The 56,097-nt window shown below is 73.5% G+C and carries 50 protein-coding genes, 1 other RNA gene and 2 pseudogenes; 16 read left to right on the top strand and 37 right to left on the bottom strand.

Annotated elements, in window-relative coordinates:
- Positions 1 to 8: 8 nt before the first annotated feature.
- Together BM242_RS21380 and BM242_RS21375 are read right to left on the bottom strand one after the other, a co-directional pair.
- Positions 9 to 692: an RDD family protein gene (locus tag BM242_RS21380; protein ID WP_093840518.1), complete on the bottom strand. Its 684-nt coding sequence runs from the start codon at positions 690 to 692 to the stop codon at positions 9 to 11.
- Between the two features lie 104 nt (positions 693 to 796).
- Positions 797 to 2,275 (bottom strand): RDD family protein, encoded by a 1,479-nt coding sequence (locus tag BM242_RS21375; protein ID WP_093840517.1) that lies wholly within the window; start codon positions 2,273 to 2,275, stop codon positions 797 to 799.
- Positions 2,276 to 2,477: 202 nt separating this feature from the next.
- On the opposite strand from BM242_RS21375, the gene BM242_RS21370 reads away from it, so the two are divergent.
- Positions 2,478 to 2,957: an SsgA family sporulation/cell division regulator gene (locus BM242_RS21370; RefSeq protein ID WP_093840516.1), complete on the top strand. Its 480-nt coding sequence runs from the start codon at positions 2,478 to 2,480 to the stop codon at positions 2,955 to 2,957.
- 79 nt (positions 2,958 to 3,036) lie between these two features.
- Here the strand turns inward: BM242_RS21370 and BM242_RS21365 are convergent, their stop codons facing one another.
- Positions 3,037 to 3,576 (bottom strand): Lrp/AsnC family transcriptional regulator, encoded by a 540-nt coding sequence (locus BM242_RS21365; protein ID WP_093840515.1) that lies wholly within the window; start codon positions 3,574 to 3,576, stop codon positions 3,037 to 3,039.
- A gap of 162 nt (positions 3,577 to 3,738) precedes the next feature.
- Here BM242_RS21365 and hppD point away from each other — a divergent pair, with 162 nt between their 5' ends.
- The gene (gene hppD / locus BM242_RS21360; protein ID WP_093840514.1) at positions 3,739 to 4,920 is read left to right on the top strand and encodes a 4-hydroxyphenylpyruvate dioxygenase; all 1,182 of its coding nucleotides are present in this window, start codon (positions 3,739 to 3,741) and stop codon (positions 4,918 to 4,920) included.
- Positions 4,921 to 4,990: 70 nt separating this feature from the next.
- On the opposite strand, the gene BM242_RS21355 is transcribed toward hppD, so the two are convergent.
- The 15 genes and pseudogenes from BM242_RS21355 to BM242_RS21280 all read right to left on the bottom strand — a co-directional run bounded on the left by BM242_RS21355 (position 4,991) and on the right by BM242_RS21280 (position 20,732).
- A complete protein-coding gene (locus tag BM242_RS21355) occupies positions 4,991 to 5,773 on the bottom strand; it encodes a S16 family serine protease (RefSeq protein WP_093840623.1) in 783 nt (260 codons plus the stop codon).
- A 175-nt stretch (positions 5,774 to 5,948) separates the two neighbouring features.
- Positions 5,949 to 6,593 (bottom strand): IclR family transcriptional regulator, encoded by a 645-nt coding sequence (locus BM242_RS21350; RefSeq protein WP_093840513.1) that lies wholly within the window; start codon positions 6,591 to 6,593, stop codon positions 5,949 to 5,951.
- Between the two features lie 337 nt (positions 6,594 to 6,930).
- Complete coding sequence (locus BM242_RS21345) at positions 6,931 to 8,733, bottom strand: DEAD/DEAH box helicase (RefSeq protein ID WP_093840512.1); 1,803 nt, start codon at positions 8,731 to 8,733, stop codon at positions 6,931 to 6,933.
- A 104-nt stretch (positions 8,734 to 8,837) separates the two neighbouring features.
- Complete coding sequence (locus BM242_RS21340) at positions 8,838 to 9,221, bottom strand: type II toxin-antitoxin system death-on-curing family toxin (protein WP_093840511.1); 384 nt, start codon at positions 9,219 to 9,221, stop codon at positions 8,838 to 8,840.
- 2 nt (positions 9,222 to 9,223) lie between these two features.
- The gene (locus BM242_RS21335) at positions 9,224 to 9,427 is read right to left on the bottom strand and encodes an Arc family DNA-binding protein (RefSeq protein ID WP_425443903.1); all 204 of its coding nucleotides are present in this window, start codon (positions 9,425 to 9,427) and stop codon (positions 9,224 to 9,226) included.
- 50 nt (positions 9,428 to 9,477) lie between these two features.
- The gene (locus tag BM242_RS21330) at positions 9,478 to 10,977 is read right to left on the bottom strand and encodes an MFS transporter (RefSeq protein ID WP_093840509.1); all 1,500 of its coding nucleotides are present in this window, start codon (positions 10,975 to 10,977) and stop codon (positions 9,478 to 9,480) included.
- Positions 10,978 to 11,101: 124 nt separating this feature from the next.
- Positions 11,102 to 13,411, bottom strand: coding sequence for a xanthine dehydrogenase family protein molybdopterin-binding subunit (locus BM242_RS21325; RefSeq protein ID WP_093840622.1), 2,310 nt, complete (start codon positions 13,409 to 13,411; stop codon positions 11,102 to 11,104).
- A gap of 59 nt (positions 13,412 to 13,470) precedes the next feature.
- On the bottom strand, positions 13,471 to 14,922 hold the full coding sequence (locus tag BM242_RS30480) for a 2Fe-2S iron-sulfur cluster-binding protein (RefSeq protein ID WP_245834370.1): 1,452 nt from the start codon (positions 14,920 to 14,922) through the stop codon (positions 13,471 to 13,473).
- Positions 14,919 to 15,818, bottom strand: coding sequence for an FAD binding domain-containing protein (locus tag BM242_RS21315; protein ID WP_093840508.1), 900 nt, complete (start codon positions 15,816 to 15,818; stop codon positions 14,919 to 14,921). The genes BM242_RS30480 and BM242_RS21315 overlap by 4 nt, the downstream gene beginning before the upstream one ends.
- Positions 15,819 to 16,351: 533 nt before the next feature.
- A pseudogene (locus tag BM242_RS21305) lies at positions 16,352 to 16,633 on the bottom strand (sugar ABC transporter substrate-binding protein); the annotation flags it as partial.
- Between the two features lie 481 nt (positions 16,634 to 17,114).
- A complete protein-coding gene (locus BM242_RS21300; RefSeq protein ID WP_093840621.1) occupies positions 17,115 to 17,396 on the bottom strand; it encodes a DUF3039 domain-containing protein in 282 nt (93 codons plus the stop codon).
- An 11-nt stretch (positions 17,397 to 17,407) separates the two neighbouring features.
- Positions 17,408 to 17,965, bottom strand: coding sequence for a YqgE/AlgH family protein (locus tag BM242_RS21295; protein ID WP_093840507.1), 558 nt, complete (start codon positions 17,963 to 17,965; stop codon positions 17,408 to 17,410).
- 268 nt (positions 17,966 to 18,233) lie between these two features.
- Positions 18,234 to 18,515: an HU family DNA-binding protein gene (locus tag BM242_RS21290; protein ID WP_093840506.1), complete on the bottom strand. Its 282-nt coding sequence runs from the start codon at positions 18,513 to 18,515 to the stop codon at positions 18,234 to 18,236.
- A 383-nt stretch (positions 18,516 to 18,898) separates the two neighbouring features.
- Entirely contained in the window at positions 18,899 to 20,332 is a 1,434-nt protein-coding gene (locus tag BM242_RS21285; RefSeq protein ID WP_093840505.1) for an NAD-dependent malic enzyme, read from the bottom strand.
- A gap of 73 nt (positions 20,333 to 20,405) precedes the next feature.
- Positions 20,406 to 20,732, bottom strand: coding sequence for a hypothetical protein (locus BM242_RS21280; protein WP_093840504.1), 327 nt, complete (start codon positions 20,730 to 20,732; stop codon positions 20,406 to 20,408).
- Between the two features lie 230 nt (positions 20,733 to 20,962).
- Between BM242_RS21280 and BM242_RS21275 the strand changes: the two genes are divergently transcribed.
- The gene (locus BM242_RS21275) at positions 20,963 to 21,229 is read left to right on the top strand and encodes a hypothetical protein (RefSeq protein WP_093840503.1); all 267 of its coding nucleotides are present in this window, start codon (positions 20,963 to 20,965) and stop codon (positions 21,227 to 21,229) included.
- Between the two features lie 302 nt (positions 21,230 to 21,531).
- On the opposite strand, the gene BM242_RS21270 is transcribed toward BM242_RS21275, so the two are convergent.
- The 6 genes from BM242_RS21270 to BM242_RS29595 all read right to left on the bottom strand — a co-directional run bounded on the left by BM242_RS21270 (position 21,532) and on the right by BM242_RS29595 (position 29,736).
- Positions 21,532 to 23,853 carry a HelD family protein gene (locus BM242_RS21270; protein ID WP_093840502.1) on the bottom strand — a complete coding sequence of 774 codons (2,322 nt, stop codon included), beginning with the start codon at positions 23,851 to 23,853 and terminating at the stop codon, positions 21,532 to 21,534.
- Between the two features lie 206 nt (positions 23,854 to 24,059).
- Complete coding sequence (locus tag BM242_RS21265) at positions 24,060 to 25,262, bottom strand: uroporphyrinogen-III synthase (RefSeq protein ID WP_093840501.1); 1,203 nt, start codon at positions 25,260 to 25,262, stop codon at positions 24,060 to 24,062.
- Positions 25,263 to 25,369: 107 nt separating this feature from the next.
- Positions 25,370 to 26,761 (bottom strand): nitrate/nitrite transporter, encoded by a 1,392-nt coding sequence (locus BM242_RS21260; protein ID WP_093840500.1) that lies wholly within the window; start codon positions 26,759 to 26,761, stop codon positions 25,370 to 25,372.
- Positions 26,762 to 27,069: 308 nt separating this feature from the next.
- Entirely contained in the window at positions 27,070 to 28,164 is a 1,095-nt protein-coding gene (locus tag BM242_RS21255; protein WP_175541516.1) for a DUF1015 family protein, read from the bottom strand.
- Positions 28,154 to 29,413, bottom strand: coding sequence for an ATP-grasp domain-containing protein (locus BM242_RS21250; RefSeq protein WP_093840498.1), 1,260 nt, complete (start codon positions 29,411 to 29,413; stop codon positions 28,154 to 28,156). The genes BM242_RS21255 and BM242_RS21250 overlap by 11 nt, the downstream gene beginning before the upstream one ends.
- 152 nt (positions 29,414 to 29,565) lie before the next feature.
- Positions 29,566 to 29,736, bottom strand: coding sequence for a hypothetical protein (locus BM242_RS29595; RefSeq protein ID WP_175541515.1), 171 nt, complete (start codon positions 29,734 to 29,736; stop codon positions 29,566 to 29,568).
- A 192-nt stretch (positions 29,737 to 29,928) separates the two neighbouring features.
- Here BM242_RS29595 and BM242_RS30910 point away from each other — a divergent pair, with 192 nt between their 5' ends.
- Positions 29,929 to 30,885, top strand: a complete 957-nt coding sequence (locus BM242_RS30910) for a helix-turn-helix transcriptional regulator (RefSeq protein WP_281254702.1) — start codon at positions 29,929 to 29,931, stop codon at positions 30,883 to 30,885.
- Between the two features lie 236 nt (positions 30,886 to 31,121).
- Entirely contained in the window at positions 31,122 to 32,105 is a 984-nt protein-coding gene (locus BM242_RS21240) for a helix-turn-helix transcriptional regulator (protein WP_093840497.1), read from the top strand.
- Between the two features lie 65 nt (positions 32,106 to 32,170).
- Here BM242_RS21240 and BM242_RS21235 read toward each other — a convergent pair whose 3' ends face one another.
- Positions 32,171 to 33,133, bottom strand: coding sequence for a LysR family transcriptional regulator (locus tag BM242_RS21235; RefSeq protein ID WP_093840619.1), 963 nt, complete (start codon positions 33,131 to 33,133; stop codon positions 32,171 to 32,173).
- Positions 33,134 to 33,230: 97 nt separating this feature from the next.
- Between BM242_RS21235 and BM242_RS21230 the strand changes: the two genes are divergently transcribed.
- Positions 33,231 to 34,562 (top strand): MFS transporter, encoded by a 1,332-nt coding sequence (locus tag BM242_RS21230; RefSeq protein WP_245834368.1) that lies wholly within the window; start codon positions 33,231 to 33,233, stop codon positions 34,560 to 34,562.
- 160 nt (positions 34,563 to 34,722) lie between these two features.
- Here BM242_RS21230 and BM242_RS21225 read toward each other — a convergent pair whose 3' ends face one another.
- From BM242_RS21225 to pdxR, 3 genes are all read right to left on the bottom strand, one after another.
- A complete protein-coding gene (locus BM242_RS21225) occupies positions 34,723 to 36,591 on the bottom strand; it encodes a penicillin-binding transpeptidase domain-containing protein (RefSeq protein WP_245834366.1) in 1,869 nt (622 codons plus the stop codon).
- Positions 36,592 to 36,712: 121 nt separating this feature from the next.
- Positions 36,713 to 37,843, bottom strand: a complete 1,131-nt coding sequence (locus tag BM242_RS21220) for an endonuclease/exonuclease/phosphatase family protein (protein WP_139238396.1) — start codon at positions 37,841 to 37,843, stop codon at positions 36,713 to 36,715.
- Between the two features lie 11 nt (positions 37,844 to 37,854).
- Positions 37,855 to 39,420 (bottom strand): MocR-like pyridoxine biosynthesis transcription factor PdxR, encoded by a 1,566-nt coding sequence (gene pdxR, locus BM242_RS21215; protein ID WP_093840495.1) that lies wholly within the window; start codon positions 39,418 to 39,420, stop codon positions 37,855 to 37,857.
- A gap of 75 nt (positions 39,421 to 39,495) precedes the next feature.
- On the opposite strand from pdxR, the gene BM242_RS21210 reads away from it, so the two are divergent.
- The 9 genes from BM242_RS21210 to BM242_RS21170 are packed head-to-tail and all read left to right on the top strand — an operon-like array spanning position 39,496 to position 49,235.
- Positions 39,496 to 40,548, top strand: coding sequence for a glycosyltransferase family 2 protein (locus BM242_RS21210; protein WP_093840494.1), 1,053 nt, complete (start codon positions 39,496 to 39,498; stop codon positions 40,546 to 40,548).
- Positions 40,545 to 41,603, top strand: coding sequence for a lysylphosphatidylglycerol synthase domain-containing protein (locus BM242_RS21205; RefSeq protein WP_093840493.1), 1,059 nt, complete (start codon positions 40,545 to 40,547; stop codon positions 41,601 to 41,603). The genes BM242_RS21210 and BM242_RS21205 overlap by 4 nt, the downstream gene beginning before the upstream one ends.
- Positions 41,590 to 42,993 carry an aspartate aminotransferase family protein gene (locus tag BM242_RS21200; protein ID WP_245834364.1) on the top strand — a complete coding sequence of 468 codons (1,404 nt, stop codon included), beginning with the start codon at positions 41,590 to 41,592 and terminating at the stop codon, positions 42,991 to 42,993. The genes BM242_RS21205 and BM242_RS21200 overlap by 14 nt, the downstream gene beginning before the upstream one ends.
- On the top strand, positions 42,990 to 44,048 hold the full coding sequence (locus tag BM242_RS21195; RefSeq protein WP_281254701.1) for an NAD-dependent epimerase/dehydratase family protein: 1,059 nt from the start codon (positions 42,990 to 42,992) through the stop codon (positions 44,046 to 44,048). The genes BM242_RS21200 and BM242_RS21195 overlap by 4 nt, the downstream gene beginning before the upstream one ends.
- 28 nt (positions 44,049 to 44,076) lie before the next feature.
- Positions 44,077 to 45,084, top strand: a complete 1,008-nt coding sequence (locus BM242_RS21190; protein WP_217652564.1) for a UbiA prenyltransferase family protein — start codon at positions 44,077 to 44,079, stop codon at positions 45,082 to 45,084.
- A complete protein-coding gene (locus tag BM242_RS21185) occupies positions 45,081 to 46,136 on the top strand; it encodes a glycosyltransferase family 2 protein (protein ID WP_245834362.1) in 1,056 nt (351 codons plus the stop codon). Before BM242_RS21190 ends, BM242_RS21185 begins: the two co-directional genes overlap by 4 nt.
- Positions 46,136 to 47,167 carry a glycosyltransferase family 2 protein gene (locus tag BM242_RS21180; protein WP_093840490.1) on the top strand — a complete coding sequence of 344 codons (1,032 nt, stop codon included), beginning with the start codon at positions 46,136 to 46,138 and terminating at the stop codon, positions 47,165 to 47,167. Before BM242_RS21185 ends, BM242_RS21180 begins: the two co-directional genes overlap by 1 nt.
- Positions 47,164 to 48,261: an endonuclease/exonuclease/phosphatase family protein gene (locus BM242_RS21175; protein WP_093840489.1), complete on the top strand. Its 1,098-nt coding sequence runs from the start codon at positions 47,164 to 47,166 to the stop codon at positions 48,259 to 48,261. The genes BM242_RS21180 and BM242_RS21175 overlap by 4 nt, the downstream gene beginning before the upstream one ends.
- Complete coding sequence (locus tag BM242_RS21170) at positions 48,258 to 49,235, top strand: aldo/keto reductase (protein WP_093840488.1); 978 nt, start codon at positions 48,258 to 48,260, stop codon at positions 49,233 to 49,235. The genes BM242_RS21175 and BM242_RS21170 overlap by 4 nt, the downstream gene beginning before the upstream one ends.
- A gap of 72 nt (positions 49,236 to 49,307) precedes the next feature.
- On the opposite strand, the gene BM242_RS21165 is transcribed toward BM242_RS21170, so the two are convergent.
- The 8 genes from BM242_RS21165 to ftsE all read right to left on the bottom strand — a co-directional run bounded on the left by BM242_RS21165 (position 49,308) and on the right by ftsE (position 55,105).
- The gene (locus tag BM242_RS21165) at positions 49,308 to 49,688 is read right to left on the bottom strand and encodes a VOC family protein (RefSeq protein ID WP_093840487.1); all 381 of its coding nucleotides are present in this window, start codon (positions 49,686 to 49,688) and stop codon (positions 49,308 to 49,310) included.
- A 106-nt stretch (positions 49,689 to 49,794) separates the two neighbouring features.
- A complete protein-coding gene (locus BM242_RS21160) occupies positions 49,795 to 49,968 on the bottom strand; it encodes a DUF397 domain-containing protein (RefSeq protein ID WP_093840486.1) in 174 nt (57 codons plus the stop codon).
- Positions 49,969 to 49,970: 2 nt separating this feature from the next.
- Entirely contained in the window at positions 49,971 to 50,666 is a 696-nt protein-coding gene (locus BM242_RS21155; protein ID WP_093840485.1) for a DUF5753 domain-containing protein, read from the bottom strand.
- Between the two features lie 292 nt (positions 50,667 to 50,958).
- Positions 50,959 to 51,329, bottom strand: a transfer-messenger RNA (tmRNA) gene (ssrA, locus tag BM242_RS21150).
- A 178-nt stretch (positions 51,330 to 51,507) separates the two neighbouring features.
- The gene (gene smpB, locus BM242_RS21145) at positions 51,508 to 51,987 is read right to left on the bottom strand and encodes an SsrA-binding protein SmpB (protein ID WP_093840484.1); all 480 of its coding nucleotides are present in this window, start codon (positions 51,985 to 51,987) and stop codon (positions 51,508 to 51,510) included.
- 77 nt (positions 51,988 to 52,064) lie between these two features.
- Positions 52,065 to 53,246, bottom strand: coding sequence for a S41 family peptidase (locus BM242_RS21140; protein WP_245834359.1), 1,182 nt, complete (start codon positions 53,244 to 53,246; stop codon positions 52,065 to 52,067).
- Between the two features lie 231 nt (positions 53,247 to 53,477).
- Positions 53,478 to 54,392: a permease-like cell division protein FtsX gene (gene ftsX, locus BM242_RS21135; RefSeq protein WP_093840482.1), complete on the bottom strand. Its 915-nt coding sequence runs from the start codon at positions 54,390 to 54,392 to the stop codon at positions 53,478 to 53,480.
- A gap of 23 nt (positions 54,393 to 54,415) precedes the next feature.
- Positions 54,416 to 55,105: a cell division ATP-binding protein FtsE gene (ftsE, locus tag BM242_RS21130; protein WP_093840481.1), complete on the bottom strand. Its 690-nt coding sequence runs from the start codon at positions 55,103 to 55,105 to the stop codon at positions 54,416 to 54,418.
- Between the two features lie 236 nt (positions 55,106 to 55,341).
- Here ftsE and BM242_RS21125 point away from each other — a divergent pair, with 236 nt between their 5' ends.
- Positions 55,342 to 55,548: a hypothetical protein gene (locus BM242_RS21125; RefSeq protein WP_093840480.1), complete on the top strand. Its 207-nt coding sequence runs from the start codon at positions 55,342 to 55,344 to the stop codon at positions 55,546 to 55,548.
- Positions 55,549 to 55,665: 117 nt separating this feature from the next.
- Here the strand turns inward: BM242_RS21125 and BM242_RS29590 are convergent.
- Positions 55,666 to 56,097: pseudogene (locus tag BM242_RS29590) on the bottom strand (hypothetical protein); the annotation flags it as partial.

Raw genomic sequence — 56,097 nt, 5'->3', positions numbered from 1 at the left:
GGCGCCGGTCAGTGCGCCTCGACCACCACGGTCTTGGCCGCCTTGTCGTGCAGACACTGGCGGAACGGCCGGTCCCAGGTGCAGAAAAGCACATTGACCAGCCAGAACAACTGGCCGAGGCAGTAGACGAGCTGCGGCAGCGAGTACACCGCCGCCCGGATCCAGCCCGGGCCGCCCGCCGGGATGGCTCCGTCGGCCAGCATCCCGACCCGGATCTTCATGGCCATCTTGCCGAGCGTCTGTCCCCGCGAGGTCAGCATCAGCGCCTCGTAGACGAAGTAGACCAGCACCCCGAGCAGGGATGTCCCCCAGTTGCCGACGGTGTTGTAGTCGTCGGTGTCCACCAGCGGCAGGGTGATCAGCGCCATCGGGATGTAGATGATCAGCCAGTCGATGATGCGGGCGACCAGCCGGCGGCCCAGGGACGCCAGCGGCGGCATCCCGGGCAGCGGCCCTCCCTCCGCTCCGCCCTGTCCGGCGGGCCCGGGAGCGCCGTACGGGCCCGTGCCGAAGTCCTCGGTGCCGCCGCCGGACGGCGGCGGAGGCGGCGGTTTGCCCTCGTAGTGCGGCCCTCCGGGCTGTGCCGGCCCCGAGCCGGGCCTGCTCTGCCCGCCGGGCTGCCCAAGCTGCCCGGGGCCCTGGGATGTGCCCGGCTGTCCCCACCGTCCGCGCTGCGACTGCTCATCACTCATGTCTCCGAGTGCACCCGCGGGCCGGGCACCTCGCATCCGCAAAGCGCCGCACGAGGGAAATTTCCGGCCATTCCGGCCGGAATCCATCGCCGGAGCGGGCGGGCTCAGCGGCCGGAGCGTGCCGAGGCGACGAAGGTGCGGGCCGCCTTGTCGTGCCAGCACTGCCGCCAGGGGCGGTCGCGCACGCACCACAGCACGCCGACCACGCCCAGCGCCACCAGCCCGAGCACGCTGTACAGCAGCCAGCGGCCCAGTGCGGCACCGAAGGACGGCTTCTCCTGCCGCTCCACATTCAGCACCCGCAGGCCGAACAGCGCCTTGCCCGGGCTGCGGCCCCAGAAGGCGGTGGGCAGCGCCTCCAGCAGCAGTCCGAGCCCGAGGAAGGCGCCCAGCACCATGGCGAGATAGGCGCCGGTGGTGCCGTCCAGCAGCCATACCTGCTGGGTGACGCCCGCCTGCTCGACCGCGTCCACCTTGGCCCGGATGTGGTCCCGGCCGCGGTCCAGCAGCAGGAAGGCCACGGCCCCGGCGGCGCCGAGCGGCAGCAGCGAGTCGACGATCCGGGCCAGCAGGCGCCGGCCCAGCTTCGCCGGGTAGGCGGTCTCCGAGCCGCCGAACGGGGACTCCCAGGGGGCGGTGGCCCGCACCTGGAGACCCGCCTCGGTGAGCGGCGCCATCTGCGGTGCGCCCATTACCGGCACGGTGTGCCCCCGGGGCTGCTCGGGCTGCCGGGGAGCGGGGCCCGGCTGCCCGGGGCGGGCGGGGGCGGGAGCCGGGAACGGCCCCGGGGCGGACGCCTGCTGCGGCACCGGCCCGGGGCCCTGCGGGGCGGGCGGCGCGGGCTGCCCCGGTGCACCCGCCCCGGGAGCCGGCGCCCGGGGCTGGGGCGGGGGCTGGGGAGCCGGGGGCTGCGGGGACTGCCGCGGCGGCTCCTGCTGGGCACGCCGGTCATGGGCCTGCTGGGCCAGTTCGCGCACCTGCTGGGTCCAGGTGGGGCCCTCCGTCCCCGTCCCGGCGGCATCGGCGGCATCGGCGGCGGGCTCGGCGGCGGTGCCGGAGCGCTCCGGCGCCGGGCGCCCGAACGGGGTCCGCGGATCGGCCGCCCCCTGGCCGCCCGGCACACTCTGACCACCCGGACCACCCGGACCACCCGGACCGCTCTGCTGCCCGCGGCGGAAGGAGGCCACCGGCGAGGTGGACACGTCCTCGTCCGAGCCCCAGGGCAGCCGCGGGCGCTCGGCTTCGCCGCGTCCGCGCAGCTCCGGCAGGGCGGGGCGCGGTTCCGGGACCGGCGCCGCCGGCGGTGGCCCCGGGGTGTCCGCGTTCTCCTCGTCGAAGAAGACCGGCCCGGTCTCCTCCGGCCCGGCCGGCCGGGCGGGAGCGGGCGGTCCGGAGGCGGGCTGCGGCAGAAAGGCGCCGGGCGGCGGGCCGGGCCGCGGCTCACCCGCGCGCGGCTCCGGCCGGCTGCTGCCGGGGACCCAGGCGCTGCCGTTCCAGTACCGGATGTAGCCGGGAATGGACGGGTCGGGGTACCAGTCGGGCCCCGGGTTCCCGCCGGCGCTTCCCTCGGGTGGCACGCTCATCCCTGTACGACGCTCCTGTCCGCCCGTTGTCGCAGTTGTCCGCGGCAGATCGTCCACGGCCGGGTAACGCATGGTACGACGAGGGCCCGCAAGTGACGAAAAAACCCTCGCGAAGTCGCGTAAGGGAGAGGCGTTCTCGCGCTCCCTTCTGCTGAACGTACCCGCAGCGGGCGGGTACCGGGCAGAGGAAAAGGTGTTTCCGATGCACATCACCATCGAACGCGAGCTGGAGATGCGGCTGGTGGTCTCCCCGGAGCGGATCGTCCCGGTGGCCGCCCGGCTGGTCTACCGCCTGGACGACCCCTTCGCGGTGCACATCCTCTTCCACATCACCTCAGGGTCCCCCGTGCACTGGAGCTTTGCCCGCGATCTGCTGGTGGAGGGCGTGTTCCGCCCGGCCGGGCACGGCGATGTGCGGATCTGGCCCGGCCGGGCCGAGGACCGTCCGGTGGTCTGCATCGCGCTGAACTCGCCGGACGGCGGCGCCCTGGTGCAGGCGGCCGTCGCACCGGTGTCGGCCTGGCTGGAGCGCACGCTGCGCGTGGTGCCGCCCGGCACGGAGCCGGAACTGTCGGATCTGGACGCGGGGCTGCGGGCGCTGCTGACGCCCTCCGGGCCGTCCGGCGGCGAGGATTCGGCGGCCGGACGGCCGCCGGACGACCCCGGCGAGGGCCACTGCTGAGGGTCCCGCCGAGTGCCCCCGCCGAGTGCCCCCGCCGGGCGCCGCCTTCGAGGCCCGGGGCACCGCTCACCGCGCCCGGTCACCCCTCCGCGGCGGCGGGCCCGGTCTCCGGGGCCAGACCGGCGGCCTGCCGCACCAGGGGAACGATGCGGAAGGGCACCGGATTCTCCATCACGATCGCGGTGGCGGAGCGGACGATGCCCTCGAAGCCGACCACCCGGTCGATCACCCGCTGGAGATCGGCGTTGGAACGGGCCACCAGCCGGCAGAGCATGTCGCCCTGCCCGGTGATGGTGTGCAGCTCCAGCACCTCGGGGACCTCCCGCAGATGCCGCCGCACCTGCTCGCCCTGCCCCTGCCGGATCTCCAGGGTGGCGAAGGCCGTGACCGGATAGCCGATCGCGGCCGGGTCCACGTCCGGGCCGAAGCCGCGGATCACCCCGCCCGCCCGCAGCCGGTCCAGCCGGGCCTGGGCGGTGCCGCGTGCCACGCCGAGCCGGCGGGACGCCTCCAGCACGCCGATCCGCGGTTCCCGGGCGAGCAGTTCCAGCAGCCGCCCGTCCAGTGCGTCGATGGCCGGCGCGGCGCCGGCGCCGGCCGGGGTCTGGGTGCCCGTCATCACCTCTGCGGTCCTCCGTCCGCCCTGCGCTGCCCGCCCACCTGCCCGCTCTCCTGGGCATCATGTACAGAACGACAAGCGCTGGGCGAGTTCCACCCTACATATTGCCCATCCGATGCGCTCACTATTGCGCACCTTGCCGACCGGGTGGACTCTGCCTGCATGACTGAGACCCCACAGCGCGCATCTGTGCACACCCCGCACCGCACCCCCGCGGGGTCCCCGAGCCGCTCCCGGAACGCCGATCCGTTCCCGGTCAACGGCATGGACGCGGTCGTCTTCGCGGTCGGCAACGCCAAACAGGCGGCGCACTACTACTCCACGGCCTTCGGCATGCGGCTCGTCGCCTATTCCGGGCCGGAGCACGGCAACCGGGAGACGGCCTCCTATGTCCTGGAGTCGGGCGCCGCCCGGTTCGTCCTCACCTCGGTCATCAAGCCCGCCACCGAGCACGGCCGGTTCCTGTCCCGGCATGTGGCCGCGCACGGCGACGGCGTGGTCGATCTGGCGCTGGAGGTGCCGGACGCCCGGGCGGCGTACGCCCGCGCCCTGGAGCAGGGCGCCCGCCCGCTGGCCGAGCCGCACGAACTCACCGACGACAACGGCACGGTGGTGCTGGCCGCCATCGGCACCTATGGCGAGACCCGGCACACGCTGGTGGAGCGGGGCGGCTACAAGGGCGCCCATCTGCCCGGCTATGTGGATGCCGAACCGCTGGTCACACCACCGAAGAAGCGTTTCTTCCAGGCCATCGACCACTGTGTGGGCAATGTCGAACTCGGCCGGATGGACGAGTGGGTGGCCTACTACCAGCGGGTGATGGGCTTCACCAACATGAAGGAGTTCGTGGGCGACGACATCGCCACCGAGTACTCCGCGCTGATGTCGAAGGTGGTCGCGGACGGCACCCGCAAGGTGAAGTTCCCCATCAACGAGCCGGCCGTCGCCAGGAAGAAGTCGCAGATCGACGAGTATCTGGAGTTCTACGGCGGACCGGGCGTGCAGCACATCGCGCTGGCCACCAGCGACATCGTGCACACCGTGCGCGGGATGCGCGCCGCGGGAGTGGAGTTCCTGGACGTGCCGGACTCCTACTACGACACGCTGGGCGAGTGGGCCGGGGACACCCGGGTGCCGGTGGACACCCTGCGCGAGCTGAAGATCCTGGCCGACCGGGACGAGGACGGCTATCTGCTGCAGATTTTCACCAAGCCGGTGCAGGACCGCCCCACCGTCTTCTTCGAGCTGATCGAGCGGCACGGCTCGCTGGGCTTCGGCAAGGGGAACTTCAAGGCCCTCTTCGAGGCGATCGAGCGTGAACAGGCGAAACGGGGGAATCTGTAAGAACACCACCCCCCACCGGCCGCCCCCGCGCCCTGCACTCGCGGGGGCGGCCCCCCCGCCCGGGTCCGGCTCAGCAGGCGGGCACCGGGCCGCCGTCCGCCAGCGCGCGCAGCGCGTCCACCGCGCCCCGGAGCGTCTCCACCGGGATCAGCCGCAGCCCCTCGGGCAGACCGCCCGCGGCGTCCCCGCATTCCTCCCGCGGCACCAGAAAGACGGTGGCCCCGTCGCGCCGCGCGGCCTGGGTCTTCAGCGGGACGCCGCCCACCGGGCCGACCGTGCCGTCCGCCCCGATGGTGCCGGTGCCGGCGATCACCCGGCCGCCGGTGAGATCGCCGCCCTCGCCGTCGCCCGCCAGCAGATTGACGATGCCGAGGGCGAACAGCAGGCCGGCGCTGGGGCCGCCCACGTCCCGCAGGGTCAGCTCCACCTCGATGCCCTGCCCGGTGAGGTCGAGCAGGGCGAGCGCCGCCTCGGCCGCGGCGTCCTGGGAGGCGGTCATCTGCTCGGCGTTGTACTCGCGGATCTCACGCGGGGACCGGCCGACCGGATAGACCGCGTCGCGCGGCATGACCGCGCGCTCGTCGGAGAACCAGCCGCTGACCACATCGGGCAGCCGCACGGTGGCGTCCGGGCCGGTGGCCTGGATGGTGGTCATCCGCAGCTCGCCCTCGGGCTCGCGGACCCCGGTGCCGGAGATCCGGATCACCGGCTCGCCGCCACTGCGGCCCTGCACATCCACGGTCTCGCCGGGCAGCGCCACCGAGAACGGCAGCGGCAGCAGGGCGGCGACGGCGAGCAGCAGGGTCACCAGCGCCGCGCAGAGCCCGATCAGCGCCGGCCGGCGCCGCAGCACCCCGGGGAGGACGCCGCCGCCGGCCGGGCCGGGGCCGGGGGTCGCGGGCTGGGAACGCGGGGGGCGCGGGGCGGCAGACGGCATGCGTCGAAGACTACCCACGCCCCCGCGGCCACCCGCCGCCCGGGCGCCGGGCATCCGGCGGCGCGGTGCGCGGCGGCCGTCGGCGGAGAACTCAGCGCAGGACGTCGGCGACTTCCTGGGCGGCGCGCACCACGCGGGGGCCGACCTCCGGGGGCACCGAGTCGTTGAGCATCACCACACCGACGCTGCCCTCCACCCCGCAGTCCGGCGGCAGCGGCGCGGCGGCGCCGCTGGCGCCCGCCTCCAGTTCGCCGTGGGTCAGGACATAGCCGTCCTCGTTGTCGATGTCCTTGCAGCGGCCGATGAGGATCGCCCGGCCCGCGGCGCCGCGGTCCAGCGGATGGCGGAAGCCGGTGCGGTAGGCGACGTGGTAGTCCGTCCAGCTCGGTTCCACCACGGCGACGGCCAGCGCCTCGCTGCCGTCCACCACGGTGAGGTGGGCGGTGGCGCCGACGTCCTCGGCCAGGGAGCGCAGCGCGGGCAGCGCGGCCTCCCGGACCAGTGGGTGGACCTGGCGTCCCAGCCCCAGCACACCGACCCCTACCCGGGCCCGGCCGCCGGCGTCCCGGCGTACCAGGGCATGCTGTTCGAGGGTCGCGAGCAGCCGGTAGACGACCGTGCGGTTCACCCCGAGCTGCTTGGAGAGCTCGGTCACGGTGAGCCCGTGGTCGGTCTCGGCCAGGAGTTTGAGGACTCGCAGCCCTCGGTCGAGCGTCTGGGAAGTCTCCGCGGTCACGACGCCCCCTCTTCCGAATCGAGCGCCCGGGGCCCGTCCGCGGGGTGGGGGATGCTGCCCGTCCCGGTCGGCAGCACGCACGGACGGCCGCCGGGTAACGGTGCCATTCGCACTGCCGGCTGCGCACCGGGGCCCCTCTGCTCCGGTATGGCGCGTGCCCGGAAACTTATACAGAGTCACCGCTCAGCGGAAGAGCTTGTCCAGAATCCGAGCATGCGCGCGAAAGTCTGGGGGGAAATGTGAGAAATATCCTCCGCGATCTACCCGAATAGACTGGCTGCAACAGATGAATTACCGCCGCTCCGCAGCCTGTTCGAGACCTTCCGGCCCCGGGCGGTCAGCGCATCCGGGTGGCCCACTCGCGGAGCTTGGCGACCCGGGCCCGGAGCTGCCCGGCGTTGGCCTGGGCGGTCGGCGGCCCCCCGCAGGCCCGCCGCAGCTCGTTGTGGATGACCCCGTGCGGCTTGCCCGACTGATGGGCGTAGGCGCCCACCAGACCGTGCAGCTCCCGGCGCAGCTCGGACATCTCCTGGTGGGTGACCACCGGCCGCCGGTCCGCCGGGAGCTCCAGCAGATCGGCCTCGTCGTCCGGCCGGCGGCGGCTGTGCGCGATCTGCCGGGCCTGGCGCTTCTGGAGAAGTATCCGGACCTGGTCCGGCTCCAGCAGGCCGGGGATGCCGAGATAGTCCTGCTCCTCCTCGCTGCCCGGGTGGGCCTGCATGCCGAACTCCGCGCCGTCGTACATCACCCGGTCGAAGACGGCGTCGGACTCCAGCGCCTCGAACGGCAGCTGGTCCTGCTCGCCGGTGTCCTCGTCCTGCTGCCGCTCGGCCTCCTTGAGGAGCCTGTCCTCCTCGGCGTACGGGTCCTCCTCGCCGCCCCGGGCGGGCTTGTCCAGCACATGGTCCCGCTCGATCTCCATCTCATGGGCGAAGCCGAGCAGCGAGGGAATGGTGGGCAGGAAGACCGAGGCGGTCTCGCCGCGCCGCCGGGAGCGGACGAAGCGGCCCACGGCCTGGGCGAAGAACAGCGGGGTGGAGATGGTGGTGGCGTAGACACCGACCATCAGCCGGGGCACGTCCACGCCCTCGGAGACCATGCGCACCGCCACCAGCCAGCGGCTGTCCGACTCGCGGAAGTCCTCGATCCGGCCGGAGGCGCCGGCGTCGTCGGAGAGCACCACGGTGGGCTTCTCACCGGTGATCTCCTTGATGTGCCGGGCGTAGGCCCGGGCGCTGTCCTGGTCGGTGGCGATCACCAGCGCTCCGGCGTCCGGGACGGAGCGCCGGATCTCGCTCAGCCGGCGGTCGGCGGCGCCGATCACGGCCGGGATCCAGTCCCCCTTGGGGTCCAGCGCGGTGCGCCAGGCCTGGGCGGTGGCGTCCTTGGTCATCGGCTCGCCGAGCTTCGCCTCCAGCTCGTCCCCGCTCTTGGTGCGCCAGCGCATGTTGCCGCTGTAGGAGAGGAAGATCACCGGGCGGACGACATGATCGGCGAGCGCGTTGCCGTAGCCGTAGGTGTAGTCGGCGACCGACCTGCGCAGTCCCTCCGCGTCCTCGGCGTACTCCACGAACGGGATGGGGTTGGTGTCCGAGCGGAACGGGGTGCCGGTGAGGGCCAGCCGCCGGGTGGCCGGCTCGAACGCCTCCAGGCAGGCCTCGCCCCAGGAGCGGCTGTCCCCGGCGTGGTGGATCTCGTCCAGGATGACCAGGGTCTTGCGCTGCTCGCAGCGGTTGCGGTGCAGCATCGGCCGGACGCCCACGCCCGCGTAGGTCACGGCCACGCCGTGGTACTGCTTGCCGAGCGGGCCGGCGCTGTACTCCGGGTCCAGGCGGATCCCTATCCGGGCGGCGGCCTCGGCCCACTGCTTCTTCAGATGCTCGGTGGGGGCGACCACGGTGAGCTGCTGCACCACATGGTGGTGCAGCAGCCAGGAGGCCAGGGTCAGCGCAAAGGTCGTCTTCCCGGCGCCGGGGGTGGCCACGGCCAGGAAATCGCGGGGCTGGGCCTGGAGATAGCGGTCCATCGCGGCCTGCTGCCAGGCCCGCAGCTTCCCCGCGGTGCCCCATGGCGCCCGGCCGGGGAAGGCCGGGGACAGGTGGTGGGAGTGAGAAGCGCTGGAAGCACCGGTGGTAGTCACGATCCTCGCAAGCTCGGTCCCTGCCAAACGGACCGCGACAGCCTACCCGCCCCGTCCCCGCGCCTCCCGGCGCACCACCCGCCGCCCGGCGGCTGCGGCCGGCCTCACATGGCTTCGTGGAGCCGGCGCAGCGCCCGGGCGATGACCGGAACATCCTCCACCTTGCCCCCGGCGACCGCGATGACCAGGTCGTACGCCTCGTCCTGATCGACATCGGCCATATCGGCACCGTTGAAGTCGAGAAACACCGCGGTGCACAGCCATGCGGTGCGCTTGTTCCCGTCGACGAGGGGATGGTGCACCGCCAGGGACTGCAACAGAGCCCCCGCCTTGCCGAACAGGTCCGGGTAGGCCTCCACACCGAACATGGCCGCTTGCGGACGGTGCAGCGCGGAGGACAGCAGCCCTGGGTCCCGTACCGCCACGTCCTGCGCCCCACAGGCCGGCTGGGCGAGGTCAAGGGCCTCCTGAAGCGTCAGGTACTTCACCGCTACTCCGCCAGCCTGCGCAGGAGATCGGCATGCCGGGCCGCGTACTTGGCCCCGAGCCTGCGCACCGTGGCGCGGTCGGCTTCCTCCGCGAGATACCGCTCCACTGCCTGGACCACTATCGCGTGCATGCTGCGCCCTTCCGCCTCGGCACGTCGCCGCAGGGATTCCTGGACCTCTTCCGGCAGCCGCAGATTCATAGCCATACCGCGAAGGTACCAGAAGTGACCCCTGCGTAGTACCGACTGCGGGATTCTCAGGGCACGCGGGTGCGGCGGGAGACGGCGATGGCGAGGAGGGCGGCGGCGGTGGCGGCGGCGTAGACGGTGACAAAGGCGGCGGGGCCGACCGTGGCCGCCGCGTCCGCGGTGTGCGAGGCGGCCGTGGCGCCGCCGCCCAGCGCGGCGAAGGCGGTGCCCACGGTGGTCAGGGTCACCACATTGAGCAGGCCGTCGCAGACCTGGAGCGAGGCCACATTGCCGCCCGCCTCGGCCGGGGCGGACAGCCGCAGCACCAGCACCCCGACCGAGGCCACCACCAGCCCCATGCCGAAGCAGGACAGGCCGATGGTGAGCAGCGGCAGCCAGACCGGCACCGCGTCCAGCAGCACCAGCGGGGTGGCGGCGATGCCCAGCACATTGAGCACGGTGCCGCTGGTGACCAACGTCGAACGGTGCGGCTCCAGCCGTGGCCTGGCCTGCAGCCAGGCACCGAAGGCCCAGGTCAGGCCGCCGGCGGCGAGCGCCAGCCCGGCCGTGGTGACGGACAGCCCGCGCTGGGTGACCAGCATCAGCGGGACAAAGGTCTGCGCCACCATGTACGCCGCCGAGACCAGGCCGCGCAGCAGGATCACCGACGGCAGGCCACGCCCGGCCCAGAAGGTGGCGCGGGGCAGCAGCCGCAGCGCGGCCGGGGCCAGCAGGGCGAGTCCGGCGGCCACCGGCAGCACGGAGAGCCAGCGCAGTTCCTGGCCCCCGTACTGGAGCAGCCCGGCGCCGGCCGAGACGGCGAGCGCCAGCCGCAGCCGCCGGCGGTCGAAGGGCGGGGCGGTGCCGCCGTCCTGCTCGCGCCGGGCCTCCTCGGTGGTGCGGCGCAGCGCGGGCAGCATGACCAGCAGCGGCAGCAGCACCAGCACGGTGATGCCGAGGAACACCCAGCGCCAGCCGAGATGTTCGGTGACGGTGCCGGCGATCACCGGTCCGACCAGGGCGGGCACCACCCAGGCGGCGGAGAACGCGGCCAGTGCCGAGGGGCGCAGATGCTCGGGGTAGGCCCGGCGCACCAGCACATAGAGCGCCACGATGATCAGCCCGCCGCCCACCCCCTGGGCGGCCCGGCCGAGCACCAGGACCAGCATGGACTGGGCGAGTCCGGACAGCAGCAGGCCGCCGGAGAAACAGCCGATGCCGACCGTGACCGGGGCCAGCGGGCCGCGCCGGTCGCACCACTGGCCGGAGACCACCATGCCGAGCAGGCTGGTGGTGAAGTACCCGGCGAAGGCGAAGGCGTAGAGGGAGACGCCGTCCAGCTGCCCGGCGGCGGCGGGCATGGCGGTGCCGACGGCCATGGCCTCGAAGGCGATCAGCAGGATCACACTGACCGAGCCGAGGGTGAGCGCGCGGTAGCGCGGACTCATGACGCCGCCCGTCCCGGCGGGGACGGGCGGAAGATCCTGCGGCTGCACCCCGGCGGCGGGGCGGGATATGCCGGCGCCGTCGGGTTCAGCGGGGCCGGCGCCGGCCCGGAGTTCGCTCATGGGGACACGGTAAGGACCGACCACCCCGCTCGCCCATGGCTTTTCGTCCCGTCTTCCCCTCCGCCCCCGGGCCTAGGCCGGAAGGCGGTGAGCGGCAGGCGGTGAGCGGTGGGCGGTGGCGGCGTCAGGCCGGGCCGGTGACCGCGGCGGTCTGCGGGCGGATGGGGAGGCGGTTGACGGGGCGGCCGGTGGCGGCGCGGACCGCCGCGGCGATGGCCGCCGGGGTCACCACCACCGGCACCGCGCTCACCGACTTGGCGCCGAACGGCGCCACCACATCACGCTCCTCCAGCAGCGCCACGATCCGGATGTGCGGCACGTCCAGCGCCGTGGGCAGGGCGTAGTCGGCGAAGTCGGGGCGGCGGACCGTCCCGCGGGCCACCCGCAGATGCTCGCTCAGCGCCGCGCCCACGCCCTGGGTGATGCCCGCCTCGATGCGCGCCCGCACCTGGCGGGGATTGAGCAGCTTGCCGACGTCCTGCGCCAGCGCCACCTCGACCACCCGCACCGTGCCCAGCTCCACGTCCACGTCCACCACGGCGCGCACCGCGGCGAAGGCCATGCCGACAAAGGCGTCGCCCTGCCCGGTGGCGTCCAGCGGCTCGGTCGGATGCGGGCGGCACTGCGCCGTGGCCCACAGCTCCTTGCCCTCCAGCTCCTCCGCCACCGTCGTGGACAGCACCCCGTCATAGGAGGTGATCTTGCCGTCGGCGATCTCCAGCAGTTCGGGGGACATGCCGAACTTGCTGGCCAGCGGCTGGAGAAGCTGGGTGCGCACCATTTTCGCGGCCCGCTCCACCGCGCCGCCGGAGACCCAGGTGTGGCGGCCCCGGGCGCCCGGCCCGGCCGGCGGCTGGTCGGTGTCGACCGGCGCCACCCGGACCTCGTCCACGCCCAGCACCTCCTGGACGATCTGCCGGGCCAGGGTGGCGAAGCCCTGCCCGGTGTCCACGGCCGAGCAGAGCACGGTGGCCACCGGGCCCTCCACCTTGACCGTGGCGGTGGAGACCTCGTCGGTGCCCTCCGCGCCCAGCATGTGCACCATGCCCAGGGCGTACCCCACACCGCGGCGCACCGCGCCCGGCTCCCCCGCGCCCTCCGGGCCGCCCGGCAGCAGCCAGTCCTCCGGCGGCAGCTCCTTGGGCAGCGGCGGCAGCGGCGCCTCCTTGACCGCCGCCAGCAGCTCGCGCACCGGCGCCGGGCAGGTCACGGTCTGGCCGATGGGCAGCACATCGCCGGTGGCCAGCACATTCCGCTCGCGGACCGTCACCGGGTCCAGGCCCAGCTCGGCGGCGAGCCGGTCCATCTGCGCCTCATGGGCCGCGCACACCTGGAGCGCGCCCTCGCCGCGCAGATGCCCGGAGGGCGGGTTGTTGGTGCGCACCACCCAGCCGTCGATCACCGCGTTGGGCACCACATAGGGCCCGGCGGCGAAGGACACCGCCGCGGCCAGCGCCTCGGCCGAGTCGTCGGCGTAGGCGCCGCCGTCCATCAGCAGCTCGGCCTCGACCTTGACCAGCTTGCCGTCCCGGCCCGCGTGGTGCCGGTAGCGCAGCAGGGTCGGGTGCCGGTGCGGGTGGGCGAGGAAGGACTCCTCGCGGGTGGCGGCCAGCTTCACCGGACTGCCGGTGCGCATGGCCAGCAGCGCCAGCGGAAGCTGCACGCCCGGGTCCTCCCGGTCGGCGCAGGCGCCGGGCACCCCGGTGACATAGATCTTGACCTGGTCGGCTTCCAGGCCCAGGCAGCGGGCCAGCAGATCGCGGTCGGTGTGCGGGTCGGTGGCGGCGGTGTACAGCTCCACCCCGCCGTCCAGCCGGGGCACGGCCAGTCCGGCCTCGGCGCCGATCGGCGCCGGGTCCTGCCGGCCGATCCGGTACAGGCCCTCGACCACCACCTCGCCGACGGCCGAGGCGTCGCCGTGGCGCAGCGGGATATGGCGCAGCACATTGCCGTCCGGATGCAGCGGTCCGGCGGCGAACGCCTGCTCCGGGTCGGTGACCGCCTCCTGGGTCTCGTAGTCGACGGCGATGGCGGCGGCGGCCAGCCGGGCGGTGTCGGGGTGGTCGGCGGCCACCGCGGCGATCGGCTCGCCGTGGTAGCGGACGGCGTCCGAGGCCAGCGGCGGCCGGTCGGCCACCCGGCGGCCCAGGGTGGCGCCGGCCACCGGCACATCCCGGTGGGTGACCACGGCCTGCACCCCGGGCATGGCCTCGGCGGGCGCGGTGTCGATGCCCTTGATCCGGGCGCGGGGGTGCGGGGAGCGCAGCACGGCGGCCCAGAGCAGGCCCTCGGCCCACAGGTCGGCGGTGTACGGGTAGACCCCGCAGGCCTTGGCCTCGGCGTCGGCGGGCGGGACCGAGGCCCCGATGCCGTGCGGCGGGCCGTCGGGGGCGGCGCCCTCCGCGGTGCCGGGGGCGGCGCCGGCCGGGGTCACGGTGACCGTGCCGCCGACGCTGCCGCCGCCCGCGGCCGGGCCCTCGGTCCTCGGCTCCGTCACGATGCGCCTCCCGTCCCCGTTCCGCCGGTGCCGCCGCTGTTTCCGGTGTCCGGCCGTCCGCCGCCGCCCTGGTGCGGAATGTGCGGTCCCGGCGGGCCGCCGCCGTCCCCGCCGCCGCCCGCCGCCGGCTCCCCGCCGTCGTCCTGGTGGGGGTGGTGATGGCGGGCGGCCCGCCCGGCGGCCACGGTGCGGACCGCCTCCAGCACGTCCCGGTAGCCGGCGCAGCGGCAGAGGTTGCCGCACAGCGCCTGGCGGGCCTCCAGTTCGGTCGGCGCGTGATTGCGCTCCAGCAGGTCGTGCACGGCCATGGCCATGCCGGGCAGGCAGAAGCCGCACTGCACGGCACCGGCGGCCAGCGCCCGCTGCACATCGGAGGGTGCGCCGTTGTCGGCCAGCCCCTCCACGGTGAGGATCTCGGTGCCGGCGGCGGTGGCGGCGGGCACCAGGCAGGCGGCCACCAGACGGCCGTCGAGCTGCACCGAACAGGCGCCGCACTCGCCCTGCGAGCAGCCGTCCTTGGCGCCGGCCAGGCCGAGGCGCTCGCGCAGCACGTAGAGCAGGGACTCGCCGACCCAGGCGTCGGTGACCGGGCGGTCGACGCCGTTGACGGTCAGCACATAGGAGACCACCGGGTGGTTGCTGTGGCCGGTGCCGGCCTCGTTGTCTGCGTTGTCTGCGCTGTCGGCGCTGCCGGCGCTGTCGGCGTCGGTCCCGTTGTCACCGGCCCGTTCTCCGGGGGCGGGCGGCCCGGGCAGGCCGGGGAGGTCCGCAAAATCGAGGCGCTCGGTGCCGGCCAGGGTCTCGTCGGACGGGCCGCCGAAGCGCCCGGGCAGCCGGGGACTCTCCGGCGGATCGCCGGCCTGACCGTGCTCCGGCACCCCGGCGTCGTCCGGGTAACGGCCGGCGCCGTCCTGGGCCGGATGCGACCACGGCTCGCCGATGACCGGCTCGGGCCGGCCGTCCCGCGGGCCCGCCTGGGCGAGGGCCGGCTCGCCGCCGTCGCGGGGGGCCGTTGCGCCCCGCACCTGGTGCGCCCCGGCCAGCGCCGCCGCGGCGCCCTGGCCCATGGCGGCGGCCCGCCCGGCGGCCGTCGCGCCGGTGCCCGGTGCCGGGGGCCGCGCCGGGCCGGGCACCGGGCCCGCGGCCGTGCCGAACGGCAGCGTCCACTGGCCGGTGCCGGCCGGGTCGGTGGTGGCCGCCGCGGTCATCGGCGGGCCGCCGGCCTCGTCGGCCCGGTCCGGGCCGGCGGGCAGGGTCGGCTCGGCGATCTCCGGCGGCCGGTAGCCCTGTCCCGGCGCGGCCAGCGGATCGGTGCCCGGATCGCCGTCCGGCACCGGCCCGCGCGGCATTTTTATGAAGGCGGTGGCCTCGGCGTCGTATCCGCCGCCCGCCCCCCAGCCGGTCTGCGGGGTGGGGACGCCCGGGTCCGGGTACTGCTCGCTGCTCACGACAGGGCCCTCCCAAGTCCACGGCGCGCGAGTGCTGCCACGGTACGCCTCAGATGCAGCATCGCGGGCGGGAGCTCGCCGCCCTGCCCGCGCTCCGGGTCGGGATCGGGGATGCAGGCCATGGCGACATACTCGCCGAAGGCGGTCAGCACGTCCGGCGCCAGCCCGCGTTTGCCGTCCCAGTCCACCAGCGAGGCCACCCAGCGCTCGGCGTCCAGCGGACGCAGCGGGATGGAGGCGATGGCCCCGACCGCGCAGCGCACCTCGCGGCGGGCCGGGTCCAGCACCACGGCCACCGAGGCGGTGGCCCGGCCGGGGCCGGTGCGGCCGGTGGCCTTGAGGAAGGTCTGCGGGGCGTGCAGCAGCGGCACCCGTACATGGGTCAGCAGTTCACCGGCGCGCAGCCGGTCGCGGCCGGCCAGCAGATGGCTCACCGGGATCTCCCGGTCGCCCTTTCTGGCGCCGCTGACCAGCAGCCCGGCCTCCAGGGCGGCCAGCACCGGCAGGGTGTCGCCGGCCGCCGCGGCGGTCACGATGTTGCCGCCCAGGGTGCCCGCGTTGCGCACCTGCGGCGGACCGGCGGCGCGGGCGGCGGCGGCCAGGCCGGGCATCAGCACCGCGAAGTCGGGGCGGCCCATGCGGGCGTGGGTGAGGCAGGCGCCCAGCAGGGCGTGGCCGTCCTGGTACTCCCAGCCGCGCAGTTCCTTCAGCCGGCCCAGGCCGATCAGGGCGGCGGGGCGCAGCCGGCCCGCGTTGACGCCGCACATCAGATCGGTGCCGCCCGCGACCGGGACGGCGGCGGGCTGCGCGGCCAGGGCGGCCACCGCCTCGTCCAGCGTGGCCGGGAGCGCGACGGGCTGCGCCGTGCCCGGTGCATGCGGTGCGTGCGTGCTCAATCCAGCGCCCCTTCAAGCGGTCGGCCCGGCTGTTGAGCCGTACGGTACGTGCTCCCGGTCGGAGAATGGCAACTCTGGCATATTTTCCCGGCCGCCAGGTGTCCGGGGTGGCCGCGTACCGAGACCGGTTCTCCGGCCCCCGGGCAGGTCATGCGGCGGGCGGCGGAGCGCGCCGGGGCAGAGCGCGGGACGGAGGCCGTGGCCGGGGCCGTAGAGGTATGTGAAGACCAGCACCGAGGCGACCGGCGGCAGCAGCTGGATCGCCGGCAGGAGCTCCCGCACCATCGGGTACCAGGAGAAGAAGCCGAAGCAGAGCACGGCGCCGGTTCGGAAAGCCATGGGCGGTCAGCCGGCGCCGGACGGCGGCGGCAAGCCGGCGGCGGCCTGCGGTGCGCCGGTCCCACGGGCGGGGGCGGTGCCGCCGCGGGGCAGTACGAGGGCGGACATGGTCTCTCCTGGAGATCCTGGGGCCGGGACGGCGGGGCCGGGACGCGGCGGCGGACCGGCGGCTCGGCCGGTCCGCCGGTGCGGTGTCACTGGCCGGCCAGAACCTGGTTCACCCGCCGCTCGGCGGTGTCCAGCAGTCCTTGCGGGTCGGCGTCCTCATTGGTCAGCACGCCGGACATCACGTTGTCCAGGACCTTGTAGATCTCCTGTGCCCTGGGCGGCTCTGCCTTGCCCGGCACCGGGTGGCCGGTGTACGCCCGGAAGTTCTCCACCGGCATGGTGGCGTGCTCGGCGCGGGCCGCGTCGTCGGCCTCCTTGCCGGCGCCGGTGAAGAACGCGGGCTGGGGCAGGCCCACGGGCAGGCCGTCCTGTCCCCGATCTCGCGGCCCCATTGCCGGGGCCTTGACAACTCACAGGCGGTTTTTTGCTGTGCGGCTGCCAGAGAATTACAGGGAGATGTTGTCATGTCTACGGCGCGAGCAGCATTCATTGCGGCTGCGGCGTCCCCCGGCGGCCCGCCGGGAACGCCCCTGGGCCGGGGCTTGCATCGGACAAAGGCCGCCACCTGGGCCAGTCGCCGCGCCATGGCCGCAAGCCTGACGCAAACGGACGCAAGAAAATTACGGAAACTGCGGGTCAAAACGGCCGGGCAGCAGTCCCCTGGCGAAGGGGATCATGCGGGCAACCGGGACATCACCCGGACCGGTGATCCGGTCCGGTCCGGCCCGCGCGCGGACACGCGGAGACCCAGACACGCACAGACACGGTCTGCGGTGCTCCGGCCGGGCGTGTCCCCGCGGGGGCGCGCCCGGCCCGCCCGCCCACGCGGCAGGCGGGTGGCCGGGGCGGCTACTTCTTGTCGCCGTCCTTGCCGCCGCCGCCGAAGCTCATGGACTCGTAGATCTCCTTGCACTGGGGGCAGACCGGGTATTTCTTCGGATCCCGGCTGGGCACCCAGACCTTGCCGCAGAGCGCCACGACGGGGGTGCCGTCCAGGGCGCTCGCCATGATCTTGTCCTTCTGGACATAGTGCGCGAAGCGCTCGTGGTCGCCATCGCCGTGCGTCGTCTGCGGGGTCGGCTCGACAAGCGTGCCGGTGCCCGCCCCGCGCTCGGGCTCAAGAGTGCTCATGGTGCCCAAGACTAATTCAGCGACGGGTCATCCGGGTACGTGGCCAGCAGGGCGAGGTTGCTGCGCTGCCGGCGCAGCACCGCCCGCCACAGCCGTTCCGGGTCGGGGGCGGAGACATCGCCGGGCTCGGAATCGACCACATACCAGGCGCCCTCGTCCAGCTCGCGTTCGAGCTGCCCGGCACCCCAGCCGGCGTATCCGGCGAACACCCGCAGCGAACCCACCTCGGCCGCCAGCACCTCGGGCGGCGCCTCCAGATCCACCAGTCCGATCGAGCCGTGCACCCGCCGCCAGCCGAGCGGGCTCTCGCCCGGGGCCACGGCCAGGGCCAGCGCCGCGTCCAGGGCCACCGGGCCGCCCTGGAACACCACCCCCGGCTCGCCCGCGAGATCCGCCCAGGGCTCCAGCACCTCGGCCACCCCGACCGGGGTGGGACGGTTGAGAATCACCCCGAGGGCGCCTTCGCCGTCGTGGTCCAGCATCAGCACCACGGAGCGCAGAAAGTTCGGATCGGCCAGCGCCGGGGTGGCCACCAGGAGCCGGCCGGCTAGTGACGACGCCTCGGTCATGGAGCCATGATTCCCCATTCCAGGCCGGGGCGGGAGCCACTCCCGGAGGAACCCCGGGGCCCCCGGGGCCGGTGCCCCAACGGGCCGGGGCATGCCATGGCCACGGGTGAACGCCATGGTGACACCGGGCTTGACGGCCCCGGCGGGAGGGCGGGGCGGGACATCGCCCGCGGTTCGTCCGGAACGGCCGGAAACGCCGCCGGACGGTCCGCCGGACGGTCCGCCGGGCGCGGACCGCCCGGCGGACGCGACGGGTGAACCCCCGGGCTCACTTGCCCTTGGCGGCCTCCTTGAGGCGGTTGCCCGCAGTGACCTTCACGCTGTAACCCGCCGGAATCTGGATGGGCTCACCGGTCTGCGGGTTGCGCGCGGTGCGGGCGGCGCGGTGGGTGCGCTCGAAGGTCAGAAAGCCGGGGATGGTGACCTTTTCGTCACCCTTGGCGACGACCTCTCCGGTCACCTCGGCCAGCGCTGAGAGCACGGCGTCGGCGTCCTTGCGGGTCACCTCGGCGCGCTCCGACAGAGCGGCCACCAGCTCGCTGCGGTTCATCGAAAACTCCTTGCGTGCTACCCCCCGCCGTGGCGGCGGGGGTGGGGGTACCCCCCTGGCGGAGCCCGGGGGAGGAACACGCCCTGGCCTGCCGGTACGGGCGCCGCACAGGGCACCGCGCACCCGCGAGGGCCGGCTGGCCCGGACGCCGGGCCGGACGCGTTCATCTTGCAGATTGCAGACGGTGCGATCCTGCCAGGGACCACTGACAGTCCCGGGGGCGGGGTCCGCGTGCCGGCGACCGTGCGCCGACCTCGCGCCCGGAACGCATCCTGCCCCCGAGGTGCGGCCTGGGCCAGTCCGACACCTGCGGAAACCCTAAAGGGGACCGGTCCGGCGGTTCTCCCCGACGCGCCGCAGGACCGCGACCGGCTGTCTGCCGGTCAGACGGTGCCGCCGGCGGTGGTCCCGGCCGCGGGGGCCGTGGCGGCGGCACGGACGGCACCGGCCACCGCGCCCGCCACCCGCTCGTTGAACACGCTGGGCACGACGTAGTTCGCGTTCAGCTCCTCCTCGGTCACCACATCCGCCAGGGCACGGGCCGCCGCCAGCATCATCGAGGTGTCCACCGTCCGCGACTGGGCGTCCAGCAGGCCCCGGAAGACCCCGGGGAAGACCAGCACGTTGTTGATCTGGTTGGGGAAGTCCGAGCGGCCGGTGGCCACCACGGCCGCGGTCCGCCGCGCCACCGCGGGGTCCACCTCGGGGTCGGGATTGGCAAGCGCGAACACGATCGCCCCGTCCGCCATGGCCGCCACGTCCGCGCCGCTGAGCACATTGGGCGCGGAGACGCCGACGAACACGTCCGCGCCGGCCACCGCCTCGCTCAGCGTGCCGGTCATGCCCTCGGGGTTGGTGTTGTCGGCGATCCAGCGCAGCGGGGCGTCCCCGTCCGCCTGGGCCAGATCCGCCCGGCCGGCGTGCACCACGCCCAGGATGTCGGCGACCACCGCGTGCTTGACCCCGGCGGCCAGCAGCAGCCTGAGGATGGCGGTGCCGGCCGCGCCCGCGCCGGACATCACCACCCGCACGTCCTCCAGCCGTTTGCCGACCACCCGCAGCGCGTTGTGCAGCGCGGCCAGCACCACGATGGCGGTGCCGTGCTGGTCGTCGTGGAAGACCGGGATGTCCAGGGCCTCGCGCAGCCGGGCCTCGATCTCGAAGCAGCGCGGCGCCGAGATGTCCTCCAGATTGATGCCGGCGAAGCCCGGGGCGATGGCCTTGACCACCTCCACGATGGTGTCGGTGTCCTGGGTGTCCAGGCACAGCGGCCAGGCGTCGATCCCGGCGAAGCGCTTGAACAGGGCGGCCTTGCCCTCCATCACCGGCAGCGCGGCGGCCGGGCCGATGTTGCCCAGGCCCAGCACGGCCGAGCCGTCGGTGACCACGGCCACGCTGTTGCGCTTGACGGTGAGCCGGCGGGCGTCGTCCGGATTGGCGGCGATCTGGGTGCAGACCCGGGCCACGCCCGGGGTGTAGACCATGGAGAGGTCGTCGCGATTGCGAATGGGGTGCTTGGAGGTCATCTCGATCTTGCCGCCGAGGTGCATCAGGAAGGTCCGGTCGGAGACCTTCTGCACATCCATCTCGTCTATGCCGCGCAGCTTCTGCACGATCTCCTCGGCGTGCGCGGTGGAGCTGGCGGCGATGGTGACGTCGATGCGCAGCCGCTCATGACCGGAGGCGGTGACGTCCAGGCCGGTGACATGGCCGCCGGAGGATTCCACCACGGTGGTGATCTGGCTGACCGCCGGGCCGCCGGCCGGCACCTCCAGCCTGATCGTCATGGAGTACGAAACGCTGGGCGCCGTTGCCATAGCAGTCCTTCACTTTCGCTGTGCTCCGCCGGCCGGTGCAGGCGGCCGGTTCCCCGTGGTCCGGTGTCCCAGCCTACGCAAGGGGCGGCGCGCCACCGGCGCAGCCGCAGGCCACTCCGGAGACGATGCCGCAGCCTCGGCACCACCAGGTGCGGCCGTCCGCGTCCACGTCCGCGGAGCCGCAGCCCGGGCATGCGGGGCCGGCGATCTGCGCGGCCACCGGGCGGCCGCCTGCGATCAGCATGCGCTCGTAGGCGGTGCGCTCCTCGGCGAAGCAGTCCAGGCACAGCGGCTCGGTGCGGCCGGGCAGCCGCACCGTCCGCTGCCGGCACCGCGGACAGGGGCGCACGCCGACGAGGCCGGGATCCACCGGCCGCAGGCAGTCGTGATCCGCGCTCATTGGCCACCCTTCCGAGCCGGCGCTCTCCGGTGCCGGCGGCCCGGCCGCGGGCGCCCCGCCGTCATGCGCTCAGTCTGCCCGCCGGGCCCGCGGCGCGCCACGCCCCTTCAACAACCTCATCCGGCACATCCGGAGCGCCCGCCCGGACGGTATAGGGTGACCGGCCGGCAGAAGCACGGCACGACGGCACCGGGACGGACCGGCGGGCGGGCCCCCGGGAGGTGGCGGTCATGGGCAGGGACGCGGACCGCTATGCGCGGGCGGGCGCGGCGGCCTCGGCACGCGAGTATCTCGCCGGCGGCGGCCGGGGGCGGCGCGGCACGGACCGCGGCGGGCATCCGTGCGTGCCCTGCGCGGGCACCGGGACGGTCCGCTCCATCGAGCCGCTGAGCGGGGCGGTACGGCACGGGGTGTGCGCCTGCTGCGCGGGCGACCGCGACCACGCCGACGCGCCCTGTCCGGCGGCCCGGCCGGCGCACAGGCCCTCGAACGGGTGACGGCCCGCACACCCGAGGGTGTGCGGGCCGTCAACACAAGCCAAGGCACCGGCCCGCCAGCTCGCCTCGCGGCAAGTGGTCGCTCGAAGCGACGAAGGTTGGGCCCGGGGGCATGGAACGAACCGGTGCCACCGAAAGGCTAACAAACCGGGGGGCGATCCGGCGATGCCGTCACGCGCGCCGGGTCCTTCCCCGCGGTCCGCGGCCCTTCGAGCGGTACAACAGCCGCGGTCCGGGACATATTCCGCCTTCCGGACCGGGCCCGGGCCGCCGGGCCGGGTCAGGGCCGGGTCAGGGCCGGGTCAGGGCCGCAGCAGCGCCGGGACCGCGCCGGACGGATCCGGCTCGTCGTCGGGCAGGGACAGCACCATGAGGCGCTGGGTGGCCCGGGTCAGCGCCACATACAGGGTGCGCAGTCCGGCCGGGGACTCCCGGGCGATCTCCGCCGGGGAGACCACCAGCGTGGCGTCGTACTCCAGCCCCTTGGCCTCCAGGCTGCCGAGCGCCACCACCCGGTCGCCGAGGCCGGCCACCCATCCGCGGGCCTGCTCGCGGCGGTGCATGGCGGCCACCACGCCGACCGTGCCCTCCACCTCCTCCAGCAGGGCCCGGACCGCCGCCCGGGCCTCCTCGGCCGGGCCGCCGGCCCGGCCCGCCGCCGCCCGCGCGGCGGCGGCGAAGGCGGGCCGGGTGCCGGTGGCCCGCACCGCCCGGGGCGGCCGGGCGCCGGGCATGGCCCTGGCCAGCACCCGGGAGGCGACCTCGGCGATCTCCGCCGGATTGCGGTAGTTCACGGTCAGCTCGAAGGAGCGGCGCGGGCGGCTGCCCAGCGCCGCGGCCCGCTCGGCGGCGGCCTCCTCCGGTTCGGTCCAGGAGGACTGCGCCGGATCGCCGACCACGGTCCAGGTGGCCTGACGGCCGCGCCGGCCCAGCATCCGCCACTGCATCGGGGTGAGGTCCTGGGCCTCGTCCACGATGATGTGCGCATAGCCGGCGCGCTCCCGGCCGGCGGCGCGGCCGGCCTCGCCGTTGCGTTCCCGGCGGGCCGCGGCCATCCGCTCGGCGTAGGTGGTGACCTCCTCCAGGCCGGTGAGCTGGTCCAGCGGGTCGGCCTCCCGGGGCCGGGCGGGCCGGGCGGGGGTGCCGAGCAGGGTGCGCAGCTCGTCCAGCAGCGCCACATCGTGCGCGGACAGGCCGCCGCCGTCCGGCCGGACGCGGCGCAGCGAGCGGGCCAGCAGCCGGACCTCGCCGGGCCGCAGCACCCGGCGCGACCAGCGGGACAGCCGGTCGGGGTCGGACATGGCTGTGAGCACGCCCAGCGGGGTCAGCTCCGGCCACCAGGCGTGCAGGAAGTCCAGGAAGGCGGGCTCGGTGCCGACGTCCTCGCCGAACGCCTCCCGGGCCTCGGCGGCCAGCTCCGGGTCCGGGAAGCGGCGGGGGCCGCCGGACTTCCGCCACAGCGCGTCCAGCAGCAGGCGGCGGGCGCGCGGGCGGAGCAGATTGACCGGTGCGGTGCCGCCGAGCACCGCGTCGCGGATACCTTTCAGCTCCTCCGCGTCCAGTTCGACGCGGGCGCCGAAGGCCACCACCCGCAGCCGGCCGGGGTGCTCGCCGAGCTGCACGGCGCCGCGGGCCGCCCGGTGCAGCACCCTGGCCATCCGGGCCGAGCCCTTGATCCGGGCCACCGGCTGGGGGTCGTAGGAGTCGGCCGTCACGCCCTCCACCAGCGAGCCCAGGGCGCGGATCACCACCTGGCCCTCCTCGCCGAGCGAGGGCAGCACGCCCTCGGTGTAGGAGACCAGCAGCGGGGTGGGGCTGACCACCAGGATGCCGCCGGCATAGCGGCGGCGGTCCTGGTAGAGGAGGTAGGCGGCGCGGTGCAGGGCGACCGCTGTCTTGCCGGTGCCGGGGCCGCCGGTGACCTCGGTGACGGAGACGGCGGGGGCCCGGATCACCCGGTCCTGCTCGGCCTGGATGGAGGCCACGATGTCGTGCATGGCGTGGCCGCGGGCGCGGCCGAGCGAGGCCATCAGGGCGCCGTCGCCGACCACCGGGAGTTCGTCGCCGTCGAGCAGGGCCCGCAGCTCGGGCCGGAGCAGATCGTCCTCGACGCTCAGCACCCGGCGGCCCCGGGAGCGGATGACGCGGCGCCGCACCACCCGGCCGGGCTCGACGGGGGTGGCCCGGTAGAAGGGCGCGGCGGCCGGGGCGCGCCAGTCGATGACCAGGGGGACGTAGTCGGCGTCCAGCACGCCGAGGCGGCCGATGTGCAGGGTCTCGGCGATCCGGGCGGTGCGTTCGCCGTTCTCCTCGCGGACGGCGTCGTCCGCGGGCTCGACGGAGGTGTGGGCGCCGTCCGGGCCGCGCTCCCCGTCCTTGCCGGCGAGCAGGTCGATCCGGCCGAACAGGAAGTCCTCGAACTCGCGGTTGAGGCGGTGCAGATGCCGGCCGGCCTGGTAGACCTGGGCGTCCCGTTCGGCGAGCGCGCCGGGTGTGCCGACCCGGAAGCGCTGGGCGGCGTCGTCCACCAGGAACTCGGCCTCGTGGATTTTCTCCTCCAGCCGCCGGTACACGCGGTCCAAGTGCCGCTGCTCCTCGCGGATCTCGCGCTCCCGGACGTCCAAGGCTCGGCCCCCTTCTGCTGCTCGACAGGGCAGCCGTCCACCGTACACCCACAGCGACGAACCCGCGCCTCACCTGCGACGCAGCGATCGCCCTTTTCCGGTGAGGGTGACCAACCGTAATCGTGGCCGGACATTCCGCGTGCGAAACCGGCCCGCCGCCCCGCCGCCCCGCCGTCCGGGGGCCTGGGCCTGGGCCTGGGCCTGGATCAGCCGGCGTACTTCTGGCCGTCCATGGCGGGGTCGAGGGCGAGCCGGTAGCCGCGCTTGACCACGGTCTGGATCAGCTTGGGGTGGCCCAGGGCGGAGCGCAGCCGGGCCATGGCGGTCTCCACCGCGTGTTCGTCCCGCCCGGCGCCCGGCAGGGTGCGCAGCAGCTCGCCGCGCGAGACCACCCAGCCCGGCCGGCGGGCCAGGGCGCGCAGCAGCGCCATGCCGGCCGGCGGCACCAGCCGCAGCTCGTCGTCCACCACCACCCCGTGGCCGCGGATCTCCAGGGTGCGGCCGGCCACCGGCAGCGGCCGGGTGCGGGCGGGCAGCTCGTTGCACAGAAGCTGCACCAGCGGTCCCAGCCGGTAGCGTTCCGGATGCCGGGCCGGCACGTCCCGGGCCTGGAGCGGCAGCGCGGTCACCGGTCCCACACAGGCCGGCAGCACCTCGGCGCGGAGCGCCGCCAGCAGGTCCTCCTCCTCGCCGCGCTCGGCGGCCCGGGCCAGCAGCGAGGCCGCGGCGGGTGCGCTGGTGAAGGTGAGCGCGTCCACGCCGCGGCACAGCACGGCGTCGATGAGCCGGTCCAGCGGTGTCACATCCTCCGGCGGCATCCAGCGGTAGACCGGGATCTCCACCACCTGCGCGCCGCCGGCCCGCAGGGTGTCGATGAAGCCCGGCAGCGGCTCGCCGTGCAGCTGGAGGGCGATCCGGCGGCCGTCCACCCCGGAGTCCAGCAGGTGCTGGAGCACCTCGGCCATGGATTCGGACTGCGGCGACCACTCCTCGGTCAGCCCGGCGGCCCGGATGGCGCCGCGCACCTTGGGGCCGCGCGCCAGCACCTGGGCCTTGCCCAGGGTCTCCAGCAGTGCCTCGCCGAGTCCCCAGCCGTCGGCCGCGGCCACCCAGCCGCGGAAGCCGATGGCGGTGGTGGCCACCACCACGTCCGGGGCGCGTTCGATCAGCTGGCGGGTGGCGGCGAGCAGCTGGTCGTCGTCCGACAGCGGCACGATCCGCAGGGCCGGTGCGTGCAGGACGGCGGCGCCCCTCCGTTTCAGCAGGGCTCCCAGCTCGTCGGCGCGTCTGGCCGCGGTGACGCCGACGGTGAAGCCGTCGAGCGGCCGGATGGTGCCGGAGTGTCCCCGGGGCTCCGCGGCCGGAGCCCGTTCCCTGGGGGTGTGGCTGTGGGGGTGATGCTGCTGCATGGTCGTATCCGCTCTGCCCGTTCGGTACGAAGAACCGAGCCTGTCAACTCGGGGTGACGGGCTCGGTTCCTCGTGATTTCCCGCGTGTTACAGCAGGCTGTGGCGTGTCACACACCCGCGAACACGGGCTGCTGTTCGCTGGTCGCGGTCGCACCCTCGCCGCCCGCCGCCGGAGCCGCGGGCCGCCTGCGGATGTATACGGCCCAGGTCACGGCCAGGCAGAGCACATAGAAGGCGCAGAAGGCGATGAAGGCCGCGGTCCCGTTGCCGGAGGACAGGAAGGACTGGCGCAGGGCGAGGTTGATGCCCAGGCCGCCGAAGGCGCCGACCGAACCGATGATCACCATGGAGGCACCGCCCAGCCGCCGGGCGTAGAGCTGGGCCGCCTGCCCGGTCATGCCCTGGGCCCGGGCCTTGGCCAGGTAGATGCCCGGGACCATCTTGAAGGTGGAGCCGTTGCCGATGCCGGTCAGCAGGAAGAGCACGATGAAGCTGGCCACGAAGAGCGGCAGCGACTCCATGACCGAGGCCGCGGCCACCCCGCCGGAGAAGACGATCATCAGCGCGAAGTTGAGCAGGGTGACCCGGCCGCCGCCGTACTTGTCGGCCAGACTGCCGCCCACCGGACGGATCAGCGAGCTGAGCAGCGGGCCGATGAAGGTGATCGAGGCGGCCTCCAGCGGGGTGCGGTCGAACTGGTTGGTGAGCACCAGGCCGAAGGCGAAGCTGTAGCCGATGAAGGAGCCGAAGGTCCCGATGTAGAGGAAGGACATGATCCAGGTGTGGCCCTGCCGCACCGCCTCCTTGGAGGCGCCGGTGTCGTTGCGTGCCGTCGCGAGGTTGTCCATGCGGCGGATGGCGAAGAAGGACGCGGTCAGGATCAGCGGCAGGTAGATGGCGATCAGCACCCGCGGGGACCCGGTGCCCACCAGGAAGATCACCAGCAGGGCCATCCACTGGACCACCGGCACGCCGATGTTGCCGCCGCCGGCGTTCATGCCCAGCGCCCAGCCCTTGAGCCGGTTGGGGTAGTAGCTGTTGATGTTGGCCATCGAGGAGGCGAAGTTGGCCCCGCCGACGCCGGTGAAGACTGCGACGATCATGAAGGTGGTGTACGAGGTCCCCGGTTCCATGACCACCAGCAGGGCGGTGGCGGGGATCAGCAGCACGGCGGTGCTGAAGATCGTCCAGTTCCGGCCGCCGAAGCGGGCCACCGCGAATCCGTAGGGGACCCGCAGCGCGGCACCGACCGCGGAGGCGACCGCCACCAGGAAGAACTTCCCGGCCGGGTCGATGCCGTACTCCGGCCCCATGAAGAGGCCGAGGACGGCGAACATGCTCCAGACCGAGAATCCGATGTGTTCGGCGTAGATGGAGAAGCCCAGGTTCCGCTTGGCGATCTTCTTGCCGGTGCGCTCCCAGAACTCCTCGTTCTCCGGGTCCCACTCCTCGATCCAGCGCCCGCTGCGGCGGGCGGGTGTGGTCGTCGGGGCTGACATGCGGGCCTCCACGTGGGTAGAGCAGCTCTTGCGGCTTGTTGCTGCCCGAAGGTAAGGACCGAGCATTTCGCCGCTGTGGCTGGAGGTGACACGGGCGAAACCTTGCTCTCACCCGGTGGCCGCCGTGGAGGTGAGCTGTCTTGAGCTGCGCGGATGCCCCGTGTGAGGCCGCAGCACGGCCGCCGGGAGGGCGCCCGGGGAGGAGACGGGGGCACCGCGGCCGCCGCCCCGCCCGCCCGACGAGCGGGCGCACGGGGCGGACGGGGCGGACGGGTGGGGCGGGGCGGACGGGTGGGGCGGGGCCGCGGTCAGCTCAGATAGGCCAGCAGATCGGGAATGGGCCGGGGACCGACACTGGTGCTCCGGTACGGCATGCCGGAACCGTTGGCCGCCCCCGCCCACACCTGGTTCCAGGTGGGCGCGGGCAGGATCAGCCCCACCTCGCCGGGGGCCGGGACCGCGGCGGCCGTGGTGTAGCGGGGGGTGGGCACAAGCCCCTGGTCCTCGCAGAGCAGCGGGATCAGCACATGGTCGCTGACCGCCGCCTCCAGCTCCGCCCACTCCGGCGGAAAGGTGCGCAGCCGGCTGGCCAGCACGGTGAAGGAGATGCCGGAGACCTCCCAGACCTGGCCGTCTCCGGCGAGCAGAAAGGTGCCGCGGGCGGGGCCCGGCAGCAGGGCGGCCGGGGAACCGGCGCCCGCCGCGGGACGCCGCCGCACCTGGGCGAAACGGCCGGCGGTGCGCACCGCGCGGGGCAGGTCCAGGCCGGGCAGCACCCGGTGGGTGGCGGACAGGGTCAGCGGGTGCCGGGCGTGGTCCACCACCAGCGCGGGCAGCCGCCGCCAGTCGGTGCGGCCGGCCGACGCGCCGGCCGGCCCGGCCCGGCCGGCGCAGCCGCCGCGGTCGTTGCGGTCGTCGCGGGCGGCCGGCTCGGCCCGGGCGGCCAGCCGCCGGGCGGCCTCCAGCCGGTGGTGCCCGTCCATCAGCAGCACCGGGCCCAGCGCCGGCGGCCGGGCGGCCCCTTCGCCGCGGCACCCCCACAGCAGCAGCTCGCCGCCGTCCGGGGTCTCCAGCACCGCTCCGGGCTCGGTGCCGGCCGCCTCGTCCAGCCAGCTGCGGTAGCCGCCGACGTCCGGCGCGGCCAGCAGCAGCGGCTCGGTCGCCGGGCCGTCCCGCTCGCACAGCAGCCGCACCTGACGGCGCACCTCGGCCTCGTCGGTGCGGGAGTGCCGCAGCACATGGCCGGTCTCGATGCCCCGGACGTCCAGGGCGCCGATGACGCCGCGCTGCCGGACGCTGCCGAAGGCGTCGCGGCGTTCCATGACATGGGACGGAATCAGCAGATCGGTGCGGGGTTTGGGGGTGCTCGGCAGGGCCGGTGGGGACAGCACGTCAGACGGCACTGAGCTCCTCTTCCTTGGAGGATGCCAGGGCGGTGTCGCGCAGACGGTCCTGGATCTCCCGCAGCACCCGGCTGAGGTCCTGCGGGCTGTCCGCCGTCGCGGTGATCGCGCCATGCCCGGCGACCCGGCTGGAGGCCGCCGGTGCATGGCTGTCGGGGGGTGGCGGGCACACCGGCGGCTCCACCGATATGACGCCCGGTACGGCACGCACCGCGGCCAGCCGGCCGGGGTCCGGCGTCCGGCCCGCCACGGGCGGCAGATAGCGCACCGCGGCGTACCGGCGGTGATGGCTCTGGTACGCGGGCCGGGGCAGGTCCAGCACGGTGGTGTAGGCCAGCGCGTACGGGTCCGTGCCGGTGGCCAGGGCGAGCAGCTCGCCCATCCGGTCGGAGGCCGGGTGGGCGTGCGACTCCACCAGGGCGGGGCCCCGCCCGGTGATGATGATCTCGGTGCTGGACGGGCCGTGGCGGTGGCCGGCCGCGTCCAGGGTGATCTCCACCAGGGCGGCGATCTCCTCGTGCAGCCGGCCGCCGAGCCGGGCCGGGAGGTCGTGGCCGGTGACCACGCAGTCCGGGGCACCCGTGGTGTGGGTGCGGCTGACCGCCAGCAGGGTGTGCCGGCCGGCCCGGGAGTGCGCCTCCACGGTGAACTCCGGGCCGGCCAGATACTCCTCGACGATGAGTGCCGCGTCGGGTGCCGACTGCCGGGCCAGTGCGTGGGCCTCCGCTGCACCGTGCAGCATGTGGACGTCCTGGCCCGCCGAGCCGGTGCGGGGCTTTACCACACAGGGGAAGCCGACTCGTTCGGCAGCCGGCACCAGACCCGCGGCCCGGTCACATCGCTCGAACCGCACGGGGGTTGCGGCGAGCCGGTTGACGCGGTCCCGCAGTGCCGCCTTGTCCGTCAGGTAGGCGACAGCGGCGTGCGGATTGCCGGGGAGACCCAGGGCCTCGTTGGCCCGGGCCGCCACCAGCGCGCCGGCCTCGTCGAAGCCGAAGACCGAGGCGCGCCGGCCGGGGGCCGGTATCCGCTGGGGGGTGTCGGAGAAGTGCCCGATCGCGGCCAGCAACCGGGGGTGGTTGCACCAGTCCACGGCGATCGCGTCGTCAGCCGCCAGCACCGCCTCTCGCACGGGGGGAGCGGAGAGGTCGGGCGCCAGGACCAGGCTGCGGGCCCCGGCGTCCCGGGCCGCCCGCACCATGGCGGGCGTCGGGCTGAGCAGGATGGCGGTCGGCGTACGGGGAGCCAACGGACCGCCTCCTTGTACTGACTTCATCATCTGACGGGGGAAACAGACAGTGAGCGAATCGTCGCGGACTGGTGCGGTTCGTGGGGTGGGAGCGGCTCCCGGCGGCGGATGTGGGGGGTAGGGGGTGCCGACGGGTCACCGGGGTGTGGGAATCAGTCCCAGAGGTTGCTCTGGGAGCTGACGGTGGGCGAACCCGCCGCCGTCCCTTGCTGCTGCGAAGAGGGTGGTCCGGCGAACTCGTTCTGCCCGGCCGGCTGGGCCGGGCCCGCGAGGGCCACCACCACGGCCAGCGCAGCCGCGGCACTCAGGGCTATCTTCTTCACTGGTCCCTCTCCCGAAATCCACGATTCCAGCGGGGGATGTGCTGGTGACTCGATGTTCACCAGTCCGGCCCCGGAAGTCGAGACACTTGCTGTGGCGTCCTGATGCCTGGCAGGTTGACGCCACACGGCCGACGCGCCGCAGGGAAGCCAGCGAGGAAGAGAAACGTGCAGGAACCGGACGAAATCGATGCGATGGCCACGCGAGTCTACCGGGAACGCGTGATCCATCCCACGGACTCGTCCGCACAACTTGCCACACGTCTGGACGCCGGCCTGGACACGGTGAACGAGGCCGAGCGCAAGCTGTCCGCGCTGGGCCTGCTGCGCCGCTCCCCCGGCGGCGGCTGGGTGGCGATCAGCCCGGAGAGCGCCGCCGACGAACTGCTGGGCCCGGCCGAGCAGGACATCCTGCAGCGGCGCATCGCGCTGGCCGCCACCCGGGCCCGGCTGCACGCGCTGACCGGTGACTATCTGGAGGCGCGCTCCATGCGGTCGGCGCGCAGCAATATCGAGATCGTCGAGGGCATCGACCACATACGGGCGGTGATAGACGATCTGGCCCGCACCTGCTCGCGCTCGCTGGACACCATGCATCCCGGCAGCGGCCACAGCGAACAGGCGATCCGCGCCGCGCTGCCGCTCGATCTGGAGATCCTGGCCCGCGGGGTGGTGATGCGCACCCTCTTCGAGCACCAGGCCCGCAGCAACCGGGCCACCGTCCATCTCGCGGAGAAGATCACGGCGGCCGGCGCGGAGGTGCGCAGCACCGGTCTGCTGCCCTCCCGGATCCTCGTCTACGACCGCAACTGCGCCATGCTGCCGCTCGACCCGGAGCGTCCGCGCAGCGGGGTGGCGCTGGTGCGGGACCCGGCGGTGCTGGGTTTTCTCATGCGGCTGTTCGAGCACTACTGGGAGCGGGCGCTGCCCTTCACCGAGGAGCAGCGGGAGGCCGACCCGGCGCCCACCGGGGTGGAGCGCGAGGTGCTGGTGCTGATGGCGGCCGGCAAGAAGAACGAGGCCATCGCCCACCATCTGGGCATGTCGGTGCGGTCGGTGAGCCGGATCGTGTCCGGCCTGATGGAGCGGCTGGAGGCCAGGAGCCGCTTCCAGGCGGGGGTGCGGACGGTGCAGAACGGCTGGCTGTCGTGACCTCCCGGGCCGCCGGGCCGCCGGGCCCGCGGTGGCCGGCGGCTCCCGGAGGACGGCGCCGCACCCCGTTCCCGGGGTTCCCGGGATTCCGGCCGGTGCCCGCCGGGCCGGCCGGCCCGGCGGCGGCTAAGCTCGGTGCGCCATAACAGGTCTGGGCCACAGCGGCCCGGGCCGCCCGGGGCGGGGGCCGCCCGCCACGGTTACCGCGCTGTCGTCAGGGGGTCGGAGGGGGATTCATGAATCACCCAAGCGGTCTGCCGGCCGCCACGGTCGCGGTCTACCGGCTGCGCGTCGCCCACCCCACGGACTCGGCGGAACAGCTCGCCGAGCGGCTGGAGCTGACGCCCGGGGAAGTGGCCGAGGCCGAGGCGGAGCTGGGCGGGCTGGGGCTGCTGCGCCGCTCCCCGGCCGGCGGCTGGGTGGCGGTCAGCCCGGAGAACGCCGCCGAGGAGCTGCTGACCGCCGCGGAACAGGACATCCTGCGCCGGCAGATCGCCATGGCCGCCACCCGCGCCCGGCTGCACGCCCTCTCCGGGCACTATCTGGAGGCCCGCTCGATGCGCTCGGCCAAGGGCGACATCGAGACGGTGCGCGGGGTGGAGAACATCCGGGCGCTGATCGACGACCTGGGCCGCACCTGCACCGTCACGGTGGAGTCGATGCAGGCCACCGGCGGGTTCACCGAGGCGGCGATCCGGGCGGCGCTGCCGCTGGACCTGGACCGGCTGGCCGGCGGGGTGAGCATGCGGATGCTGGTGCAGGACGCGGTGCGCCGGCACTGGCCGTCGACCCAGTATGTGACCAAGATCTGCGAGGCCGGGGCGCGGGTGCGCAGCGTGGGTGTGCTGCCGTCCAAGATGCTGATCTTCGACGGCTCCTGTGCGCTGCTGCCGCTGGACCCGGTGCGGCCCGAGGTGGGCGCGGTGGCGGTCCGCGAACCGGCCGTGCTCGGCTTTCTGCGGGGTCTGTTCGACCACATCTGGAACCAGGCCAAGGACTTCCACACCGCCGAGGAGGACTCGGGGCCCGCGCCGACGGGCGTGGAGCGCGAGGTGCTGCTGCTGATCGCGGCGGGGCTGTCCAACCAGGACATCGCCGGCCAGCTGGGCATGTCCCCGCGCACGGTCAACCGGGTGGTGGCCGATCTGATGGAACGCCTCGGCGCGGAGAGCCGCTTCCAGGCGGGCGTCAAGGCGGCCCAGCACGGCTGGCTGTCCTGAGTCCGCGGCCGGGGGCGCGGGGCCTGGGCCGGGGGCCGGGCCCGGGGGCCGGGGGCCGGAGCCGGTCAGAGGCTGAGGAGATTGCGGTCGGCGGCGGGGAGCCAGGCGCCGGGCGGCCGGGCCAGCCAGCCGTGCCGGGCGGCCAGCTCCGCCGCCGCGGCCCGCAGCGCGTCCAGACCCGGGTGGCGCAGGCCGCGCCGCCAGACCATGGAGACCGGGGAGAGCACCACGGGCGCGGCCAGCGGCCGGACCACCATCCCGGGCAGGCCGGTGAACAGCTCGCTGGCCAGCACGGACCAGCCCTGTTTGCGGACCACCCGGACGAATTCGGCGTCGCCCTGGATCATCGGAAAGGGCGCGGCCAGCCGGATGGAGCGGCCGGCGAACAGGGTGCGGGCGAAGTCCGTCCACTCCGCGGTCTCCGGATTGCCCGCGCCTGCGTAGAGGGTCTCCCCGGCCAGCCGGGCCAGCGGCAGCTCGCCCGGCCCGGCCAGCGGATGGTCCTCCGGCAGCAGCACCGCCACCCGTTCGAAACGCACCGGCAGATGTTCCAGGCCGGCCCGCAGGGTGGGGCTCAGCCCGGCGAAGCGGCCGAAGGAGACATCCACCCGGCCGGCCGTGATCTCGGTGGCCGCGCCGGTGAGGCCGCTGTGGTAGCGGGCGATGAACTCCAGTTCCGGCGCCGCCTCCCGCACCGCGTCCAGCACCCGCCGGCCGGTGATCCCGGGCGAGCCGACGTCCACCACCAGCGGCCGGTGGCCGGCCGGCCCGAGTGCCGCGGCCAGTTCCTCGTGCGCGGCCAGCACCTTGTGCACCTGGGGCAGCAGCCGCTCGCCCTCGGCGGTGAGCGTCACCTGCCGGGTGGTGCGGCTGAACAGCGGCAGCCCCCACTCCCGCTCCAGCCTCCGGATGTCCCGGCTCAGCGCCTGCTGGGCCACGAACAGCCGGGCGGCGGCACGGGTGAAATGGAGATCCTCGGCCACCGCGGCAAAGGCACGCAGCAGTCGCGGATCGGTGTCACGGGGCAGCACCGGAACAGCCTACCCGGGATTGACAACGCATGCGCGTGAATACTCTCTGATCTGGTGTTGGACGGGCCCCGGGGGCGCCGCGGAGGCTGTGTGCATGCCTGTCTCACCCCACCGCCCCGCCTCCCGGGGCACGCTGCCCGGCGGGCGGTTCACCGGCCCCTACCGGCGGCTGTTCGCGGTGCCCGGGGCGACGGCCTTCACCGTGACCGGGCTGGTCGCCCGGCTGCCGTTCGGCATGTTCTCGGTCTCCGCCCTGCTGATGGTCACCGCCTCCTACGACTCCTATGCGCTGGCCGGGGCGGTCACCGCCGCCCAGATGGTGACCAGCGCCGTCGTGGTGCCGCTGACCGCCCGGCTGGCCGACCGCCACGGGCAGGCGCGGATCGTGGTGCCCGCGGCCACCCTGGCCGCCGCCGGGCATGTGTCGCTGGTGGTCTGCGTGCTGACCGGCGCCCCGGTCTGGACGCTGTTCGCGGTCTGCCTGCTCACCTGCTGCTCCCCCAACACCGGGGGCATGGTGCGGGCCCGCTGGGCGCATCTGTTCCGCGACGACCCGGCCGCCCGGCACTCCGCCAACTCCTTCGAACAGGCGCTGGACGAACTGTGCTTCGTCTCCGGCCCGGTGCTGGCCGCGGTCCTGTGCACCTCGCTCTTCCCGGCGGCCGGCACGCTGACCGGCGCGGGGCTGCTGTTCTTCGGCACGCTGGCCTTTGCCGCGCAGCGCCGCACCGAGCCGCCGGTGGAACGGCGGCAGGCCACCGGCGGCCCCTCCCCGCTGCGCGTCCCGGGGATGGTGCCGCTGCTGGCCACCTTCGTCTGCACCGGCGCGATCTTCGGCTCGCTGGAAGTGGTCACCGTCGCCTTCGCCGAGGAGCAGGGGCTCAAGGGATGGGCCGGGCCCGTGCTGGCCATGCAGGCGCTGGGCTCGGCACTGGCCGGGCTGCTGTTCGGACTGCTGCGGCTGGGCGGCTCGGTGCACGGCAGGTTTGTGTCCTGCGTGGGCCTGATGGCGGTGCTGATGGCCATGCCGCTGCTCGCCGCCCAGGCCGGAAGCCTGCTGCTGCTCGCCCCGGTGCTGCTGCTGGCGGGCATGGCCACCGCGCCCACCATGGTCACCGGCATGACGCTGGCCCAGAGCCTCTCCCCGGCCGGCCGGCTGAACGAATCCATGACGCTGGCCGTGACCGCGCTGCTGACCGGTCTGGCCGCGGGTGCCGCCGGGGGCGGCTGGGCCGTGGACCACATGCCGGGGGATGTCTCCGCCAGTTATGTCTTTCCCGCCGGTGCGGCCCTGCTGGCCGCGCTGGTCGCCGCCGGCGCCCTGCTGCGCGCCCGGGATCGCGGCGGCGCGGACGGCGGCGGCCCGCCGGCCGGGGAACACCGGCTCCCGGGCCGTGGGCAGCGGCAGGCGGCGGGCACCCGCTGATCCGCCCCCGGCGGGGACGGAACCGCGCCCGGCGCCCTACCGCAGCCTGCCGCCCATCGGCCCGGGCCGGCCCCCGTCCCGGGCTGTCCTCCCACCAGCCATGACCGCCCGGGACGGGCAGCACCGCCGGCCGGCGCCCGGCCGGGCCGCCGGGGCCCGGTCAGGAGATCGCGCCCAGCAGGTCGGCGGCGACCGGACCGGCGTGCGAGCCGCCGGAGCCGCCGTCCTCCAGCAGTACCGCGAAGGCCAGATCGCGGTCGGCCAGGAAGCCGATCATCCAGGCGTGGGTGGAGAGTTCGCCGTCCTCGCCGGTGGCGAACTCGGCGGTGCCGGTCTTGGCGCCCGGCCCGCCGGGAATGCCCCGCAGCGCCGAGGCGGTGCCCTCGGTGACCGTGTCCCGCATCATCTGCCGGAGCTGCTCGACGGTGGACTCCTTCAGCGCGGCGGGCGCCTCGAAGCGCTCCTGCACCGCCTCGGGCACCAGCACCGGCTGGTGGAACTCACCGGCCAGCACCGTGCCGGCCACCGCCGCCATCACCAGCGGGCTGGTCTGCACCCGGGCCTGGCCGATCAGCGAGGCGGCCAGGTCGTTCTCGCTGTCCGACACCGGGACGCTGCCGTCGAAGGTGGCCGCGCCCACGTCCCAGACCCCGCCCACGCCGAAGGCCAGCGCGGTCTGCTCCATGGTGTTGTCCTGGAACTTGTCGCGGTTCTCGATGAAGGCGGTGTTGCAGGAGCGGATGAACGCCTCGTGCAGGGTGGTGTCCGGGCCGAGCTCGAACTCGTTCTGGTTGTGGAAGCTCTGGCCGTTGACCTCGCTGAACTTGGGGCAGCCCAGGACCGATCCGGAGGTCAGGCCCTGCTCCAGCAGAGCGGCCGAGGTGACCACCTTGAAGCCCGAGCCGGGGGCGTACTGCCCCTCCGCGGAGCGCGGGAAGCCGTCCGGGGTGTCGGCCAGGGCGAGTATGTTGCCGGTGGAGGGCTGCACCACCGCGATGGAGCCGCCCTGCTCCTGGCCCTCCAGCGCGGCCTCGGCGGCCCGCTGGATCTCCGGGTCGATGGTGGTCTGCACGGGAGTGCCCGCCCGGGAGCCCTCCGCCTCCACCAGGGTCTCCACCGCGCTGCCCGAGGTGCGGTCGGCGATCACCACACTGGTCTGCGGCAGCCCGGCCAGCTGCTCCTGGTAGCGGGCCTGGAGACCGGAGGTCCCCTCGCCGGTCTCCCGGTCCACCCCGCCGACCACCGACTCCGCCAGATAGGACAGCGGCCAGGTCTCCTCGTTGATCTGGAGACCGGAGATGGAGTTCAGCTCGACGCGGTTGGGCTGGTAGATCTCGTCCCGGATGGCGACCACCGGCACGGCCTGGTCCGGGTCGGAGGACTCCACCCGGTCGGCCAGCGCCGCGGTGTCCACCCCGACATCCAGCTCGTCGATGGCCCGGTAGGCCGTCTCCGGCTCGTTGAGCTGCGCGGGCCAGATGCTGAGGTTCCACACCGTGCCGCTGCCGGCCAGCTCCGAGCCGTCGGCCGCCAGGATGGGCGCCCGCTCCGGCTCCTTGACGGACTTGACCAGGGTCTGGCCGTCGCCCAGCCCGGGATGGAGGACCGCCGGCTCCCAGCGCACCAGCCATGCGTCGTCCGCCTCCGGGTCGGGCGTCAGGGTCATGGTGGTCTCGTAGCTCCACTCGGCGAGCGGCTCGCCGAGGTTGTGCGTCAGGGTGTAGCCGACCGTCCGGTCCTCGCTGCCCTCCACCGGCTCCGAGGGCCGGGTCTCGTAGGTCAGCCCCTCCGAGGCCAGATTGCGGCTGACCGACTCCAGCAGCGAGGCGGCGGCCTCCTCGTCGTCGGTGAGCGCGGCGGCCTCGCCCTGGGCCGCCTCCGGGTCCGGGCTCCAGGCCGCGAGAAACGCCTCGGCGTGCTCGCGGGCCGTATCGGCTTCCTCGCCGCCGCCCCCTCGGAGCAGCCAGAACACCACACCGCCGGCACCTGCCAGCACCAGCACCACGACGGCGGCCACGATCTTGCGCACGACGGTCCTCACTCCCCCCGCCGGGTCTGCTCCATCCCAGCACTCTCGACTGGACCACCACCCTACACACGCTGAGTGACAGCCCCTCCGGGCAGCCTCCGCGGGGGACCGGCGCCCGGGATCAGCCGTCCAGGCCCATGGTCATCACATGCGCCTTGTGGGTGGAGAGCCCCTGCGAGCCGAGCAGCTCGAAGGAGGAGATCCGGACGGCATCGGAGACATAGGTGGTGTCCAGCAGCCACAGCCAGGCTCCCCGCACGGCGAACGACACCGGGTACAGCGAGGTGCTGGCCGAGGAGGCGTCCCGCAGCGGATCGAGATGCCGCAGCTCGCCCATGTTGGGCAGGGTGTTGAGAGCGCCCGAGACCACCACCGGGTTCGGATTGTCCGCCAGGTCCTCCCGGAGCACCTTCCACTGCGCCTCCCGGTAGGCGCTGAGCTCGTGCACGGCGGTGTAGAAGCCGGCCGTCAGCGGTGACTGCCCCAGATCGAACGGGTCCGCGATGTGCACGTTGTAGAAGCTCACCGTCTGCTCCTTGACCAGGATGTCGGTGCGCAGCACCCGCACGTCCCAGTAGTCCGCCCAGGGGGTGAGCGGCTCCATCGGGCTTGCCTCCAGCACCCGCTGCCCCACCACCGGAAGCCGGCTGACGGTGAGCAGCTCGCCCCGGCTGACCAGGGTGTACCCGGGGAACTCGGCCCGCAGCCGCTCGGTGTCGTCCACCGCCACCGGCCCGTCCTCGCCCTGGACCATGTACTCCTGGAGCAGATAGACATCCGCCTCCATCGAGGTCAGGTACTCGTAGAAGTGGTCCGGGTCCTCGTCCTGGTGCCAGAACAGGGCGTTCCAGGACGCCACCGTGACCGGATCGGCGACGGACTGCCGGTCACCGCCGGTCAGCGCGTGGAAGTTGATGCCGGACTCCGGGACACCCAGCAGCAGCGCGCCGGCCGCGCAGACCACTCCGGTGCGGTTGGCGGTGGCGTGCGGCGGCCGGCGCAGCGCGTGCGCCGCACCCACCGCGATCAGGGTGAGCAGCGGAATCAGCAGATACACGGGCGGCGGCAGCAGATCGGGCAGCACCCACCACCAGACCCGGCCGGTGAGCAGCAGATGCACCACGGTGAAGGCCAGCCAGCCGATGGCGCAGGTCATCAGCACGGTGCTGCCCCAGCGACGCCGGGCGGACGCGGCCGGTCTCTCCCCGGACGCGTCCGTGCCGGTCGCGGCGGTCGAATCAGTCGCAGTCATACCGGTTGAACCTAAGGCGGTGGCCGCACGGCGGCCGGTCCGTTGCGGACCGGATTTCCCAGTCCAATCCGGGCGGCCGTGGTGATCCGCTCGATCACCCCCGGGACGGCCGCGTCCGGCAGGTTTCCGTATCCGATGACCAGTCCGGGCCGGCCCGGATCCGGCCGCAGCCGGTAGTTGTCCAGCCCGGCCAGCCTGACGCCGAACCGGCCCAGCCGCCGTACCACGGCGGTCTCCTCGACCCCGGCCGGCAGATGGGCGACCAGATGCAGTCCGGCGTCCGCGCCGCCGAGCCGCACCTCCGGCAGCGAGGCGGCCAGCTGGCGCACCAGCGCGGCCCGGCGCAGCCGGTACCGGCCGCGGGTGGCGCGCAGATGCCGGTCGTAGGCGCCGGCCTCCATGAACCGGGCCATCGTCGCCTGCCAGAGCCCGGACGGCCGTTCCGGATCGGTGGCGGTGGCGGTGGCCTGCACGACGGAGGCCCAGCGCCGGGGGACCAGCAGCCAGCCGATCCCGATGCCGGGTGCCAGGGTCTTGCTGGTCGAGCCGAGCAGGAACACCCGGTCCGCGTCCCGGCCCTGGAGCGTGCCGGTGGGCCGCCCGGCGTAGCGGAACGGCGGCGCGGAGTCGTCCTCCAGCACCACGCCGTCCGTCTCCCGCGCCCAGGCCAGCAGCGCCTCCCGGCGGGCGGGCGAGAGCACGGCCCCGCTGGGGAACTGGTGGCCGGGGGCGACGAGCACGGCGCGCAGCCCCGGGTGGCGGGCGAGCAGGTCGACCCGCAGCCCCTCCTCGTCGACCGGCACACCGATCACCTCCAGCCCTTCGGCCGCGGCGGCCTGCCGCAGTCCGGGCCAGCCGGGGTCCTCCACCGCCAGGGCGGTGAAGCCGGCGCCGCGCAGGGCCCGGCAGACCCGCAGCACACCGTCGGTCACCCCGCCGGTGATCAGCACGTCGGCGGCCTCGGCCCGGGCGTCGCGGCCCCGGCGCAGATAGTCGGCGACCAGGCCGCGCAGCCGGGGGTTGCCGTCCGGCGGGGGGTGGGCGAGGTCGGTGAGGGCACCGGCCACCATGGTGGAGCGCAGTGCGTCCAGCCAGCGCCGGTTGGGGAAGGCCCGCAGGTCGGGCAGGCTGGGCGTGAGGTCGTAGGGGGCGTGGGCGGGGGCCGGCGGGGCGGGGGCCGGCGGGGCGGGGGCGTCGGCCGGCGGGTCGACTTCGCGCACCCGGGTCGCGGAGCCGGTCCTGGCCACCAGATGGCCCTCGGCCACGAGCTGGCCGTATGCCTCGGTGACCGCCCAGCGGGAACAGCGCAGTTCGGTGGCGAGGGTCCGGCTGGGCGGCAGGGCGGATCCGGGGGCCAGCCGTCCGGAGCGGATCGCGGCGCGCAGCGCCGCGGCAAGCCGGTCACGGAGCGTGGGGTAGGGCTGGGCGTCCAGATCGAGGAAGACGCTCCACGCCAGATTGGATCGTAAGTCCGCGGGCCGATTGGACCGGGAGATCGTGGCCGCGGGTCGATATAAAGGGCGCGGCGTCACGGGGGACTCGGGCGTCGGTCGAGTCTCGTTTGGAAGCGCTCCCATGGGAGCGAGGATAGCGAGGCTGCTTCACATTCCGCCGCTCCCCCCTGGCCGTGTCCGTTGAGGAGGGGAGAAACCATGCCGCCGGCGGTCTCCGTCGTTGTGCCGTGCTACAACGCCGCCCGTACGCTGCCCGCCTGTCTCGCGGCCATCGCCGCGCAGCGCGTCACCCCCGACGAGGTGGTCGTGGTGGACGACGCGAGCACCGACGCCAGCGCGGCCGTCGCCCGCGCCGCCGGGGTGCGGGTGGTGGACCAGCCCGTCAACCGGGGCGTGTCGGCGGCCCGCAACCGCGGCGCCGCGGAGACCACGGCGGAGGTGATCTTCTATGTGGACGCCGATGTGGCACTGGCGCCGGACGCCCTCGAAAACGCCCTGGCCATCCTGGACGCCGAGCCGGAAACCGGCTGCGTACACGGCATTTACGAGACCACTCCGCTGATCGACGACGGACCGCTGGAGCACTACAAGATCCTCAGCAATCACTACTGGCGGCGGCGTGCCACGGGCCTGACCGGCACCGCCCTGTTCGCGCTCGGCGCGATCCGCCGGGAGGTGCTGGAGCGGGCCGGCGGCTTCGACGAGAGCCTGCGCGACGGCGAGGACGTCGAGCTGTCCATCCGGCTGCGCCCGCTGTGCGCGATCCGGCTCACCGGCACGGTCGCCGGGCGGCACGACGACGCCGACCGGTGGCGCGCCGTGCTGGGCGAGCAGTACCGGCGCAGCCGGCTGCTGGTGCCGATGGCGCTCGCCGAACGGCGGGACCGCCGGCCGGGCCCGGATGACGGGAGCGCTCCCACACTGACCGGTCAGCGGCCCGCCGCCGTGGCGGCCACCGCGCTGGCCCTGGGCCTGGCCGTGCTGGCGCTGCCGGCCGCCGCGGCCCCGGCCGGCGGCTGGTGGGCGGTGCCGGCCGTCGCGGCCGTCGCCGCGCTGGCCGGCGGGCTGCTGGCCGACCCCGGACTGCTGGCCTTCGTCCGCCGGGAGCGCGGCACCCGCTATCTGGTCTTCTTCCTCGCCGCCCAGGCCGCCGTGCTGATCACGCTGGTGCTGGGGGCCGCCAGGGGCGCGCTGTCCCCCGCCGCGCTGCGACGGGCCGGCGCCGCTTCCCGGGTCCCGGTGGACCGGTGAAGCGGCGGGTGCTGCGCGCGGCGCTGACCACCGCCTACTGCCTCGCGGCGGCGGCCGGCATCGCCTGGGCGCTGCGCGGGGCGGACTGGGAGACCACCGGCGAACTGGTGACGCCCGGCGCGCTGCCGCTGCTGCTGCTCGCCGCGGCGGTCAATGTGGCCGGCATCGGGCTGGGCATGGTGGCCTGGCGCGGGCTGCTGACCGGGCTGGCCGGACCGGTGCCGGCCCGGCCGGCCAGCCGGCTGTACTTCATCAGCTTCCTGGGCAAGTACGTGCCCGGCCGGGTCTGGACCCTGCTGGCCCAGATCCGGCTGGCCGAGAGCGTCGGCGTCCGGCCCGCCCATATGACCGCCACCTTCGGCCTGAGCCTCGCCGTGGTGACCGTGACCGGCCTGGTCACCGGTGCGCTGATCGCTCCCTCCCTCGGGGTGGGGGCGGCCTGGCTGGCCCTGCCCGCGGTGGTGCTGGCGGCCGGACTGATCCGGCCGGCCTGGGTGGCCGCGCCGATGGTCTGGGCGTCCCGGCTGGTCCGGCGCGAGCTGACGCTGCCCGCCGACGCCGACCGGCGGCTGCGCTCGGCGATGGCGGTGCAGCTGCTGTGCTGGGGCGTGTCGGGGCTGCATCTGTGGCTGCTGGCGATCCTGCTGGGCGCCGATCCGCTGCCCGCGCTGCCCGCGGCGGTCGGCGGGTTCGCCCTGGCGATGGTGGTGGGCTCCTACGCGGTCGTGGTGCCCGACGGCGCGGGGGTGCGCGAGGTGCTGCTGGCGCTCGTCCTGGCCCCCGTCCTGCCCCCCACCGCGGTCGGCGTCGCCGTGGTGGCGAGCCGGCTGCTCTGTCTGCTCACCGAGGTGGTCACCGCCCTGGTCGTCTGCTTCGGCTCCCTCTCCCTCTCCCGCTCCCGCACCCGTCCCAGCCCGAGCACCAGCACGAGCACGAGCACGAGAAACGAGGAGTCCCATGCCGTCATCACCGCCGCCGACACCGGCACCGACACCGACGCCCGCGCCGGCACCCGCGCCGGCAGCGGCGCGGCCGAAGCTGATGTCCATCGATGACGCCGAGGCGCTGGACATCGGTGAGGTGCAACGCCTGTACCGGGAGTATGTGAACAAGAGCCAGGTGGCCCTGATGACCACCTTCGGCTTCGGCCGGGAGCTGGTGGAACGGGCCGAGGGCGCCTACCTCCACCAGCGGGACGGCCGCCGGATCCTCGACTTCACCGGCGGCGTGGGCGTGCTCAGCCACGGCCACAACCACCCGCGCATCCTGGCCGCCCGCCGGCGCTTCGCCGAGCAGCGGCGGATGGAGGTGCACAAGACCTACTTCTCGCCCTATCTGGCGGCGCTCGGCCACAATCTGGCCGCCGTCCTGCCCGGCGACCTGAACATGTCGTTCCTGCCGAACTCCGGGGCCGAGGCGGTCGAGGGCGCGGTCAAGCTGGCCTACAAGTACCACCGGGGCAGGCGCTCCACCGTGCTGCGGGCCGACATCGCCTTCCACGGCAAGCTGCTCGGCTCCGGCGGCCTCACCGGAAGCTCCCAGAACACGTTCGCCTTTCCCACCATCCCCGGCATCGACATCTTCCGCTACGGCGACCTGGACAGCGTCGCCGCGCTGGTCGAGAAGCACGCGGGGGATGTGTACGCGCTGCTCATCGAGCCGTTCAGCGCCTCCACCATGACCTGGTGCTCGGAGGAGTTCCTGCGCGGGGTGCGGGAGCTGTGCACCCGGCACGACATCGTGCTGATCTTCGACGAGATCTACACCGGCTGGGGCAAGACCGGCACGCTGTTCCACTTCATGCGCTACGACGGGCTGATCCCGGATGTGCTGACCACCTCCAAGTCCTTCGGCGGCGGCAAGAGCTCCGTCTCGGCCTTCGTGGCCCGGGAACCGGTGTTCCGCAAGGCGTACGACAACATGCAGGACGCGCTGCTGCAGTCCACCTCCACCACCTACTACGGCTTCGGCGAGGAGTGCGCCACCGCCATCGAGGCGGTCAATGTGGCGGTCGAGGAGGACTTCCCGGCCCGGGCCCGCGCCATCGGCGACCTGCTCGGACCCGGGCTGCGCCGGATCGCCGAACGCCACCCGGACGCGATCGGCGACGTGGCGGGCGCCGGGGCGCTGTGGGGAATCTTCGTCAGCGGCGGGCCCAAGGTGCTCGACCTGGTCGCCAAGCTGGCCCCCGGCGGCATGGCCAAGGACCCGAACTTCAAGGTCAAACTGGTCACCGCCGCGGTGATCAACGCCCTCTACCGGGATCACGACGTCTACGCCTACTACACCCTCAACGGGCGCCACCCCCTGGTCTTCGGTCCGCCGCTGGTCGCCTCCGACGACGATGTGCGGCACGCCCTGAAGGCCCTGGACGCCGTGCTGGAACAGGGCCTGTCCAAGCTGGTCAGACGGCTCGTCACGGAAAAGGTGAGCACGCTGTGGTGAACGAGACACCCCCGCTGACCATCGCGGTCACCGGCGCCGCCGGCATGCTGGGCAGCCACCTCACCACCCGGCTGCTCGCCGACGGCCACCGGGTGCACGACATCGATCTGCGCGAGCCCGCCGCCGGGCTGCACGAGCGCCAGGAGTGGACCGTCGCGGACATCCGGGACGCGGCCGGTCTCGCCGACGCCCTGACCGCGACCAAGCCCGATGTCCTGGTGCACACCGCCTCCGCCCTGCCCAGCTACCCGAGGGAGCAGATCCGCTCGGTGATCGTGGACGGCACCCGCGCGGTGTTCGAGGCGGCCGGTACCGCCGGCGTGGCACGGATCGTGCACATCAGCTCGACCGCGGTCTACGGCCTGCCGAAGGTGGTGCCGACCACCGAGGAGTATCCGCGCGAGCCGACCGACGACTACAGCGGCGCCAAGGCCGATGCCGAGCTGGTCGCCGAGGAGTACCGCGCCCGCGGGCGGTGCGTGAGCGTGCTGCGGCCCAAGACCTTCCTCGGCCCGGGCCGGATGGGCCTGTTCTCGATGCTCTTCGAATGGGCCGAGGAGGGGCGGAACTTCCCGGTGCTGGGCAGCGGGAACGTGCTGACCCAGATGCTGGCGGTCGAGGACCTGGTGGACGGCGTGGTGACGGCCGTCCATGCCGATCCGGAGACCGCCAACGACACCTACAACCTGGCCGCCACCGAGTTCGGCACCGTACGCGAGCAGTTCCAGGCGGTGCTGGACGCCGCCGGGCACGGCCGCCGGGTGGTCTCGGTGCCCGCCGGGCCGGCCGTCGCCCTGCTGGGCGGGCTGCAGCGGGTCGGCCTCTCCCCGGTGTACGGGCGCCTGCTGCACAAGCTGCGCGGCGACTCCTACGTCAGCGTCGACAAGGCCGCGGCCCGGCTGGGCTTCAGCCCTCGCTACTCGACGGTGGAGGCGCTGCTGCGCTCCTACGACTGGTGGCGCACCTCCGGCAGGACCACCACGTCCACCAGCGGAAACACCAGTCAACAGCCGTGGCGGCAGGGCGTGCTCGCCGCCGCCAAGGTCTTTTTCTGAGCGCGCTCGGCATCCGCGGAGGCTCGTTGTGACACCCAAACCGTTCCCCGGCGGGGCCCTCAGCCCGCCGCCCGCACCACCGCTGACGCTCCCCGAGGACCCGGCCGGCCCGCCCGCCCGCAGCCGCGCCCGCATCCAGGACATGGTCGCCCTGCTGCGTCCGCAGCAGTGGGCGAAGAATGTCTACAGCATGGCCCTGGTCGCCCTGGCCACCCGGGCCTGGACGCCGTGGGCGCTGGGCCAGTTGCTGTGGATGACCGCCGTCTTCGTCTTCGCGTCGGCGGCCGTCTACGTCGGCAACGACCTGGCCGACCGCAAGAGCGACCGGCTGCACCCGGTCAAGCGGAACCGGCCCCTGGCGTCCGGGCGGGTCGGCGTGGTGACCGCCGCCGGGCTGCTGGCCGGCTGCCTTGCCGCGGTGGCGGCGCTGCTGGCCACCAGCCCGCCCGCGCAGTGGCTGCCGGTCGCCGCCTATCTGCTGCTCAACCTGGCCTACAGCGCCGGTCTCAAGCATGTGCCGCTGCTGGATGCCTTCCTGGTGTCGATCGGCTTCCAGTTGCGGCTGGTGGCCGGCCATGTGGCCGTGGACCGGCCCGTCTCGCAGTGGCTGATGACCGCGGTGCTCGCGGTCTGCCTGGTGCTGATCCTGGGCAAGCGGCGGCACGAACTGGTCACCAACGGGCCGGCGGGCCGGCGCGCGCTGCGCGGCTACACCGCCCATCTGATCGACCAGATGCTCGTGCTGTGCATGGCGGTCACCATGGTGTCCACGCTGGTGTACCTCAGCCAGGACGCCCCGCTGGGCGACTACACCTCCCAGGCGGTGCTGTTCGCCACGCCGTTCCTGCTGTTCGGCCTCTTCCGCTACCTCCAGGTGCTCGTCGTCGAACGCGGCGGCGCCGATCCGGTGCGGGTGCTGCTCAGAGACCGGCCCCTGATCATCTGCATCGCGCTGTTCGCGCTGACCTTCCTGCTGGTGGCGCTGCTCGCCGGCAACCAGTCCCTGCCCGCCACGACCGCATGGAACCAGCCTTGACGACCACACCGGCCACACCGAACACTCCGGCCGAGCCGCCCCTGGTCTCGGTGATCATCCCCAACTACAACTACGCGCGCACCCTGCGCCTCTGCCTGGAGTCGGTGCGCGCCCAGACCTACCCCAACATCGAAGTGATCGTGGTCGACGACCGCAGCACCGACGACTCGGTCGCCATCGCGCACGAGTACGGCGCCGACGTCACCGTCACCCCGGAGAACATCGGCGCGCCCGCGGCCCGCAATCTGGGTGCCGAGCGGGCCGGCGGCGAGGTGCTGTTCTTCCTCGACTCCGATGTGGCGCTCGCCCCGGACGCGGTCGCGGGCGCCGCCGCCCTGCTCACCGGCGACCCCTCGGTCGGCGGGGTCTGCGGCACCTACGACGCCGAGCCGCTGATCCGCGACAGCCTGGTCGAGGAGGTGCGCAGCCTCCAGCTCTACGCCTGGATCCACGGCGGCCAGGGCGACATCTCCACCGTCTACACGGCGCTGTTCGCGGTCCGCCGGGACGTCTGGGAAGAGGTCGGCGGGTTCGACCCGGCGCTGCGCCACAGCGAGAACGCCGACTACGGCCACCGGCTGTCCGCCCGCTACCGCATCGTGCTCACCGAGGCGGTGCACGGCCGCCACGACCACGACGACACCCTGCGGGTGCTGATCAGCAAGATGTTCCACCGGGCGCGCATGCACATGCCGCTCTACCTGCGCCGCCCGGACTTCTCCGGCGGGCCCTCCAACGGGCTGCGCGGCTGGGCCACCCTGGCCGCGCTGGGCGCCGTGCTGACCGCCCCGCTCGCCGCCCTGGCGGGACTGTGGGCGCTGCTGCTGCCGGTGCTGCTGGTGGTCCTCTCCGTCGTCTTCGACGGCGGCATGTACCGGATGGTGCTGCGCCGCAAGGGCCTGTGGTTCTGCGGCTACTTCACCGCGGTGTGGTTCCTGGTGAACGTCACGGTCGCCCTCGCCGTCTTCGCCGGACTGGCGCAGTGGCTGCTGTCCGCCCGTTTCCGGCACACCTACGACGCCCCGCTCGCCGCCCCCGCGAGGAGTGCCTGATGCCCGAACAGACCCCGCCGACGCCCCTGGTCTCGGTGATCGTGCCGAACTACAACTACGCCGCCTCGCTGCGGCTGTGCCTGCGCGCGATCCTCGACCAGAGCTATCGGCGCATCGAGCTGATCATGGTCGACGACGGCTCCACCGACGACTCCGTGGCCATCGCCGAATCGCTCGGCGTCACCGTGATCCGCACCCCGCGCAATCTGGGCGTCGCGGGCGCCCGCAATCTCGGCATCGCCGAATCCAGCGGCGAGATCTGCTTCTTCGTCGACTCGGACGTGGCCCTGGCGCCGGACGCCGTGGCCACCGCCGTCCGCCTGCTGGGCGACCAGCCCGACGTGGGCGCCGTCTGCGGGATCCACGATCCCGAGCCGCTGATCCGGGACAGCCGGGTGGAGGAGTACCGCGGGCTCCAGTACCACTACTGGTCGATCAGCTCCGCCGGGGACATCTCCTTCCTCTTCCCGGCCTCCTGCGCCGTCCGCCGCAGCGTCCTGGAGGAGGTCGGGCCGTTCAACGAGCGGCTGCGCAACACCGAGGAGGTCGACTACGGCAACCGGCTGACCCAGCGGCACCGGCTGCTGCTCACCCCGCTGATCCGGTCCCGCCACGACCACGACGCCGAGCTGGTCCCGCTGCTGCGCAAGCTGTTCAAGCGCGGGCACGCCCGGGTGCCGCTCTACGCGGAGCGCCGCAAGTTCGCCCGCGGTTTCGAGACCTCCTCCCGGGCCGGCGGCTCACTGGCCGCCCTGGCCTCGCTGGCCCTGCTGCCGACGGTGGCCTTCTCCCTCTACGGGCTGATCGCCGTCGCCCTCGCCCTGGGGGTGTCCCTGGCCGCCGACGCGGGCATGTACCGGTTCGTGGCCCGGCAGCGCGGATGGATCTTCCTCGGCTACTTCACGGCCGTGCACTGGCTGGTCAACGTGGCCATCGCGGCCGGGGTGGCCGCCGGTGCGCTGCACTGGCTCTGCTCCCCCGCGTTCCGCCGGCTCTACGGCCCACCGGCCGTGCCCCAGCCCGCCCCGTGAAGCGGCGCGCGTCCCGGCTCGTCGCCGCCGCGGCCTTCGCCTGGCTCGGCTACGTCCTGCTGCACACCGCCCTGTCCGGGCGGTGGTGGCCGATGCTGCTGGCCGATCTGGCGCCGCCGCTGCTGCTGGCCCTGGCCCCGCTGGTGCTGGCGGCGCCGGCGGTGCCGGCCGCGCTGGCCGGGCCGGGGCCGCGGCGCCGCCCCCGGCGCTGGCTGCCCGTCGTCGCCTGCGCGGTCGCCTTCGCGCTCGGCGCCGGGCAGTCCGGGCTGGACCTCGGCGGCTGGGGCCGCGGCCCGGGACGCGTACCGCCGGACGCGGTGCACATCGTCGCCTGGAACGCGCTCTACTGGCACCAGGACGACGACCCGGACGCCTTCTACGCCTATCTGCGCTCCTTCGACGCCGACGTCTATCTGATCCAGGAGTATCTGAACTGGCGGGCGGACAGCGACACCCCCCTGCCCGTCGACGACACCGCCCGGCTGCGCCGCGAGTTCCCCGGCTACCGGATCATCACCGCCGGGGAGCTGCTGACGCTGTCCCGGCTGCCGGTGGCCGGCAGCCGCGCCCTGACCGATCCCCCGGGATACGACTCGGCGCCGCCCGGCACCGACTTCCCCGCCTTCTGGCGGGCCAAGACCCTGCGCACCGACGTCCGCACGGGCGGGGGGATCATCGCCCTGTACAACACCCATATCCCGGTACAGCTCGACACCTCCGACGGTGTCTTCACCCCGGCGTTCCTCAAGGGCGTCCGCCGGCAGTCCCTGCGCCGCACCGCCGCCTGGACCTCGCTCACCGGCGATCTGCTCTGCACCGCGGTCCCCCGCCTGGTCGCGGGGGACCTCAACACCACGCCCGCCATGGGCGAACTGGACCGGCTGGACGACCTTCTGGTGCGCGCCCGGCCCACCGACGGCGGGGTGTACCCGGTCTCCTGGGACGCCCGCCGGCTGCCCCTGTGGCAGCTCGACTTCACCTTCCACGACCCCGGCGTGCGGCTCCACCGGTACCGGTTCCGCGACAGCCCGGGTCTCTCCGACCACAGCGCGCAAGAGTTCTGGATCACCACAGAAGGGAACCCCCGCACATGACACGCACACTCGGCCGCAGCGGTATCGAGGTCGGCGCGATCGGCGTGGGCTGCTGGGCCATCGGCGGCCCCTTGCAGGCCGGCACCGACCAGTTCGGCTTCAGCCAGGCCGACGACGACGAGTCCATCGCCACCCTGCGCCGGGCGCACGAGCTGGGCGCCACGTTCTTCGACACCTCCAGCAACTACGGCGCCGGGCACAGCGAGCAGGTCCTGGGCCGGGCGTTCGCCGGCCGCCGCGACGAGGTGGTCATCGCCACCAAGTGGGGATACACCTTCGACGAGACCACCCGCGAGGCCGGCCCGGACGACGCGAGCGCCGCGTTTCTGCGCTCCAGCCTGGAGGACAGCCTGCGCCGCCTGGGCACCGACTACGTCGACCTCTTCCAGTTCCACCTCGGCGGCGCGGAGATCCCGGCCGCGCTGGAGCTGATACCGGTGCTCGACGAGCTCGTCGCCGCGGGCAAGATCCGCTCCTACGGCTGGTCCACCGACGACCCGGAGCGGGCCGAGGCCTTCGCCAAGGCCGGCGCGGGCTGCACCGCGATCCAGCACGACCACTCGGTGCTCAACGACGCCGCCGGCGTCCTGGCCGTCTGCGAGGCCCTGGACCAGGCGTCCATCGCCCGCGGCCCGCTGGCCATGGGGCTGCTGTCCGGCAAGTACCACGACGGGCGGCACGTCGGCGGCCAGGACGTGCGCGCCGGTGGCTACGACTGGATGACCTACTTCACCGACGGCACCGGCAATCCGGAGTTCCTGGCCCGGATCGACTCCGTCCGGGAGGTGCTGACCTCCGGTGGCCGCACCCTGGCCCAGGGCGCCCTGGCCTGGCTGCTCGCCCGCAGCCCCGCCATGATCCCCATCCCCGGCTGCCGCACCGTCGCCCAGGCCGAGGAGAACCTCGGTGCCCTCGCCCTCGGCCCGCTGTCGGAGGACGAATTCCGCCAGGTCGAATCCATCCTCCGCGGCTGACCCGCCCCCCGCCCGGGGCCGCTGCCCGGTGAGGTCATCACCGGGCAGCGGCCCCGCGCCGGGCCTCGTGCGTCACAGCGGGTCGAGGCGGGCCTTGAGCAGGCAGAACTCATTGCCTTCCGGATCGGCCAGCACATGCCACTGCTCCTGCCCGGTCTGGCCGATGTCGGCCGGACGGGCACCGAGCCGCAGCAGACGTTCGAGCTCGGCGTCCTGGTCGCGGTCGGTGGCGTTGACATCGATGTGCAGCCGGGACTTCCCCGGCTCCGGCTGCTCCCGGCGGCTGAGGATGATGGTCGGCTGCGGACCGCCGAACCCCTCGCGCGGCCCGATCTCCAGCGACCCGTCGTCCTCCCGGTCGAGCACGACGAAATCCAGCACCTCGCACCAGAACCGCGCCAGCACCTCGGGATCACGGCAGCCGAGCACCAGCTCACTGATCCGACACGCCATCGGCACAACCCACCCTCAGCCCGCGCAACAACAACCGGGCCACGGTAACGAACGAGCCCGGCACGGACGAAGCATTTTCCCCGGCCCGCGGGGCTCTCCGCTTCTCTCAGCGGGTGGTGACGGCCGCCACGAACACCGTCCAGGCGTCGGGACGGACGGCTATCACCCGGGCATTGCCGACCTTGGTGTCGGCCACCCCTATCAGCCGCGGTGCTCTCGCCACGGCCACGCAGTCATCCGTGCTGTGGCTGCTGGTCCGGAACGGTACGCCCTCGAACATGGTCACTCTCCCAACGCGGTACGGATCGCCTGCCGACTGTCGTATTCCCCCAAGGACGACGACACGATATCCGCGAACAGACCAAAGCCCCGGGCCAGATCATCACCACGCGTTGAGTACCAGCCGCCGAGGCCCGTCTCCACATATGCCACCCGCCTGAACGAAGGCGTGGCCTCGCTCACAGTCTCCGGCGTCTCGTCGAAGGACCACAGCACGAGATGGGACAGCAGTCCGGCGGGCACGGCACGGCGCGGAAGCACCTGGACCCGGGTCCACGGATAGGCCGTGGACATCACATGCAGCAGATGACCAAGCTGGGCCCGATGCACATCGACGCTGGCGAAGGACTGGTACAGGGCCTGCTCACCGACGACGAAGAACGCCTTCGGACCGCTGCGGGACCGGGCCCGCTCCAGGAACGCCTGCGAACGGCCGGACTTGAGCAGCATGCGGCGCCGGATCTCGTTTCGTGGAAGCCTCGGCAGGGTGGCGCTCAGAACCTCCTCCGCGTAGGCCGGGGTCTGGAGGAGGCCGGGGATGGCCTGGAGATTGAAGGAGCGGATGACCACGGCGTTGGCGTCCATGGCCGCCAGCCGGTCCAGATTCGTCGCTCCGTAGCCCAGCTGCTCGACCCGCCCGGCTCCGAACTGCTCCGGCGCCCGCAACTCCCTGATCAGTTGGTCAACGCTCTTGTCCATGCCACACACCTCGCCCTCAGCCCTGCCGACACGCGCAGACTACCGCGCGTACACGGACGATCACGCGAAGATCCCCACATCCGGCATATGCCAACCGCCGCCGCTGGACCGGCGCGTCGCGGCATGGTAGGGGTACAGCCCTCCAGGCCGCCGCAACTCACGCGCCGCGCCGGCCGGGAACGGTTCGTTCTGACTCCGCCCGGTGACGGCGCTCGGCATGGGCGGCATGGGAAAGCCCCCGCTGCCGGGGTCCTGGAAAGGATTCCAGGACCCCGGCAGCGGGGGCTTTGGGAGGTGGAGATGGCGGGAATCGAACCCGCGTCCAACGAACCCGAAACAGGGCTTCTCCGAGCGCAGTCCGCTTCGCTTTTCTCGGCCCCGGAGATCACGCGGACAAGTCTCCGACGGGCTCAGTCACTGTGTGGTTTCCCGCAACCCCCCGTGACCGGGAGTTACGGTGGAGTTCCCTGAATGATGCCAGACACCGGGCCGGGAACTTTCCCGGGCTGACAGTTCATGCTCGCTGCTCAGGCAGCGAGCGCGAACGAATCGCGCTTCTGGTTGGCGATTATTTTTTTGCGGCACATGGTTAACGAGATCATTGCCGCGTTCCTCGGCTCGCTTCCCCTGGTACGACATTCGCTGTCGAAACCGATCATCCCCTTGTTCAGTTGACAACCGCCGCTCCGCCCGGGGGCGGGGTGGCGGCGCACCGTGCGGTCCATGGTACGGGACCGGGCCGCTGTTGTTCCAACCGATTACCGCGCCGGAGTATTCCGGCACCCGTCCGGCGGGCGCGCACCCCGTACAACCGCATCCCCGCCCCGGGTATTCCGGCAGGTCAGCGGCGCTGGCGGCGGCGGGCGGCGGACATGGCGCGCTCCGCCTCCCGGCGGTCCTGCCGCTCCCGCAGCGCCTGCCGCTTGTCGTACTCCTTCTTGCCCCGGGCCAGCCCGATCTCCACCTTGGCCCGCCCTTCCTTGAAGTACAGGGCCAGCGGGACCAGGGTGAGCCCGGTCTCCTGGAGCTTGCCGGTCAGCTTGTCGATCTCCGACCGGTGCAGCAGCAGCTTGCGCTTGCGCCGCGCCGCGTGATTGGTCCACGTCCCCTGCGCGTACTCGGGGATGTGCACGTGGTACAGCCACGCCTCGCCGTCGTTGATCTGCGCGAAGCCGTCCACCAGGGAGGCGCGGCCCTGGCGCAGCGACTTCACCTCGGTGCCGGTCAGCACCAGACCGCACTCGTAGGTGTCGAGGATGTGGTAGTCGTGCCGCGCCTTCTTGTGCTGCGCGATCAGCTTGCGACCCGTCTCTTTAGCCATGACACGGCCATCCTACGGCCGCCCGGCCGTGGGGCCGGCGCAATTTCCCGGCGCGGGTTCCGCCCGCGGGCCGCCGGTCACGCTCCGGAGGCGAGGCCCTCCAGTACGGACCGGCCACGGGCCACGGCGTCCTCGCCGTCCTCGACCACCACATCGGGCGCGATGCCCTCGCCGTCCTCGACGACCTCGCCGGAGGGCGTGGCGTAGTGCCCCACGGTCAGCTCGGCCACCGAGCCGTCCGGCTGCTCTATCGGCATCTGCACGGTGCCCTTGCCGAAGGTGGGCGTGCCCACCACCACCGCCCGGTTGCGGTCCTGGAGCGCGCCGGTGAGGAGCTCGGCGGAGCTCATGGTGCCGCCGTCCACCAGCACCACCAGCGGGCGGGTGATGTGCCCGCCGGGCTCCGCGTACAGCGCCTGCTGCTCGCCGTAGACGTCGTAGGTGGCGACCAGCCCGCCGTCCAGGAAGACCGAGGCCACCGCGGCGGCCTCGGTGACCAGGCCGCCGGAGTTGCCGCGCAGGTCCAGCAGCAGGCCGTCGCTCTCGGGGGCGTTCTCCACCGCGGCGCGCACCAGGTCCGCCGAGCCCGCGGTGAAGGATTCGAGCCGGATGCGGGTCACCCCGGCCGTGTCCCGGTCCACGGTGACCGGCTTGGTCTCCAGCACCGCCCGCTTCAGCTCCGCCTGCCACCGCACGCCGTCGCGCACCAGCGCGACCCGGACCGTGGACCCCGCGCGGGCGCCGCCCGGCTGGTCGCTGCCGCGCAGTCTGCTCACCGCCTCGGTGACCGGCACACCGCCGACCGGCTCGCCGTCGATGCTCAGCAGTTCGTCCCCGGCCCGGACACCGGCCAGGGCGGCCGGGCTGCCGCTGTGCACCCTGCTGATCTCGATGGTGCCCTCCGGGGTGCGGTGCAGCGCTATCCCGGTGCCCACATAGCCGCCCTCCAGGGAGAGCTGGAGCTCCTCGTACTCCTCGGCGGTGTAGGCCGCGGCCCAGCGGTCGCCGCTCCGGCTGACCAGCAGGGCAGCGTCCCCGGCCGGGGGCTCGCCGTCCGCGGTGGCCGCGGCCGGGTCGCCGGTGGCGGCCCGCCCGTCGCTGTTTCCGTCGCTGTTTCCGTCGCTTTCCCCGCCGGCCTGCCCGGCGCTCCCGTCGGGCTCGGAGCCACCGGCCGGGGCGGCCAGCCAGGGGGTGCCCTCGGCCTGCCAGGAGCCGGTGGCCGTGCCGGCGGTCAGCGCGGCGAGGAAGACGCACACCACCGCCGAGCCGCCCCGGCCCGCCCGGCGGTGCGGCGGTCGCGACGGTCGCGGTCTGGGAGGCTTCCTCGACGGAGTCCTTGACATGCTGCGGAGTGTAGGGCAGTTGCCGCCCCCGGATGGGCGGATGGCCGTCCGATGTCCGGGGGATTTATCACAGGAGAATCACGTCTTCGGATACTTGACGGAACGGGACCGGACACTCTTCGGCATCCGGCCCGCGCCTTCGGCTACTTACACCTTCAAGTACTTACGAAGCGCGAAGAGGGCGGCGATCCCCGGCATCAGCGCGCCGACGACCAGCAGGAACGGCAGCACGGACATCACCGCGTCCCAGCCCACGAAATCGATCACCGCGATCCGGGTGTCCAGGAAATTGTCGATCAGGAAGTACTTGCCGCCCACCAGCAGCACGCAGGCCAGCAGCGCGCCCAGCAGACCGGCCAGCGCGGCCTCCATGATGAAGGGGGTCTGGATGTAGAAGCTGGAGGCACCGACCAGCCGCATGATCCCGGTCTCCCGGCGGCGGCTGAACGCCGACACCCGGACCGTGTTGACGATCAGCAGCAGCGCGACCACCAGCATCAGCGCCATCAGCGCCAGCGCCGCGATGTTCACCCCGTTGAGCAACTGGAAGAGGTTCTCCAGCAGGGCCCGCTGGTCCTGCACCGAGTGCACGCCCTCACGGCCGGCGAACGCCGTGGAGACCACCTCGTACTTCTCCGGGTCGTGCAGCTTGACCCGGAACGACTCCTGCATCTGGTCCGGGGTCACCACGGCCGCGATCGGGGAGTCCTTCTGCTGCTCCTGGTAGTGCTCGTAGGCCTCCTCGGCGGTCTCGAAGAAGATCTGGTCGACGATGTCGAACTTCTCCAGGTCCGTCTCGATCTCCAGCTTCTGCTCCTCGGTGACCGCGCCCTTGGCGCAGGCCGGATCGCCGCTTTCGGCGTCGTTCTTGTTGCAGAGGAAGATGGAGACCTGGACCTTGTCGTACCAGAAGTCCTTCATGCTGCTGACCTGTTCCCTGGCCAGCAGCGAACCGCCCAGCAGCGAGAGCGACAGGGCGACGGAGACGATGACGGCGAAGGTCATCGTGATGTTGCGGCGGAGACCGACCCCGATCTCCGAGAGGACGAAGTTGGCGCGCATGGCGTGGATTTCCCGCTTTTCGGTCAGTTCTGGTAGCCGTAGACGCCGCGGTGCTGGTCACGCACCAGACGGCCCTTGTCCAGCTCGATGACGCGCTTGCGCATCTGGTCCACGATCTGGGCGTCGTGGGTGGCCATGATCACCGTGGTGCCGGTGCGGTTGATCCGGTCCAGCAGCTTCATGATGCCGACCGAGGTCTGCGGGTCGAGGTTACCCGTGGGCTCGTCCGCGATCAGCAGCTTGGGCTGGTTGACAAAGGCCCGGGCCACGGCGACCCGCTGCTGCTCACCGCCGGAGAGCTCGCCCGGCATCCGGTCCTCCTTGCCGCCCAGGCCCACCAGGTCGAGCACCCAGGGCACCCGCTTGCGGATCTCGGCGCGCGGCCGGCGGATCACCTCCATGGCGAAGGCCACGTTCTCGGCGACCGTCTTGTTGGGCAGCAGGCGGAAGTCCTGGAAGACACAGCCCAGCTGGCGACGCACCTGGGGCACCTTCCAGTTGGAGAGCTGCCCCAGGTCCTTGCCCAGGACATGGACGGTGCCGTGGGTGCATCTTTCCTCGCGCAGCACCAGCCGGAGGAAGGTGGACTTGCCGGAGCCGGAGGAACCGACGAGGAAGACGAACTCCCCGCGCTCGATCTCCAGCGAGACCTCGCGGAGCGCGGGCGCGTTCGTCCGCGGATAGACCTTGGAGACGCTGTCGAATCGGATCACGATTGCACCTGGCCGAGACTGGGTAAGTGGGGCGAAGCCCCTTGGGCGGCTCACCCTCGCTGCGCCGACCATACGCGACCCGGCCGACAGGGCGCAGGCGGCGTCCTGGATCGTCCCTTTCCACCGGATTTGCCGGCCGGAGCCCCCCTCACCGGCCCGCTTCCGGGGAAAGCCTGGCACAGTGGAAAGGACGGAGCGGGGGCGGGGCGGGGGACGGAGAGGAGACGATCGACAGCATGACTGCCGACTGGGCCGCGGACTGGCTGGTGTGCGCGAACTGCGCGGGCCGGGTGCGCGAGGGCCGCTGCGCGGTGTGCCGGGCACAGCTCGCCAGGCTGCGGGAGCAGCGCCGGCCGCTGGCCGCGCTGATCAGTCCGGCGGCGCTGACCGCGGTGCTGCTGGCACTGGCCGCCATCGTCTTCCTGGTGAGCCGCCCGGCCTGAGCGGAGCCGGGGGCGGACCGGACGTACCACGGTCCCGGGAGCGCGACGCCCCCGGGACCGTCTTGCTGTACACGTCACATGAGGGCACTGCATGTGACATGCGTCACCTGCTGTGCGTCAGGCGGCTGCCGCGCCCCGGTCCAGAATCCTGGGCAGGTAGCGGAAGCCGACACCGCCGGCCACCATGGTGGCGGCGCCGACGAGAAGCAGGACCTCGCCACCGGACGCACCGGTGTCGGCGAGCTCGTCGCTCTCCTCGTCACCGCCGGTGGTGCCCTCCTCCGGAACAACCGGGGTGAGGTCCTCGTCCGCCTCGGGCGCCTCGATGCCCTCGGTCGCACCGGCGCTCTGCGGGCTGCTGGAGCCACCGGTGGAGGTGGAACCGCCGGTGGAGGTGGAACCGCCGCTGCTGCCGGAGGTGGACGTACCGGCGCTGCTCACGCCCTCCGGGTCACCGCTGGTGCCGCCGTTGGTCGGCTCCTCCGTGGTGCCGCCGTTCGTCGGCTCCTCGGTCGTACCGCCGTTCGTCGGCTCCTCCGTGGTGCCGCC

Source organism: Streptomyces aidingensis, assembly GCF_900112355.1.
Lineage (GTDB): Bacteria > Actinomycetota > Actinomycetes > Streptomycetales > Streptomycetaceae > Streptomyces > Streptomyces aidingensis.
This window is presented reverse-complemented; position numbering and strand designations above follow the sequence as displayed.

What these genes read in the sequence shown, in the direction of transcription:
- BM242_RS21335 (WP_425443903.1), bottom strand. Translation starts at nt 9,427, where the DNA reads ATGGCTATGAATCTGCGGCTGCCGGAAGAGGTCCAGGAATCCCTGCGG.
- BM242_RS21230 (WP_245834368.1), top strand. Translation starts at nt 33,231, where the DNA reads ATGCCTGTCTCACCCCACCGCCCCGCCTCCCGGGGCACGCTGCCCGGC.
- BM242_RS21170 (WP_093840488.1), top strand. Translation starts at nt 48,258, where the DNA reads ATGACACGCACACTCGGCCGCAGCGGTATCGAGGTCGGCGCGATCGGC.
- BM242_RS21365 (WP_093840515.1), bottom strand. Translation starts at nt 3,576, where the DNA reads ATGACGGGCACCCAGACCCCGGCCGGCGCCGGCGCCGCGCCGGCCATC.
- BM242_RS21210 (WP_093840494.1), top strand. Translation starts at nt 39,496, where the DNA reads ATGCCGCCGGCGGTCTCCGTCGTTGTGCCGTGCTACAACGCCGCCCGT.
- BM242_RS21180 (WP_093840490.1), top strand. Translation starts at nt 46,136, where the DNA reads ATGCCCGAACAGACCCCGCCGACGCCCCTGGTCTCGGTGATCGTGCCG.
- BM242_RS21375 (WP_093840517.1), bottom strand. Translation starts at nt 2,275, where the DNA reads ATGAGCGTGCCACCCGAGGGAAGCGCCGGCGGGAACCCGGGGCCCGAC.
- ftsX (WP_093840482.1), bottom strand. Translation starts at nt 54,392, where the DNA reads ATGCGCGCCAACTTCGTCCTCTCGGAGATCGGGGTCGGTCTCCGCCGC.
- BM242_RS21155 (WP_093840485.1), bottom strand. Translation starts at nt 50,666, where the DNA reads ATGGACAAGAGCGTTGACCAACTGATCAGGGAGTTGCGGGCGCCGGAG.
- BM242_RS21370 (WP_093840516.1), top strand. Translation starts at nt 2,478, where the DNA reads ATGCACATCACCATCGAACGCGAGCTGGAGATGCGGCTGGTGGTCTCC.
- BM242_RS21160 (WP_093840486.1), bottom strand. Translation starts at nt 49,968, where the DNA reads ATGTTCGAGGGCGTACCGTTCCGGACCAGCAGCCACAGCACGGATGAC.
- BM242_RS21275 (WP_093840503.1), top strand. Translation starts at nt 20,963, where the DNA reads ATGGGCAGGGACGCGGACCGCTATGCGCGGGCGGGCGCGGCGGCCTCG.
- pdxR (WP_093840495.1), bottom strand. Translation starts at nt 39,420, where the DNA reads ATGGGAGCGCTTCCAAACGAGACTCGACCGACGCCCGAGTCCCCCGTG.
- BM242_RS21220 (WP_139238396.1), bottom strand. Translation starts at nt 37,843, where the DNA reads ATGACTGCGACTGATTCGACCGCCGCGACCGGCACGGACGCGTCCGGG.
- BM242_RS21265 (WP_093840501.1), bottom strand. Translation starts at nt 25,262, where the DNA reads ATGCAGCAGCATCACCCCCACAGCCACACCCCCAGGGAACGGGCTCCG.
- BM242_RS21200 (WP_245834364.1), top strand. Translation starts at nt 41,590, where the DNA reads ATGTCCATCGATGACGCCGAGGCGCTGGACATCGGTGAGGTGCAACGC.
- BM242_RS21165 (WP_093840487.1), bottom strand. Translation starts at nt 49,688, where the DNA reads ATGGCGTGTCGGATCAGTGAGCTGGTGCTCGGCTGCCGTGATCCCGAG.
- BM242_RS21260 (WP_093840500.1), bottom strand. Translation starts at nt 26,761, where the DNA reads ATGTCAGCCCCGACGACCACACCCGCCCGCCGCAGCGGGCGCTGGATC.
- BM242_RS21285 (WP_093840505.1), bottom strand. Translation starts at nt 20,332, where the DNA reads ATGGCAACGGCGCCCAGCGTTTCGTACTCCATGACGATCAGGCTGGAG.
- smpB (WP_093840484.1), bottom strand. Translation starts at nt 51,987, where the DNA reads ATGGCTAAAGAGACGGGTCGCAAGCTGATCGCGCAGCACAAGAAGGCG.
- BM242_RS21300 (WP_093840621.1), bottom strand. Translation starts at nt 17,396, where the DNA reads ATGAGCACTCTTGAGCCCGAGCGCGGGGCGGGCACCGGCACGCTTGTC.
- BM242_RS21380 (WP_093840518.1), bottom strand. Translation starts at nt 692, where the DNA reads ATGAGTGATGAGCAGTCGCAGCGCGGACGGTGGGGACAGCCGGGCACA.
- hppD (WP_093840514.1), top strand. Translation starts at nt 3,739, where the DNA reads ATGACTGAGACCCCACAGCGCGCATCTGTGCACACCCCGCACCGCACC.
- BM242_RS21125 (WP_093840480.1), top strand. Translation starts at nt 55,342, where the DNA reads ATGACTGCCGACTGGGCCGCGGACTGGCTGGTGTGCGCGAACTGCGCG.
- BM242_RS21290 (WP_093840506.1), bottom strand. Translation starts at nt 18,515, where the DNA reads ATGAACCGCAGCGAGCTGGTGGCCGCTCTGTCGGAGCGCGCCGAGGTG.
- BM242_RS21240 (WP_093840497.1), top strand. Translation starts at nt 31,122, where the DNA reads ATGAATCACCCAAGCGGTCTGCCGGCCGCCACGGTCGCGGTCTACCGG.
- BM242_RS30910 (WP_281254702.1), top strand. Translation starts at nt 29,929, where the DNA reads ATGGCCACGCGAGTCTACCGGGAACGCGTGATCCATCCCACGGACTCG.
- BM242_RS21295 (WP_093840507.1), bottom strand. Translation starts at nt 17,965, where the DNA reads ATGACCGAGGCGTCGTCACTAGCCGGCCGGCTCCTGGTGGCCACCCCG.
- BM242_RS21330 (WP_093840509.1), bottom strand. Translation starts at nt 10,977, where the DNA reads ATGAGCGAACTCCGGGCCGGCGCCGGCCCCGCTGAACCCGACGGCGCC.
- BM242_RS21280 (WP_093840504.1), bottom strand. Translation starts at nt 20,732, where the DNA reads ATGAGCGCGGATCACGACTGCCTGCGGCCGGTGGATCCCGGCCTCGTC.